Annotated in this window: 50 protein-coding genes (2 of these 50 running past the window's edge); 22 read left to right on the forward strand and 28 right to left on the reverse strand. The window is 65.0% G+C overall.

The features are described 5' to 3' along the window. The 15 genes from rnhB to rpsB form a co-directional block, all read right to left on the reverse strand. Nucleotides 1–201 carry the 5' end (the start) of a ribonuclease HII gene (rnhB, locus tag ACPRTJ_RS04060; protein ID WP_054914999.1) on the reverse strand. It extends 429 nt beyond the left edge of the window, so 201 of the gene's 630 nt are visible here — the first part of the coding sequence; the start codon lies at nt 199–201; its stop codon lies beyond the left edge, outside the window. Next, entirely contained in the window at nt 202–1,329 is a 1,128-nt protein-coding gene (gene lpxB, locus ACPRTJ_RS04065) for a lipid-A-disaccharide synthase (protein WP_426428182.1), read from the reverse strand. A gap of 1 nt (nt 1,330) precedes the next feature. Beyond that, complete coding sequence (gene lpxA, locus ACPRTJ_RS04070) at nt 1,331–2,107, reverse strand: acyl-ACP--UDP-N-acetylglucosamine O-acyltransferase (protein WP_088514540.1); 777 nt, start codon at nt 2,105–2,107, stop codon at nt 1,331–1,333. Next, nucleotides 2,104–2,544 carry a 3-hydroxyacyl-ACP dehydratase FabZ gene (fabZ, locus tag ACPRTJ_RS04075; protein WP_038613986.1) on the reverse strand — a complete coding sequence of 147 codons (441 nt, stop codon included), beginning with the start codon at nt 2,542–2,544 and terminating at the stop codon, nt 2,104–2,106. The genes lpxA and fabZ overlap by 4 nt, the downstream gene beginning before the upstream one ends. A 112-nt stretch (nt 2,545–2,656) precedes the next feature. Then, complete coding sequence (gene lpxD, locus ACPRTJ_RS04080; RefSeq protein ID WP_058541488.1) at nt 2,657–3,712, reverse strand: UDP-3-O-(3-hydroxymyristoyl)glucosamine N-acyltransferase; 1,056 nt, start codon at nt 3,710–3,712, stop codon at nt 2,657–2,659. A gap of 2 nt (nt 3,713–3,714) precedes the next feature. Continuing rightward, on the reverse strand, nt 3,715–4,218 hold the full coding sequence (locus tag ACPRTJ_RS04085) for an OmpH family outer membrane protein (protein WP_043863260.1): 504 nt from the start codon (nt 4,216–4,218) through the stop codon (nt 3,715–3,717). 45 nt (nt 4,219–4,263) lie between these two features. Beyond that, nucleotides 4,264–6,612, reverse strand: coding sequence for an outer membrane protein assembly factor BamA (gene bamA, locus ACPRTJ_RS04090; RefSeq protein WP_043863259.1), 2,349 nt, complete (start codon nt 6,610–6,612; stop codon nt 4,264–4,266). A 74-nt stretch (nt 6,613–6,686) separates the two neighbouring features. Beyond that, a complete protein-coding gene (rseP, locus tag ACPRTJ_RS04095) occupies nt 6,687–8,039 on the reverse strand; it encodes an RIP metalloprotease RseP (protein ID WP_054915001.1) in 1,353 nt (450 codons plus the stop codon). Between the two features lie 57 nt (nt 8,040–8,096). After that, entirely contained in the window at nt 8,097–9,287 is a 1,191-nt protein-coding gene (gene ispC, locus ACPRTJ_RS04100; RefSeq protein ID WP_043863257.1) for a 1-deoxy-D-xylulose-5-phosphate reductoisomerase, read from the reverse strand. Next, entirely contained in the window at nt 9,284–10,099 is an 816-nt protein-coding gene (locus tag ACPRTJ_RS04105) for a phosphatidate cytidylyltransferase (RefSeq protein WP_054915002.1), read from the reverse strand. Before ACPRTJ_RS04105 ends, ispC begins: the two co-directional genes overlap by 4 nt. Further along, nucleotides 10,099–10,854, reverse strand: a complete 756-nt coding sequence (uppS, locus tag ACPRTJ_RS04110) for a polyprenyl diphosphate synthase (protein ID WP_043863255.1) — start codon at nt 10,852–10,854, stop codon at nt 10,099–10,101. The genes ACPRTJ_RS04105 and uppS overlap by 1 nt, the downstream gene beginning before the upstream one ends. Before the next feature lie 18 nt (nt 10,855–10,872). Further along, nucleotides 10,873–11,430, reverse strand: coding sequence for a ribosome recycling factor (frr, locus tag ACPRTJ_RS04115; RefSeq protein ID WP_043863254.1), 558 nt, complete (start codon nt 11,428–11,430; stop codon nt 10,873–10,875). Then, on the reverse strand, nt 11,427–12,170 hold the full coding sequence (gene pyrH, locus ACPRTJ_RS04120) for a UMP kinase (RefSeq protein ID WP_038614006.1): 744 nt from the start codon (nt 12,168–12,170) through the stop codon (nt 11,427–11,429). Before pyrH ends, frr begins: the two co-directional genes overlap by 4 nt. Nucleotides 12,171–12,352: 182 nt before the next feature. After that, the gene (gene tsf, locus ACPRTJ_RS04125) at nt 12,353–13,216 is read right to left on the reverse strand and encodes a translation elongation factor Ts (RefSeq protein WP_043863253.1); all 864 of its coding nucleotides are present in this window, start codon (nt 13,214–13,216) and stop codon (nt 12,353–12,355) included. 193 nt (nt 13,217–13,409) lie between these two features. Continuing rightward, nucleotides 13,410–14,150 (reverse strand): 30S ribosomal protein S2, encoded by a 741-nt coding sequence (gene rpsB / locus ACPRTJ_RS04130; RefSeq protein WP_043863252.1) that lies wholly within the window; start codon nt 14,148–14,150, stop codon nt 13,410–13,412. Between the two features lie 345 nt (nt 14,151–14,495). Here rpsB and map point away from each other — a divergent pair, with 345 nt between their 5' ends. The 4 genes from map (at nt 14,496) to ACPRTJ_RS04150 (ending at nt 20,056) form a co-directional block, all read left to right on the forward strand. Continuing rightward, on the forward strand, nt 14,496–15,278 hold the full coding sequence (gene map / locus ACPRTJ_RS04135; RefSeq protein ID WP_043863251.1) for a type I methionyl aminopeptidase: 783 nt from the start codon (nt 14,496–14,498) through the stop codon (nt 15,276–15,278). Nucleotides 15,279–15,298: 20 nt separating this feature from the next. After that, nucleotides 15,299–18,001 (forward strand): [protein-PII] uridylyltransferase, encoded by a 2,703-nt coding sequence (locus ACPRTJ_RS04140; RefSeq protein ID WP_043863250.1) that lies wholly within the window; start codon nt 15,299–15,301, stop codon nt 17,999–18,001. A gap of 23 nt (nt 18,002–18,024) precedes the next feature. Then, nucleotides 18,025–19,218, forward strand: a complete 1,194-nt coding sequence (gene dapC / locus ACPRTJ_RS04145; RefSeq protein ID WP_426428187.1) for a succinyldiaminopimelate transaminase — start codon at nt 18,025–18,027, stop codon at nt 19,216–19,218. 94 nt (nt 19,219–19,312) lie between these two features. After that, nucleotides 19,313–20,056 (forward strand): M12 family metallopeptidase, encoded by a 744-nt coding sequence (locus ACPRTJ_RS04150; protein ID WP_052504292.1) that lies wholly within the window; start codon nt 19,313–19,315, stop codon nt 20,054–20,056. A 109-nt stretch (nt 20,057–20,165) separates the two neighbouring features. Here the strand turns inward: ACPRTJ_RS04150 and ACPRTJ_RS04155 are convergent, their stop codons facing one another. Beyond that, nucleotides 20,166–21,812 carry a Na+/H+ antiporter gene (locus tag ACPRTJ_RS04155; protein WP_043863248.1) on the reverse strand — a complete coding sequence of 549 codons (1,647 nt, stop codon included), beginning with the start codon at nt 21,810–21,812 and terminating at the stop codon, nt 20,166–20,168. Nucleotides 21,813–21,970: 158 nt separating this feature from the next. Here ACPRTJ_RS04155 and pncA point away from each other — a divergent pair, with 158 nt between their 5' ends. From pncA to ACPRTJ_RS04180, 5 genes are all read left to right on the forward strand, one after another. After that, a complete protein-coding gene (gene pncA / locus ACPRTJ_RS04160) occupies nt 21,971–22,660 on the forward strand; it encodes a bifunctional nicotinamidase/pyrazinamidase (protein ID WP_043863247.1) in 690 nt (229 codons plus the stop codon). A gap of 68 nt (nt 22,661–22,728) precedes the next feature. Beyond that, a complete protein-coding gene (locus tag ACPRTJ_RS04165) occupies nt 22,729–23,076 on the forward strand; it encodes an ArsC family reductase (protein WP_043863246.1) in 348 nt (115 codons plus the stop codon). Between the two features lie 39 nt (nt 23,077–23,115). Continuing rightward, the gene (dapD, locus tag ACPRTJ_RS04170) at nt 23,116–24,150 is read left to right on the forward strand and encodes a 2,3,4,5-tetrahydropyridine-2,6-dicarboxylate N-succinyltransferase (RefSeq protein ID WP_043863245.1); all 1,035 of its coding nucleotides are present in this window, start codon (nt 23,116–23,118) and stop codon (nt 24,148–24,150) included. Nucleotides 24,151–24,204: 54 nt separating this feature from the next. After that, nucleotides 24,205–25,410 (forward strand): cysteine desulfurase, encoded by a 1,206-nt coding sequence (locus ACPRTJ_RS04175; RefSeq protein ID WP_054915006.1) that lies wholly within the window; start codon nt 24,205–24,207, stop codon nt 25,408–25,410. Beyond that, a complete protein-coding gene (locus ACPRTJ_RS04180) occupies nt 25,407–25,817 on the forward strand; it encodes a SufE family protein (protein WP_100633075.1) in 411 nt (136 codons plus the stop codon). Before ACPRTJ_RS04175 ends, ACPRTJ_RS04180 begins: the two co-directional genes overlap by 4 nt. Here the strand turns inward: ACPRTJ_RS04180 and tcdA are convergent. Further along, complete coding sequence (gene tcdA / locus ACPRTJ_RS04185; RefSeq protein ID WP_058541484.1) at nt 25,796–26,620, reverse strand: tRNA cyclic N6-threonylcarbamoyladenosine(37) synthase TcdA; 825 nt, start codon at nt 26,618–26,620, stop codon at nt 25,796–25,798. The two genes, ACPRTJ_RS04180 and tcdA, sit on opposite strands and share 22 nt — an antisense overlap. Nucleotides 26,621–26,909: 289 nt before the next feature. Between tcdA and ACPRTJ_RS04190 the strand changes: the two genes are divergently transcribed. From ACPRTJ_RS04190 to ACPRTJ_RS04205, 4 genes are all read left to right on the forward strand, one after another. Next, the gene (locus tag ACPRTJ_RS04190) at nt 26,910–29,501 is read left to right on the forward strand and encodes a glycosyltransferase (protein WP_043863241.1); all 2,592 of its coding nucleotides are present in this window, start codon (nt 26,910–26,912) and stop codon (nt 29,499–29,501) included. A gap of 177 nt (nt 29,502–29,678) precedes the next feature. Next, nucleotides 29,679–30,830: a succinyl-diaminopimelate desuccinylase gene (gene dapE, locus ACPRTJ_RS04195; RefSeq protein ID WP_043863240.1), complete on the forward strand. Its 1,152-nt coding sequence runs from the start codon at nt 29,679–29,681 to the stop codon at nt 30,828–30,830. Then, nucleotides 30,830–31,642: a putative RNA methyltransferase gene (locus tag ACPRTJ_RS04200; protein ID WP_054915009.1), complete on the forward strand. Its 813-nt coding sequence runs from the start codon at nt 30,830–30,832 to the stop codon at nt 31,640–31,642. The genes dapE and ACPRTJ_RS04200 overlap by 1 nt, the downstream gene beginning before the upstream one ends. A 19-nt stretch (nt 31,643–31,661) precedes the next feature. Continuing rightward, the gene (locus ACPRTJ_RS04205) at nt 31,662–32,039 is read left to right on the forward strand and encodes a hypothetical protein (RefSeq protein ID WP_043863238.1); all 378 of its coding nucleotides are present in this window, start codon (nt 31,662–31,664) and stop codon (nt 32,037–32,039) included. A 108-nt stretch (nt 32,040–32,147) separates the two neighbouring features. On the opposite strand, the gene ACPRTJ_RS04210 is transcribed toward ACPRTJ_RS04205, so the two are convergent. After that, nucleotides 32,148–32,357, reverse strand: a complete 210-nt coding sequence (locus ACPRTJ_RS04210) for a cold-shock protein (protein ID WP_038996759.1) — start codon at nt 32,355–32,357, stop codon at nt 32,148–32,150. A gap of 222 nt (nt 32,358–32,579) precedes the next feature. On the opposite strand from ACPRTJ_RS04210, the gene plsB reads away from it, so the two are divergent. Genes plsB through ACPRTJ_RS04225 form a run of 3 tightly spaced genes read left to right on the forward strand, consistent with a single transcriptional unit; the run spans nt 32,580 to nt 36,209 of the window. Continuing rightward, nucleotides 32,580–35,075 (forward strand): glycerol-3-phosphate 1-O-acyltransferase PlsB, encoded by a 2,496-nt coding sequence (gene plsB, locus ACPRTJ_RS04215; protein WP_043863237.1) that lies wholly within the window; start codon nt 32,580–32,582, stop codon nt 35,073–35,075. 13 nt (nt 35,076–35,088) lie between these two features. Continuing rightward, nucleotides 35,089–35,487 carry a YbaY family lipoprotein gene (locus ACPRTJ_RS04220; protein ID WP_043863236.1) on the forward strand — a complete coding sequence of 133 codons (399 nt, stop codon included), beginning with the start codon at nt 35,089–35,091 and terminating at the stop codon, nt 35,485–35,487. A 32-nt stretch (nt 35,488–35,519) separates the two neighbouring features. After that, a complete protein-coding gene (locus ACPRTJ_RS04225; RefSeq protein WP_043863235.1) occupies nt 35,520–36,209 on the forward strand; it encodes a DUF4197 domain-containing protein in 690 nt (229 codons plus the stop codon). Nucleotides 36,210–36,287: 78 nt separating this feature from the next. Here ACPRTJ_RS04225 and ACPRTJ_RS04230 read toward each other — a convergent pair whose 3' ends face one another. After that, nucleotides 36,288–39,353, reverse strand: coding sequence for an efflux RND transporter permease subunit (locus ACPRTJ_RS04230; protein ID WP_043863234.1), 3,066 nt, complete (start codon nt 39,351–39,353; stop codon nt 36,288–36,290). A 6-nt stretch (nt 39,354–39,359) separates the two neighbouring features. Further along, nucleotides 39,360–40,460 (reverse strand): efflux RND transporter periplasmic adaptor subunit, encoded by a 1,101-nt coding sequence (locus ACPRTJ_RS04235; protein WP_213607018.1) that lies wholly within the window; start codon nt 40,458–40,460, stop codon nt 39,360–39,362. Between the two features lie 280 nt (nt 40,461–40,740). Between ACPRTJ_RS04235 and ACPRTJ_RS04240 the strand changes: the two genes are divergently transcribed. Further along, entirely contained in the window at nt 40,741–41,376 is a 636-nt protein-coding gene (locus tag ACPRTJ_RS04240; RefSeq protein ID WP_043863232.1) for a TetR/AcrR family transcriptional regulator, read from the forward strand. Here the strand turns inward: ACPRTJ_RS04240 and ACPRTJ_RS04245 are convergent, their stop codons facing one another. Then, nucleotides 41,377–42,156 (reverse strand): class I SAM-dependent methyltransferase, encoded by a 780-nt coding sequence (locus ACPRTJ_RS04245; protein WP_043863231.1) that lies wholly within the window; start codon nt 42,154–42,156, stop codon nt 41,377–41,379. Nucleotides 42,157–42,255: 99 nt separating this feature from the next. Between ACPRTJ_RS04245 and ACPRTJ_RS04250 the strand changes: the two genes are divergently transcribed. Beyond that, nucleotides 42,256–42,876 carry a hypothetical protein gene (locus tag ACPRTJ_RS04250; protein WP_043863230.1) on the forward strand — a complete coding sequence of 207 codons (621 nt, stop codon included), beginning with the start codon at nt 42,256–42,258 and terminating at the stop codon, nt 42,874–42,876. Here ACPRTJ_RS04250 and ACPRTJ_RS04255 read toward each other — a convergent pair. The 7 genes from ACPRTJ_RS04255 to ppc all read right to left on the reverse strand — a co-directional run bounded on the left by ACPRTJ_RS04255 (nt 42,873) and on the right by ppc (nt 50,029). Continuing rightward, a complete protein-coding gene (locus tag ACPRTJ_RS04255; protein WP_104571834.1) occupies nt 42,873–43,562 on the reverse strand; it encodes an extensin family protein in 690 nt (229 codons plus the stop codon). The two genes, ACPRTJ_RS04250 and ACPRTJ_RS04255, sit on opposite strands and share 4 nt — an antisense overlap. Nucleotides 43,563–43,568: 6 nt before the next feature. Continuing rightward, nucleotides 43,569–44,399: an isocitrate lyase/PEP mutase family protein gene (locus ACPRTJ_RS04260; RefSeq protein ID WP_123752959.1), complete on the reverse strand. Its 831-nt coding sequence runs from the start codon at nt 44,397–44,399 to the stop codon at nt 43,569–43,571. A 33-nt stretch (nt 44,400–44,432) separates the two neighbouring features. Beyond that, on the reverse strand, nt 44,433–45,296 hold the full coding sequence (locus ACPRTJ_RS04265; protein WP_278929465.1) for a DUF72 domain-containing protein: 864 nt from the start codon (nt 45,294–45,296) through the stop codon (nt 44,433–44,435). 3 nt (nt 45,297–45,299) lie between these two features. Beyond that, nucleotides 45,300–45,593 (reverse strand): hypothetical protein, encoded by a 294-nt coding sequence (locus ACPRTJ_RS04270; RefSeq protein ID WP_043863226.1) that lies wholly within the window; start codon nt 45,591–45,593, stop codon nt 45,300–45,302. Nucleotides 45,594–45,720: 127 nt separating this feature from the next. After that, nucleotides 45,721–46,395: a tRNA (adenosine(37)-N6)-threonylcarbamoyltransferase complex dimerization subunit type 1 TsaB gene (gene tsaB / locus ACPRTJ_RS04275; RefSeq protein ID WP_043863225.1), complete on the reverse strand. Its 675-nt coding sequence runs from the start codon at nt 46,393–46,395 to the stop codon at nt 45,721–45,723. A gap of 88 nt (nt 46,396–46,483) precedes the next feature. Beyond that, nucleotides 46,484–47,134, reverse strand: a complete 651-nt coding sequence (gene adk, locus ACPRTJ_RS04280) for an adenylate kinase (RefSeq protein WP_043863224.1) — start codon at nt 47,132–47,134, stop codon at nt 46,484–46,486. A gap of 267 nt (nt 47,135–47,401) precedes the next feature. Further along, on the reverse strand, nt 47,402–50,029 hold the full coding sequence (gene ppc / locus ACPRTJ_RS04285; protein WP_043863223.1) for a phosphoenolpyruvate carboxylase: 2,628 nt from the start codon (nt 50,027–50,029) through the stop codon (nt 47,402–47,404). A 144-nt stretch (nt 50,030–50,173) separates the two neighbouring features. Between ppc and ACPRTJ_RS04290 the strand changes: the two genes are divergently transcribed. The 4 genes from ACPRTJ_RS04290 to ACPRTJ_RS04305 form a co-directional block, all read left to right on the forward strand. After that, nucleotides 50,174–50,518 carry a hypothetical protein gene (locus ACPRTJ_RS04290; RefSeq protein WP_043863222.1) on the forward strand — a complete coding sequence of 115 codons (345 nt, stop codon included), beginning with the start codon at nt 50,174–50,176 and terminating at the stop codon, nt 50,516–50,518. A 373-nt stretch (nt 50,519–50,891) separates the two neighbouring features. Then, nucleotides 50,892–51,305, forward strand: coding sequence for a DUF4398 domain-containing protein (locus tag ACPRTJ_RS04295; RefSeq protein WP_043863221.1), 414 nt, complete (start codon nt 50,892–50,894; stop codon nt 51,303–51,305). Between the two features lie 52 nt (nt 51,306–51,357). Beyond that, on the forward strand, nt 51,358–52,146 hold the full coding sequence (locus ACPRTJ_RS04300; protein ID WP_043863220.1) for an OmpA family protein: 789 nt from the start codon (nt 51,358–51,360) through the stop codon (nt 52,144–52,146). 138 nt (nt 52,147–52,284) lie between these two features. Then, nucleotides 52,285–56,715 carry the 5' portion of an NEL-type E3 ubiquitin ligase domain-containing protein gene (locus ACPRTJ_RS04305; RefSeq protein ID WP_426428197.1) on the forward strand. 150 nt of this gene lie beyond the right edge of the window, so only the first 4,431 of its 4,581 coding nucleotides appear in the window; it begins with the start codon at nt 52,285–52,287; its stop codon lies off the right edge, out of view.

The following is a 56,715-nucleotide window of genomic DNA, read 5'->3' on the forward strand; positions in this document are numbered from 1 at the left end:
GGCCTTCTCGCAGATCTCGTCGAAGAGCTTTTCGCGGCGCGCCTCGGTGAGTTTTTTCGAATCGTTCAGGCCCAGGATCGGCCGGCTCGGGTCGAGGATCACGGCAGCGGTCACCACCGCGCCACACAGCGGGCCGCGGCCGACTTCGTCAACCCCGGCGACCAGGTCTTCGACCAGGTTGAAATCCAGTCCGATTTGCATTTATCGATGTTCCAGCAAGGCCAGTACCGCGTCGGCTGCCTGGTTGGAGGCATCGCGGCGCAGGGTACGGTGAATCTGATCGAAGCTCTCGGTCTGCTGCTCGCCACCGCTCACCAGTGGTGCCAGGGTCTGCGCCAGGGCCTCGCTGGTGGCGGCCTCCTGCAGCAGTTCGGGCACCAGCAGGCGCTGGGCCAGCAGGTTGGGCAGCGATACATAAGGGCTTTTGACCAGGCGCTTGAGAATCCAGTAGGTCACCGGGGCCACGCGGTACGCCACCACCATGGGTCGCTTGAACAATAGCGCCTCCAGGGTAGCGGTGCCCGAGGCGATCAATACCGCATCGCAGGCCGCCAGGGCCTGGTGCGACTGGCCGTCGAGCAGGGTCAGTGGCAGGTCGCGGCCTTCGAGCATCTGTTCGAGCTGGGCACGGCGCACCGGGTTGGCGCAGGGCGAGACGAAGCGCACCCCCGGCACCAGCTCGCGAAGCCGCTGTGCGGTATCCAGAAACAGTGCACCCAGGCGCCCTACTTCGCCGCCACGGCTGCCAGGCATCAGCGCCACCAAGGGGCCGTCGGGCAGGCCCAGTGCTTCACGCGCTGCAGGGCGGTCGGCCTGCAGCGGGATGGTATCGGCCAGCGGGTGGCCGACGAAACGCACCGGCACGCCCTGCTCTTCATAGAACCGCGCCTCGAACGGAAACAGCGTGAGCATCAGGTCGCAGCCTTCGCGGATCTTCAGCACGCGCTTCTGCCGCCAGGCCCATACCGAAGGGCTGACGTAGTGCACGGTCTTGATGCCGGCCTGGCGCAGTTTCAGTTCGATGTTGAGGGTGAAGTCGGGCGCATCGATACCGATGAACACGTCCGGCTTCTGCTCGATCAGCGTCTGGATCAGCAGCTTGCGGCGCTTGAGCAGCTCGCGCAGGCGACCCAGCACTTCGACCAGGCCCATGACGGCCAGGCGCTCCATGGGAAAGTAGGAGCTCAGCCCCTCGGCTTCCATCAATGGGCCGCCGACGCCGATAAAGCGTACCTGCGGATGGCGGGCCTTGAGTGCACGCATCAGGCCGGCGCCAAGAATATCGCCGCTGGCTTCGCCTGCCACCAGCGCTACACAGAGTGGCGCCATGTCAGCGGGTGATGCCGCGGGCGGAGTTCTGGATCGACTTGACGAACAGGTCGACCTCGGGGAACTGCTGGGCGGGCTCGGCCAGTTCGGCGATGGCCTGGTCGACCGTCAGGTTCTGGCGATACACCACCTTGTAGGCGCGGCGCAGGGCATGGATAGCTTCATCGCTGAAACCGCGACGGCGCATGCCTTCGAAGTTCATGCTGCGCGCCTCGGCCGGGTTGCCGAACACGGTGACGAAGGCCGGCACATCCTTGCCGATGGCGGTACCCATGCCGGAAAAGCTGTGGGCGCCGATATGGCAGAACTGGTGCACCAGGGTAAACCCGGACAGTATCGCCCAGTCGCCCACATGCACATGCCCGGCCAGCGCGGTGTTGTTGACTAGGATGCAGTGGTTGCCGATCACGCTGTCGTGCCCGATATGGGCATAGGCCATGACCAGGTTGTGATCACCCAGGGTGGTTTCGCTACGGTCCTGCACGGTGCCACGGTGAATGGTCACGCCTTCGCGGATCACGTTGTGGTCGCCGATCACCAGGCGCGTCGGTTCACCCTTGTACTTGAGGTCAGGGGTGTCTTCGCCGACAGAGGAGAACTGGTAGATGCGGTTGTGCTTGCCGATGCGGGTCGGCCCTTTGAGAATCACATGCGGACCAATCACGGTCCCTTCCCCGATCTCGACCCCGGCACCGACGATCGACCATGGGCCGACCTCGACGCCGTCGGCAATCTTTGCCGATGGATCGATGATTGCCCGAGGGTCAATCAAACTCATAGTTTGCGTTCCGCGCAGATGATCTCGGCCGAGCATACCGGCTTGCCGTCCACCGACGCCTGGCACTCGAACTTCCAGATCTGGCGCTTGCAACTGATGAACTTGGCTTCGAGGATCAGTTGATCACCCGGCAGTACCGGCTGGCGAAAGCGCAACTTGTCGGAACCGACGAAGTAGTACAGGGTACCGTCCGCGGGTTTGACGTCCAGCATCTTGAACCCGAGGATGCCGGCTGCCTGGGCCATCGCTTCGATGATCAGCACGCCGGGCATGATCGGGTGCGCCGGGAAGTGACCGTTGAAGAAAGGCTCGTTGATGCTGACATTCTTGTAGGCACGAATGCGCTGGGCCTCTACGTCCAAGTCCACCACCCGGTCCACCAGCAGGAACGGGTAACGGTGAGGCAAATATTCGCGAATCTCGTTGATGTCCATCATTTCGGGGGGAAGCCTGTAGTAAAGATAGGGAGCGCGCACGTTCGAGCGGCGCTCCTTTAGCAAATCAAGGAGCGCAGTCTAGCGGCTGGGCGCTCTTGATCAGGAAATGGTATCAGCCTTCTGATGAAGCTTTGTCGCCCGAGGTCACGGCCTCGAGTCGCTTTTCCACTTGTTGAAGACGTTTGGCCATCTCATCCAGCTGGCGAATGCGCGCGGCACTCTTGCGCCACTCACCCAGCGGCTGCATGGCCGTACCGGACGAATAGGCACCTGGCTCGGTGATGGAACGGGTGACCATGGTCATCCCGGAGACGAACACCCCATCACACACATCAATATGCCCGACCATGCCGACACCGCCGGCGATGGTGCAATGCTTGCCGATCTTGGTGCTGCCGGAAATACCGACACACGCGGCCATTGCCGTGTGGTCGCCGACCTGTACGTTATGGGCGATCTGGATCTGGTTGTCGAGTTTCACGCCATTGCCGATACGGGTATCGGCCAGTGCACCGCGGTCGATGGCGGTGTTCACGCCGATCTCGACATCGTCGCCGATGCTCACGCCGCCGATCTGGGCAATCTTCTGCCATACGCCCTTTTCATTGGCGAAACCGAAACCTTCACCCCCCAGCACGGCGCCGGACTGGATCACCACACGCTTGCCGATATGCACATCGTGGTACAGCGTGACACGCGGGGCCAGCCAGCCGCCTTCGCCGATCACGCTGCGCGCACCGATGAAGCAGTGGGCACCGATGGTCACGCCAGGGCCGATCTGCGCCCCGCTTTCGATCACTGCACAGGCACCGATGCTGGCGCTGGCATCGACCTGTGCGTCTGCAGCCACCACGGCGCTGGGATGAACTCCCGCCACAGCCCTGGGCTTTGGATCGAACAGGTGGGAAACACGTGCGTAGGCCAGGTAGGGATCTGCAACGATCAGCGCGTGACCGGCAAAGCCCTCGGCATCGGCAGCCTTGAGCAGGACCGCAGCGGCCTTGCTCTCAGGCAGGAATTTGCGGTACTGCGGGTTGGCCAGGAAGCTCAATTGTCCCGGGCCAGCCTCGTGCAGGGTCGCAAGGCCAGTGATGTCGAGCTCCGCCGGGCCACTGAGGGTGGCCCCGAGGAACTCGGCCAGCTGGCCGAGTTTCATGGTCGCAGTCATGTTCAACGGGACTGGTTCATGCGCTCGATGACCTGGCGGGTGATGTCGTACTGAGGCTTGACATCAATGACCGCGCCACGCTCGAGTACCAGGTCGAAAGCACCCTTCTTGATCACTTCCTCCACTGCGCCGTCGAGCTTGGGCTTGAGCTGTTTGAGCATCTCGCGGTCGGCAACGGCCTTGGCTTCGTTCAGCTCCTTGGACTGGAACTGGAAGTCACGGGCCTTTTGCTTGAATTCAAGCTCCAGACGCTCGCGCTCGCCCTGGGCCATCTTGTCGCCACCCTTGACCAGACGGTCCTGGATGCCCTTGGCGCTGCTTTCCAGGTTTTTCAGCTTGGTCAGTTGCGGGCCGAATTTCTTCTCCGCATCGACCGCGTACTTCTTGGCCGCGTCCGATTCCAGCAGCGCCATCTGATAGTTCAGGACGGCAATTTTCATCTCGGCAAATGCCGGGGTCGCGATCAGGGTCGCAGCCAGTACAGCCAGTTGAGTCAACTTACGCACGATGCACTCCTACAGAATCCGTTGTCGTTTACGCGGGGCAGACCCTTAGAAGGTCTGGCCCAGAGAGAATTGGAACACCTGGGTATCGGCATCGTCCGGCTTCTTGACCGGCATCGCCAGGCTGAAGCTCAACGGGCCCAGTGCAGTAATCCAGGTCACGCCCAGGCCGACCGAACTGGCCAGGCCGCTGAGGCCGACCTTCTCGCAATCCGGCTTGGAGCCGCAGTTGGTGTCGAACACGTTACCCACGTCCCAGAAAACCGAGGTGCGCAGCGAACGCTGGTCCTTGACGAACGGCAGTGGGAACAGCAGTTCCACGCCGCCCTGCACCAGCACGTTGCCGCCGAACGGCAGTGGGTCCTGGTCCGGGTCGCGCGCAGTGCCAGGGTTGTTGCCTTTACTCGGGGTACTGCGCGGGCCCAGGCTGCTGTCCTTGAAGCCACGCACGGAGTTGAAGCCACCGGCGTAGTAGTTCTCGTAGAACGGCAGGCCCGAGGTGCCGCCGAAGCCGTCGCCGTAGCCCAGTTCGGTGTGCAGACGCAGGGTGTAGTCGTTGTTGATCGGCTTGAACAGCTGGCCACGGTAGTCAAGCTTGAAGAACGACAGGTCGCTGCCCGGGGTGGTCGCCTCGAGCACCAGGCTCTGGGAGTGACCACGGGTAGCCAGCACGCCCTTGTTCAGGGTGGACTCCGACCAGCCGGCCGATGCCTTGAAGTTCAGGTAGTTGTCGCCTTCCTTTTTGACGAAGTCGAAGATCTCGTCAACGGTGTAGCGACCGGTCTTGATCTTGTCCTGCTGGGCGGTGAGGCCGAAGGTCAGGCGCGAAGTCTCGCTGATCGGGTAGCCGACGCTGACGCCCGCACCCAGGCTGTCCACCGCATAGCTGGCCACGTCGACGTCGAGGTCGTCGTAGTCGGTGGTGCGGTAGAAGGCGTTGTAGCCAAGGCTCACGCCATCGGCAGTCCAGTAGGGGTCCACGAAGCCGAAGTTGTAGCGGCTCTGGTATTCGGAACGGGTCAGGCCGATGGAGACCTTGTTACCGGTACCCAGGAAGTTGTTCTGGCTGATCGAACCACCCAGGATCAGGCCGGCGCTCTGCGCGAAACCGACGCTGGCGGTGATCGAACCCGATGCCTGCTCTTCGACGCTGTAGTTCACGTCGACCTGGTCGTCGGTGCCCGGTACGGCCGGGGTCTCGACGTTGGCTTCCTTGAAGAAGCCCAGGCGCTCGAGGCGGGTCTTGGACTGGTCGATCAGGTAGGTCGATGCCCAGCCACCTTCCATCTGGCGCATCTCGCGGCGCAGCACTTCGTCCTCGGACTTGGTGTTGCCACGGAAGTTGATGCGGTTGACGTAGGCACGCTTTCCCGGGTCGACGACGAAGGTGATGTCGACGGTGTGGTCGTCATCGTGAGGCTGCGGCACGCCGTTGACGTTGGCGAAGGTATAGCCTTCGTTGCCCAGGCGGCGGGTGATCAGCTCGGAGGTGGTGGTCATCACCTTGCGCGAGAACACCTGGCCAGGCTGCACCAGCATCAGTGCCTTGACCTGGTCTTCCGGCACCTTCAGGTCGCCGGACAGCTTGACGTCACGAACGGTGTACTTCTCGCCCTCGTTGACGTTCACGGTGATGTAGACGTGCTTCTTGTCCGGGGTGATCGACACCTGGGTGGAGGCGATGTCCATGTTGATGTAGCCGCGGTCCAGGTAGTAGGAGCGCAGGCGCTCAAGGTCACCGGACAGTTTTTCGCGGGCATACTTGTCGTCGTTCTTGAAGAACGACAGCCAGTTGGTGGTCTTGAGCTCGAACAGGCTGGCCAGCTCGTCGTCGCTGAACTTGGTGTTGCCCACCACGTTGATGTGCTGGATGGCAGCGACGGTGCCTTCGTTGATCTTGATTTTCAGACCTACGCGGTTGCGCGGTTGCGGCACCACCTCGGCGTCGACCTCGGCCGAGTAGCGGCCCTGGGCCACGTACTGGCGCTGCAGCTCGTTGCGCACACCTTCGAGGGTGGCACGCTGGAAAATTTCACCTTCGGCCAGGCCCGACTGCTTCAGACCCTTCATCAGGTCTTCGGTGCTGATGGCCTTGTTGCCTTCGATCTCGATGCTCGAGACGGAAGGACGCTCGACCACGGTGATGATCAGGACGTTGCCGTCGCGACCCAGTTGGATGTCCTGGAAGAAGCCGGTCTTGAACAGCGCACGGGTGGAATCCACCAGGCGCCGATCATCGGCCTCGTCCCCAACGTTCAATGGCAAGGCGCCGAACACGCTGCCCGCGGAAACCCGCTGCAGACCATTGACACGAATATCGGAGATGGTGAAGGACTCGGCGTGAACTTCAGCGATCATCAGTACGGCGAGAACCGCAGTTAGCAGCAGACGTTTCATGAAGTCCTTTCTTATTCCAACTGGCAATAAACGACCCACCGCGGGACGCGGCAGGTTCGCAATTGAGCGAAGCGTTACAGTCGACCCAAATCGTTGATCAGGGCAAGCAACATCACCCCGACTACCAAACTGATACCGATCTGGACCCCCCAACCTTGCACCCGATCCGAAAGCGGACGACCACGCGCCCATTCGATCAGGTAAAACAGCAAATGCCCCCCATCCAGTACAGGAATGGGCAGCAAATTAAGAACCCCCAGGCTAATGCTCAGGTAGGCGAGGAAATTCAGGAAATCCCCAACGCCGGACTGGGCCGAAGCGCCCGCCACTTTAGCAATGGTTATCGGTCCGCTCAAGTTTTTTACCGAGAGCTCGCCGAACAGCATTTTCTTCAGCGAATCGAGGGTCAGCACGCTCATGTTCCAGGTGCGCGAAACACCCTCGCCCAGGCCCTGCAGCGGGCCATAACTGACCTCGCGCAACATGGCCGCAGGCCACTCCACCGGCGCCACGCCTGCCCCCAGGTAACCACTGGCATTCTGGCCTTCGCCACGGCTGGCGAGGGTTACCGGCAACTCCAGCGTCGCCCCGTCACGCGCCACGCTCAGCACGATGCGGCTGCCGGCACGGCCGCGCACGGTGTCCACCACCTGCTGCCAATCGTCAAGCGCCTTGCCGTCGAGGGCCAGCAGGCGGTCGCCGGTTTTCAGACCGGCGGCCTGGGCCGGCCCCTTGGGATCAAGTTCGGCCAGCACCGGCACCAGCGCCGGGCGCCATGGGCGGATGCCCAGGGAGCGGATCGGGTCGGGCTCGTCGGCACCCTTGAGCCAGGCATCGAGCTTGAGCACATGGCTGCTGTCGGTGCTGGCACCCTCTTCACGCACGCTGACCTGCAGCGCACCGCTTTCACCCAGCCGGCGCACCAGCTGCAGGTTGACCGCTGCCCAGCCGTTGGTCGGCTTGCCGTCGACCGCGACGATCTCCTGGCCGGCGCTAAGGCCTGCGGCGGCCGCCAGGCTGCCAGCCTCGACCGCGCCGATGACCGGCCGCGCCTGCTGGCTGCCAAGCATGGCCAGTGCCCAGAAGAACACGATGGCCAGCAGAAAGTTGGCAATGGGGCCGGCGGCGACGATAGCGATGCGCTGGCGCACGCTCTTGCGGTTGAACGACTGCTCCAGCTGGTCGGCAGGCACTTCGCCTTCGCGCTCGTCGAGCATCTTCACGTAGCCGCCCAGGGGAATGGCGGCCACCACGAACTCGGTGCCATGGCGGTCATGCCAACGTACCAGCGGCATGCCGAACCCTACGGAAAACCGCAAAACCTTGACGCCGCAGCGCCGCGCCACCCAGAAGTGACCGAACTCGTGAAAGGTGACCAGCACGCCCAATGCGACCAGGGTGCCGATAATCATGTAGAGCGCACTCATGTCTTTCTCCGAATAGCGTTCAGCGGGAGCGGGCGCAACCCGTGGCGACGTCGCACCTCAGACCCCGTGACGATCCAACCAGTGCCCGGCCAGGCTGCGTGCACGCTGGTCGGCTGCAAACACCGCCTCCAGCGTCGGCACGGCAACGACCGCTTCCTGGTTGAGCACGTGCTCGATGATACTCGGGATCTGCGGGAAGCGGATGCGCCGCTGAAGAAATGCCTCGACGGCCACTTCATTGGCCGCATTGAGCATCGCAGGGGCACTGTTGCCGGCGTCCGCCGCTTCACGCGCCAGGCGCAGACACGGAAAGCGCTGCTCATCCGGCGCCTGGAAATCCAGGCGGGCAACGGCGAACAGGTCCAGCGGCGCCACACCCGAGTCGATGCGCTGCGGCCAGGCCAGGGCGTTGGCGATCGGCGTGCGCATGTCGGGGTTGCCCAACTGCGCCAGCACCGAACCATCGACGTAGTCGACCAGCGAGTGAATCACGCTTTGCGGGTGGACCACCACCTCGACCTGGGCAGGCCTGGCATCGAACAGCCAGCACGCCTCGATCAGCTCCAGGCCCTTGTTCATCATGCTGGCCGAGTCGACGGAGATCTTGCGCCCCATGGACCAGTTCGGGTGCGCACAGGCCTGCTCCGGGGTGACGTGCTCCAGCTCGGCCTGCGGCGTTTCACGAAACGGACCACCGGAGGCGGTCAGCAGGATGCGCCGCACACCCACCTGGGCCAGGCCGCGGGCATAGTCACCGGGCAGGCACTGGAAGATCGCGTTGTGCTCGCTGTCGATCGGCAGCAGTACCGCACCACTGCGCTGCACGGCCTGCATGAACAGGGCGCCGGACATCACCAGCGCCTCCTTGTTGGCCAGCAGCACCTTCTTGCCCGCCTCCACTGCGGCCAGGGTCGGACGCAACCCCGCCGCACCGACGATGGCCGCCATCACCGCATCCACCTGCGGGTCGGCCGCCACCTGGCACAGGCCCTGCTCGCCCACCAGCACCTCGGTACTCGACCCCGCAGCACGCAGGTCGGCCTGCAACTGCTGCGCGGCCTCATCGCCCGGCACCACGGCAAACACTGGAGCATGGCGCAGGCACAGGGCCAGCAGCTCGCCCAGGCGCGAATAGCCGCTCAGGGCATAGGCCTGGTAGCGCTCGGGGTGACGGGCAATCACGTCCAGTGTGCTCAGGCCAATGGAGCCTGTAGCGCCCAGCACCGTGATCCGTTGCGGGCGGCTCACAGCGCGCCCCAGTTGGCGGCCCACAGCAGCACGGCAAACAGCGGGATGGCAGCCGTGAGGCTGTCGATGCGATCCAGTACCCCACCATGCCCCGGCAGCAGGTTGCTGCTGTCCTTGATTCCGGAACGGCGCTTGAACATGCTTTCGGTCAGGTCGCCGACCACCGACACCAGTACCACGACGGCGGCACCGAACAGACCGAGGATCAGCTCGCCGGCGCTCCACTCGCGGGTCACGCCCACCACCGCCGTGATCACCAGGCTCAGCGCCAGGCCACCGTAGACACCTTCCCAGCTCTTGCCGGGGCTGACCTGCGGCGCCAGCTTGCGCTTGCCAAAGGCCCGGCCCGAGAAGTAGGCGCCGATATCGGCGCCCCATACCAGGACCATCACCGCCATGATCAGCCAGTTGCCCAGGGGCCAGTGCTTGATCAGCACCAGGCCTTGCCAGGCCGGCAACAGCACCAGCAGGCCGATCAGCAGGCGGCAGGCCACACTGGCCCACAGCTCGCTGGTACGCGGGTAGGTCAGCACCAGCCAGGTGGCCAGCGCCCACCACAGCACCGAAACGCCCAGCACCCAGGGTGCCAGCTCCGGCATCAGGTGCAGCAGCATCAGCAGGCCGGCGACCACCACGGCATAGGCAACCCGCAGGCCCTGGGCGATCAGCCCGGCCAGGCGGGCCCATTCCCAGGCCCCGAGGGTGACCACCAGGCCGATGAACAAGGCAAAGTTCGCCCCGTCGAGCAGGAAAAACCCGCACAGGGCAATCGGCAACAGAATCAGCGCAGTGATGATGCGTTGTTTAAGCATTAAGCACGGGCTCCAGCCTCGACCTGCTCGCTGGTTTTACCGAAGCGGCGCTGGCGCGAAGCGAAATCGGCCAATGCAGTGCGCATGGCCTCGTGTTTGAAGTCCGGCCAGAACAGGTCGGAGAAATACAGCTCGGCGTACGCCAGCTGCCACAGCAGGAAGTTGCTGATGCGGTGCTCGCCACCGGTGCGGATGCACAGGTCGGGCAACGGCAGATCGCCTGTCGCCAGGCACGGCTGCAGCAACTCGGGGGTTATGTCTTCCGGGCGCAGATGCCCGGCCTGCACTTCACGCGCCAGGCGCTGGGCGGCCTGGGCGATATCCCACTGACCACCGTAGTTGGCGGCGATCTGCAGGATGAAGCGATTGCTGCCTGCGGTCAGCGCCTCGGCCTCGCGCATGGCAGCCTGCAACTCAGGGTGAAAGCGCGAGCGATCACCGATGATGCGCAGGCTGATGTTGTTCTCGTTGAGCCGCCTGGCCTCGCGGCGCAGCGCCGAGAAGAACAGCTCCATCAGCGCACCGACCTCGTCGGCCGGGCGCTGCCAGTTCTCGCTGGAGAACGCGAACAGGGTCAGGACCTCGACCTTGGCCTCGGCGCACACCTCGATGACCGCGCGCACCGCATCCACGCCTGCCTTGTGCCCGGCAACGCCGGGCAACAGGCGCTTCTTCGCCCAGCGATTATTTCCATCCATGATGATCGCGACATGGCGCGGCACCGATGGAGGCACACCCTGCTTGGTCTTTTCCATTGAAAAAAGTCCCGGCCCTTAAACGGCCATCAGGTCCTTTTCTTTCTCTTCGGTGGCCTTGGTGATCTGGGCCTCGGTATCTTTGGTCAGCTTGTCGATATCAGCAATGGCGCGACGCTCTTCGTCTTCACTGATTTCCTTGTCCTTGACCAGCTTCTTCAGTTCACCCAGAGCATCGCGGCGAATGTTGCGCACAGCAACGCGCGCGTCTTCGGCCGCACTGCGCGCCTGCTTGGTGAAGCCCTTGCGGGTTTCTTCGGTCAGGGCTGGCATGCTGATCAGCAGCAGCTCACCCAGGTTGGTCGGATTGAGATTCAAACCGGCGCTCTGGATGGCCTTGTCGACGGCAGCGAGCATGTTGCGCTCGAACGCCACGACTTGCAGGGTGCGCGAATCTTTCACGGTGACGTTGGCCACGCCGCTGATCGGGGTGTCGGTACCGTAGTAAGGCACCATCACGCTTGCCAGGATGCTGGGGTGTGCCTTGCCGGTACGAATCTGGCCGAACGCATAAGCCAGAGACTCCAGGGATTTCTGCATACGCGCTTGGGCGTCTTTCTTGATTTCGTTGATCATTTTTGAACTTCCTCGATCAGGGTCCCTTCAGCGCCACCATGCACGATGTTCAGCAGGGCGCCAGGCTTGTTCATGTTGAAGACGCGCAACGGCATCTTGTGGTCTCGGCACAGACAGATAGCTGTCAGGTCCATCACGCCCAGCTTGCGATCCAGCACTTCATCGTAGGTAAGATGATCGAACTTCTCGGCATGCGGGTCTTTGAATGGGTCTGCAGTGTATACACCATCGACCTTGGTTGCCTTCAATACCACGTCGGCATCGATTTCGATGGCGCGCAGGCAGGCGGCGGAGTCGGTGGTGAAGAACGGGTTGCCGGTACCGGCCGCGAAAATTACCACTTCTTTCGAGTTCAGGTGGCGCATGGCCTTGCGGCGATCGTAGTGATCGGTCACGCCTACCATGGAGATCGCCGACATGACGATGGCGGTGATGTTGGCGCGCTCCAGCGCATCGCGCATGGCCAGTGCATTCATTACCGTGGCCAGCATGCCCATGTGGTCGCCGGTAACGCGATCCATGCCCGCTGCGCTGAGCGCCGCGCCACGGAACAGGTTGCCGCCACCGATCACCAGGCCGACCTGCACACCGATACCGACCAGCTGGCCGACTTCCAGCGCCATGCGATCCAGCACCTTGGGGTCGATGCCGAACTCTTCCGAGCCCATCAGGGCCTCGCCGCTAAGCTTGAGTAGAATGCGTTTATAGCGAGCTTGATAACCACTGCCCTGCTGAGCCATTGCGAATCTCTCCTGCGGCGTTTTGAAAAAAAATCTGGGCGGGCTGTTTTCAGCCTGCTAACTGTAGCGTGGCGCAGCGACTGCGCCAGCGAAAGGGCGGCGTTGTAAACCGCCCCCGCTTTGACAAAGAGGCTGCGCGCGTGAGCGGGCAGCCTCTTTGGGGCGACAGAGGTGACTCTGTCTTACTGCTTGGCAGCAGCCAGCTGTGCAGCAACTTCTTCAGCGAAGTTGTCGACTGGCTTCTCGATGCCTTCGCCTACCTTGAAGTAGGTGAAGGAAACGATTTCGGCACCGGCTTTCTTGGCCAGCTCGCCGACCTTGATTTCCGGATTCATGACGAAGGCTTGCTCGACCAGGCTGGCTTCGGCCAGGAACTTCGAGATACGGCCTTTGACCATGTTCTCGACGATGTTCTCAGGCTTGCCTTTGATCTTCTCTTCGTTCAGCTGCAGGAACACGGCTTTTTCGCGCTCGATCGCTTCAGCCGAAACTTCCGACGGCAGCAGGAACTCAGGGTTGCTTGCCGCCACGTGCATGGCGATCTCTTTGGCCAGTTGGACGTCGCCGCCCTTCAGGACCACTGCAACACCGATCTTGTTGCCGTGCAGGTAGGTACCGACAACGTCACCTTCAACGCGCACCAGGCGACGGATGTTGACGTTTTCGCCAACCTTGGCCACCAGGGCTTCACGAGCAGCTTCACGCGCAGCGATCAGCGGCGCAGCGTCGGTCAGTTTTTCAGCGAAGGCTTGCTCGACGCTTTCGGCGACGAAGGCCTTGAAGTCGTCTTGCAGGGCCAGGAAGTCGGTCTGCGAGTTCACTTCCAGCAGGACAGCGGACTTGTCGTCGGCCTTGATGGCGATGGCGCCTTCAGCGGCAACGTTGCCAGCTTTCTTGGCTGCCTTGATGGCACCCGAAGCGCGCATGTCGTCAATGGCTTTTTCGATGTCGCCGCCAGCCTTTTCCAGGGCTTTCTTGCAATCCATCATGCCTTCGCCGGTACGCTCGCGCAGTTCTTTTACCAGCGCTGCAGTAATTGCTGCCATTTCAAATTCCTCTTGGATAGGTTTTCAACCATTCCACCCGATACCTGACGGGCGTTCAATTCTGGAAATCCACTGCCAGAGCACATGCAGTTCGCAATGATGCAACGGCGACGCTGACAAGAGGATTTCAAGGTGGCAAAAAGGGGGCCAAGCCCCCTTTTTGCGTGCCGAGTCGACGCTAAGCGTCAGCTACTCAGGCTTCGGCAGCCGGTGCAGCTGCTTCTTCTGCGAACACTTCGGTGCCGCCGGCAACGTTGTTGCGACCACGGATAACGGCGTCAGCCATCGAACCCATGTACAGCTGGATGGCGCGAATGGCGTCATCGTTGCCTGGGATGATGTAGTCAACGCCTTCCGGGCTGCTGTTGGTATCGACAACGCCGATGACCGGGATACCCAGCTTGTTGGCTTCGGTGATAGCGATGCGCTCGTGGTCAACGTCGATCACGAACAGGGCATCAGGCAGGCCGCCCATGTCCTTGATACCACCCAGGCTGCGGTCCAGTTTTTCCAGATCGCGGGTGCGCATCAGCGCTTCTTTCTTGGTCAGCTTGGTGAAGGTACCATCTTCGGCCTGGGTTTCCAGGTCGCGCAGACGCTTGATCGAAGCACGGATGGTCTTGTAGTTGGTCAGCATGCCGCCCAACCAGCGGTGATCGACGTACGGCGAACCGCAACGTGCTGCTTCTTCAGCAACGATCTTGCCAGCGGAACGCTTGGTGCCGACGAACAGAATCTTGTTTTTGCCCTGGGCCAGGCGCTCTACGAAGGTCAGTGCCTCGTTGAACATCGGCAGGGTTTTTTCAAGGTTGATGATGTGGATCTTGTTGCGCGCGCCGAAAATGTACTTGCCCATTTTCGGATTCCAGTAACGGGTTTGGTGACCGAAGTGCACACCGGCCTTCAGCATATCGCGCATGTTGACTTGGGACATGATAGTTCCTTGATAAGTCGGGTTGGGCCTCCACGTATCCCAATGACCAACCCCGAAACCGAAGTCAGGGGCACCCAGGCCATCGTGTCGACACGTGTGTGGGTTTGAGCAGACGGGGCTATCCCCGAAAGCGGCGCATTTTATACCACACAAGTGAGCCGAGCGAAACCGAAAAAACAGACGACACCCGAGGGTTGCACCCGCCCTGCTCACGCAGCGACCGATGCAATCAACATAAATAGTAGGCAATGCCCCGCAGCCCAGGCCCCAGCCCGCCGCCTCGCTCTGTTAGAATCACGCCTTTCCCGTTTCATTTGCGCCTGCGCGCGCCGTAGAGAGCCTGCAATGACCGTCACTATCAAAACCGCCGAAGACATCGAAAAGATGCGCGTCGCCGGCCGCCTGGCCGCCGAAGTCCTGGAGATGATCGAAGAACACGTCAAGCCCGGTGTCACCACCGAGGAACTCGACCGCCTGTGCCACGACTACATCGTCAACGTGCAGCAGGCCATCCCCGCGCCCCTGAACTACAAGGGCTTCCCCAAGTCGATCTGCACCTCGGTCAACCACGTGGTGTGCCACGGCATCCCGGGCGACAAGCCGCTCAAGGATGGCGACACGCTGAACATCGACGTGACCGTGATCAAGGACGGCTACCACGGCGACACCAGCCGCATGTTCCACGTCGGCACCGTGCCGGTATGGGCCGAGCGCCTGTCCCAGGTCACCCAGGAGTGCATGTACAAGGCCATCGAGCTGGTCAAGCCGGGCTGCCGCCTGGGCGACATCGGCGAAGTGATCCAGAAGCACGCCGAAAAGAACGGCTTCTCGGTGGTGCGCGAGTTCTGCGGCCACGGCATCGGCAAGGTGTTCCATGAAGAGCCGCAGATCCTGCACTACGGCCGCGCCGGTACCGGCATGGAACTCAAGGAAGGCATGACCTTCACCATCGAGCCGATGATCAACCAGGGCAAGGCCGACACCAAGGTGCTGGGCGACGGCTGGACCGCCATCACCAAGGACCGCAAGCTCTCGGCGCAGTGGGAACACACCCTGGTGGTCACCGCCACCGGCTACGAGATCTTCACCCTGCGCAAGGACGACACGATCCCGCGCACTTCGGCCTGACCCTCACAGGAACGTCATCGATGCCCCAGGTGGACCCCGAGCTGTTCGACCGCGGCCAGTTCCAGGCGGAACTGGCCCTCAAGGCCAGCCCCATAGCGGCCTTCAAGAAAGCCATCCGCCAGGCCGGCGAGGTGCTCGACGGGCGCTTTCGCAGCGGCCGCGAGATCCGCCGACTGATCGAGGACCGCGCCTGGTTCGTCGACAACATCCTGCAACAGGCATGGAACCAGTTCAGCTGGAGCGAAGCCGCCGACATCGCCCTGATCGCCACCGGCGGCTACGGGCGCGGCGAGCTGCACCCCTACTCCGACATCGACCTGCTGATCCTGCTCGATGACGCCGACCACGAGGTGTTTCGCGACTCGATCGAGCGCTTCCTCACCCTGCTCTGGGACATTGGCCTGGAAGTCGGCCAGAGCGTGCGCTCGGTGGACGAATGCGCCGAACAGGCGCGCGCCGACCTCACGGTGGTCACCAACCTGATGGAAAGCCGCACCATCTGCGGCCCCGAACACCTGCGCCAGCGCATGCTCGAGGTCACCAGCACGGCGCACATGTGGCCGAGCAAGGAGTTCTTCCTGGCCAAGCGCGCCGAGCAGAAGGCGCGCCACCACAAGTACAACGACACCGAGTACAACCTGGAACCCAACGTCAAGGGCTCCCCCGGCGGCCTGCGCGACATCCAGACCGTGCTCTGGGTAGCGCGCCGCCAGTACGGCACGCTCAACCTGCATGCGCTGGCCGGCGAAGGCTTCCTGCTGGAGAGCGAGAACAACCTGCTGGCCTCGTCACAGGAGTTTCTGTGGAAGGTGCGCTACGCCCTGCACATGCTCGCCGGGCGCGCCGAAGACCGCCTGCTGTTCGACCACCAGCGCAGCATCGCCGCGTTGCTGGGCTTTACCGATGACAACCCCAAGCGCGCCATCGAACAGTTCATGCAACAGTACTACCGGGTGGTGATGAGCATCGCCGAGCTCAGCGACCTGATCATCCAGCACTTCGAGGAAGTCATCCTCGCCGATGACAGCGCCAGCAGCACCCAACCGCTGAACCCGCGCTTCCAGCTGCATGACGGCTACATCGAGGCGGTGCGCAGCAACGTGTTCAAGCGCACCCCGTTCGCCATGCTCGAGATCTTCGTGCTGATGGCCCAGCACCCCGAAATCAAGGGCGTGCGTGCCGACACCATCCGCCTGCTGCGCGAGCACCGGCACCTGATCGACGACGAGTTCCGCAACGATATCCGCAACACCAGCCTGTTCATCGAACTGTTCAAGTGCGAGATCGGCATCCACCGCAACCTGCGCCGCATGAACCGCTACGGCATCCTGGGGCGCTACCTGCCCGAGTTCGGCCTGATCGTGGGGCAGATGCAGCACGACCTGTTCCACATCTATACGGTCGATGCGCACACCCTGAACCTGATCAAGCACCTGCGCAAACTGCAGTACACCCCCGTGTCCGAGAAATTCCCGCTGGCCAGCAAGCTCATGGGGCGCCTGCCCAAGCCCGAGCTGATCTACCTCGCCGGCCTGTACCACGACATCGGCAAGGGGCGTCAGGGCGACCATTCCGAGATCGGTGCGGTGGACGCCCAGGCATTCTGCAGCCGCCACCAGTTGCCCGCCTGGGACAGCCGGTTGATCGTGTGGCTGGTACAGAACCACCTGGTGATGTCGACCACTGCCCAGCGCAAGGACCTCTCCGACCCGCAGGTGATCCACGACTTCGCCCAGCTGGTCGGCGACCTGGTGCACCTGGACTACCTCTATGTGCTCACCGTGGCCGACATCAACGCCACCAACCCGAGCCTGTGGAACTCCTGGCGCGCCAGCCTGTTGCGCCAGCTCTACACCGAAACCAAGCGGGCCCTGCGCCGCGGCCTGGAAAACCCGCTGGAACGCGAAGAGCAGATCCGCCAGACCCAGAGCGCAGCTCTGGACATCCTGGTACGCGAAGGCACCGACCCGGACGACGTCGAACAACTGTGGTCGCAACTGGGCGATGACTACTTCCTGCGCCACACCGCCGCGGACGTGGCCTGGCACTCCGACGCGATCCTGCAGCAACCGGCCGACGGCGGCCCGCTGGTGCTGATCAAGGAGACCACCCAGCGCGAGTTCGAGGGCGGTACGCAGATCTTCATCTATGCCCCCGACCAGCACGACTTCTTCGCCGTGACCGTGGCCGCGATGGACCAGCTCAACCTGAACATCCACGACGCACGCATCATCACCTCCAGCAGCCAGTTCACCCTCGACACCTACATCGTGCTCGACAACGACGGCGGCTCGATCGGCGACAACCCGCAGCGCGTCAAGGAAATCCGTGAAGGCCTCACCGAAGCCCTGCGCAACCCCGACGACTACCCCACCATCATCCAGCGTCGGGTACCGCGCCAGCTCAAGCACTTCACCTTCGCGCCCCAGGTGACCATCCTCAACGATGCCCAGCGCCCGGTGACCATCCTCGAGCTCAGCGCCCCGGACCGCCCGGGCCTGCTGGCACGCATCGGCAAGATCTTCCTGGAGTTCGACCTGTCGCTGCAGAACGCCAAGATCGCCACCCTGGGCGAGCGGGTGGAAGACGTGTTCTTCATTACCGACGCCGACAACCAGCCGCTGTCCGACCCTGAACTGTGCCGCCGCCTGCAGGCCGAGATCGTCGAGCAGTTGCGCGTCGACCAGGCCACCGGCGTCGAGATGACCCGCCTCACCCTTTGACCGATTGACGAGACCCAGCGCCAATGAACAACGCTTTGAACCAGCTTCAGCCCTACCCGTTCGAGAAACTGCGTGCCCTGCTCGATGGCGTGACGCCGGCCGCAGACAAGCGCGCCATCGCCCTGTCGATCGGCGAGCCCAAGCACGCCTCGCCGGCATTCGTGGCCAAGGCGCTGGCCGACAACCTCGACAAGATGGCGGTGTACCCCACCACCCTGGGCCTGCCCGCGCTACGCGAAAGCATCGTGCACTGGAGCGAGCGCCGCTTCGGTGTACCGGCCGGCTGGCTGAATGCTGCACAGCACGTGCTGCCCGTCAACGGCACCCGCGAGGCGCTGTTCGCCTTCACCCAGGCTGTGGTCAGCCGTGGTGAGGACGCGCTGATCGTCAGCCCCAACCCGTTCTACCAGATCTACGAAGGTGCCGCGTTGCTCGCCGGCGCCCAGCCGCACTACCTGCCGTGCCTGGACAGCAACGGCTTCAACCCGGACTTCGACGCGGTGCCAGCCGAGATCTGGCAGCGTTGCCAGATCCTGTTCCTGTGCTCGCCAGGCAACCCGACTGGTGCACTGGTGCCGCTGGACACCCTGAAAAAACTCATCGCACTGGCCGACGAGCACGACTTCGTGATCGCCGCCGACGAGTGCTACAGCGAGCTGTACTTCGACGAGCAGGCCCCGCCACCCGGCCTGCTCAGCGCCTGCGTGGAACTTGGCCGCAGCGACTTCAAGCGCTGCGTGGTGTTCCACAGCCTGTCCAAGCGCTCCAACCTGCCAGGCCTGCGTTCGGGCTTCGTGGCCGGCGATGCCGAGATTCTCAAGGCCTTTTTGCTCTACCGCACCTATCACGGTTGCGCGATGCCGGTACAGACCCAGCTGGCGAGCGTCGCCGCCTGGAACGACGAGGCGCATGTCCTGGAGAACCGCGACCTGTATCGCGAGAAGTTCGACGCCGTGCTGCAGGTGCTGGCCCCGGTAATGGATGTACAGAAGCCCGACGGCGGTTTCTACCTGTGGCCGAAGGCCCCCGGCGATGACGCGCAGTTCTGCCGCGACCTGTTCGAACAGCAGCACGTGACCGTGGTGCCGGGCTCGTACCTGTCTCGCGAGGTGGAGGGCTTCAATCCGGGGGCCGGACGCGTGCGCCTGGCGCTGGTGGCCCCGCTTGCCGAATGTGTCGAGGCGGCCCAGCGCATCCGCGCATTCGTCGAAGGCTGAGCCGGTACGCCTGGTCGGCCGACCGATAGATAAGTAACGCCCAAGGCCCGGTCGGCCCGCCAATCATGGAGCTCCACTCAACAGGAGCTCCAGCATGGACATACCAACCTTGTGCAAGGTCACCCAGGTGGCCGATCAGCAGCAATCCTACGAAACAGCCCTGAAAGAAAACCCGCTCAACGCCCCGCAGCCCTCGCGCTCGGGTCGTCAGAAACGCGGCGTTGCCTACCACAGCCGCCTGTGGGCGCCGGGCCGCACCCTGCTCATCGCCTTCGCGGCCGACGTACCGGAACAGACGCAACAGAGCATCTTCGAGGTTGCCTGCCAATGGCTGGCGTACGCCAACCTCAAGTTCCAGCGCACCGCCGACTGGGCCGAGGCACAGATCAGGATCGAGATGAAGCCAAGCGGCACGGGGATCAACCATTCACTGGTCGGTACCGACGCCTTGCTCCGCGAAGACAGCACCATGACCCTCAGCGACTGGCCTGGCGATGAGCAGTTCCAGCGCAGCGTGCTGCATGAGTTCGGGCACGCGCTGGGCCTGGACCATGAGCATCAGCACCCGGATGCGGACATCCAGTGGAACCTGGCCAAGCTGCTGGAATACGCCGAACAGGTCGGCATGCCCATGGAAGAGATTGCTGAAAACTTCCTCAACAGGATCGAACGCACGCAGGCATTGCACAACGCCTACGACCCGGGTTCGGTCATGCACTACCCGATTCCGGCCACCTTCACCCTGAACAATGTGGCTTTCACCGGCTCGGCGCAGCTCAGTGACGGCGACAAGGCGCTGGCGGGCAAGGCCTACCCCTTCACCCCGGTACACCCGTGAAGTACACCCCGCCCAGCCCGGCAGCGGGCGAGACCTAGGCGCCAGCATGCGCCTGACCTGTCCGCGCGACTGACCCCCAGCGCGGGGCCGCCATGCGACCCCGAGCACTTCACTTGACCGGCCCCAGGTTGGCCTCGCTCATGTCCAGCTCACCCAGCACCTGGCGCACCACGTCATCACCGATCTGGTGCTGGCGGTGCAGGCTGTACAGCTCCAGGCGCTGCGCCCGCAGCGCCCGCAGGCGCAGGCGTCGCTCCAGCTGATCCATCTGCGCGGCCAGCGCCTGGGCCTCGGCACTGTCGTTGAACACGTCCAGTTGCTGCCGGTACTCGGCCATTAGGCGCGCCTTCAACTCGGCGGCCAGTGCGGCCTGGGAGGCATCCTGGGGCGCGCCGGGCTCCACCAGTTCCTCGGCCTCCAACGCATGGATCGCCGCCTCGGCGGTGCGCCGCCAGGCCTCGCGCGCCTCCTGGCGCAGGGTATCGTCGGGGCTCTTCTCCACCCCGCGCAGCAGCAACGGCAAGGCAATGCAGGCCGATACCAGCGACAGCAGAATCACCCCTGCGGCAATGAAGATCAGCAGGTCGCGTTCGGGGAACGCCTTGCCCGCGCCGATCAGCAGCGGCACCGACATCACGCCCGCCAGGGTCACCGCCCCGCGCACGCCGCCCACGGTCAGCAGCCAGCACGAACGCGCGTTGGGCACCAGCACCAGGTCTTCCTTGCCGCGCCAGCGCCGGATCACCCCGATCAGGCGCCAGATGCTCTGCACCCAGATGAACCGCAGCGCCAGCAACACCAGGAAGATCGCCACCACATCCAGGCAGCGGTACAGCAGGGTTGGCCACAGCGATGCCTCATGGCTGGTCACCGCCTTGGCGATATCGGGCAGTTGCAGGCCCAGCAGCAGGAAGATCAGGCCGTTGAAGGCGAACTCCAGCAGCGACCACACACTGCGGTTGAGCAGGCGCGTGCTGGTCTGGCGCGGCAGCAGGTCAAGCCAGCTCTGCATCATGCCCGCCGCCACCGCCGAGAGAATGCCCGAGGCGCCCAGGCGCTCGGCCAGCACATAGGCGGCGAACGGCAGCAACAGCATGAACACCACGTGGGTGGCCGGGTCGTCCCAGCCGCGCGCGATCATCCACACCCGCAGGCGCCCCACCAACCAGCTCAGCGCCACGCCGATGGCCAGGCCACCCACGGCCACCAGCACGAAGGTCACACTGGCCTCGGCCAGCGAGAACACCCCGGTGATCGCCGCCACCAGCGCAAACTTGAACGTCACCAGGCCCGAGGCATCGTTCATCAGCGCCTCACCCTGCAGCATGTGCATCAACGGGGTGGGCAGGCGATCCTGGCTGATTGCCGACACCGCCACCGCGTCGGTGGGCGACAGCACGGCGGCCAGGGCAAAGGCCACCGGCAGCGGTATGCTCGGCAGGATCCAGTGGATGAAATAGCCGGCCCCCACCACCGTGAACAGCACCAGCCCCACCGCCAGGGTCAGGATCGGCCCGCGCAGGCGCCAGAACTCGCGCTTGGGCATGCGCCAGCCATCGGAGAACAGCAACGGGGGCAAGAACAGGAACAGAAACAGCTCAGGGTCCAGGGCCACGTGCAGGCCCAGGGTCGGCCAGGCCAACAGCGCACCGGCACCAATCTGCACCAGCGGCAGTGGCAGCGGGATCAATCGCCCCACCAGTTTCGAGACACTGACCAGCATCAGCAGGATGAGAACGGTATAGGCTGACTGCATACGGCGTGTTTTTCCTGTTCAGTTTCAAATACGCTCAACGGCCAGGGTTATGCCATTGAAACAACATGTTACCGGGATCTGCATGAACACAACCGCTCCACCTAAGTCGCAGACCCGCCGGCAATCTGTAACACAATGCTACAAATGAGGAGCCTCGCATGATCACCCCCGCGTCGACCCTATTGACCCACGATAGCCCCAACCGTGCGCTGCTGGTCATCGATGTGCAAAACGATTTCATCCCCGGCGGCGCCCTGGCGGTGCCCGGTGGCGACGAGATCGTGCCGCTGGTCAACCAGCTCGGCCGCCAGTTCGAGCGCGTGGTGCTGGCCCAGGACTGGCACCCGGCCGGGCACGCCTCGTTCGCCTCGAGCCACCCGGGCAAGAATCCGTTCGAGGTCATCGAACTGTCATACGGGCCGCAGACACTCTGGCCCGACCACTGCATTCAAGGGAGCCCCGGCGCACAGTTTCACCCGGACCTGAACATTGCCCACGCACAGCTGATCGTGCGCAAGGGCGGCAACCGCCAGGTCGACAGCTACTCGGCGTTCACCGAAGCCGACCAGACCACCCCCACCGGCCTGGCCGGCAACCTGCGCGAGTGCGGCATCGACACGCTGTTCCTGTGCGGCCTGGCCCTGGACTTCTGCGTGGCCTGGACGGCACTGCACGCACGCCGCAAAGGGTTCACCACCTATGTGGTGCTGGACGCCTGCCGCGCCATCGATACCGCAGGCTCCTGCGCGGCGGCGATGGCACAGATGCAGGCTGCCGGGGTGCAGTTCATTCAGGCGCGGCAACTGGGCGGCGCCAGCCGTGGCGCCCTGCCCGATGTTGTCGCATAATCCAGCCCACCCATTCTTCGAGGAGTTTCGGGGCGGCTGCGGGAACGCCCGCGCGCCCTTAACGTTCAATGGCTTATATTCTCTTCGGCATCAAAGCCTGTGACACGATGAAGAAAGCCCGTACCTGGCTTGAAGAACACCACATCCAGTACGACTTTCACGACTACAAGACCCAGGGTATAGACCGGGACCACCTGAACCGCTGGTGCGACGAGCACGGCTGGCAGGTGGTACTCAACCGCGCAGGCACCACCTTCCGCAAGCTCGATGACGCGCAGAAGGCCGACCTCGACCAGGCCAAGGCCGTCGAGCTGATGCTGGCACAACCCTCGATGATCAAGCGCCCGGTGCTCGACCTGGGCGGCAAGACCCTGGTCGGTTTCAAACCGGACCTGTACGCGGCAGCCCTGCGCTGAACCGCGACGCCTTCACTCAATTTCGCAAGAGGTAACCGCATGTCCACTTCACTGTTCAGCCTGGCCTTCGGCGTCGGCACTCAAAACCGTCAAGGCGCCTGGCTGGAAGTCTTCTACGCGCAGCCACTGCTCGCCCCGAGCGCCGAGCTGGTCGCAGCCGTCGCCCCGATCCTGGGCTATGAAGGCGGCAACCAGGCCATCGCGTTCAGCAACGCCCAGGCCGCGCAACTGGCCGAGGCCGTCAAGGGCGTCGACGCCGCCCAGGCTGCACTGCTGACCCGCCTGGCCGAAAGCAACAAGCCGCTGGTGGCCACGCTGCTGGCCGAAGACGCCACCCTGAGCTCCACCCCTGAGGCCTACCTCAAGCTGCACCTGCTGTCGCACCGCCTGGTCAAGCCCCACGGCCTGAGCCTGGCCGGCATCTTCCCGCTGCTGCCGAACGTGGCCTGGACCAGCCAGGGCGCCATCGACCTGGCCGAACTGGCCGAGCAGCAACTCGAAGCCCGCCTCAAGGGCGAGCTGCTGGAAGTGTTCTCGGTCGACAAGTTCCCGAAAATGACCGACTACGTGGTGCCGAGCGGCGTGCGTATCGCCGACAGCGCCCGCGTGCGCCTGGGTGCCTATATCGGCGAAGGCACCACCATCATGCACGAAGGCTTCGTCAACTTTAACGCCGGCACCGAAGGCCCGGGCATGATCGAAGGCCGCGTTTCGGCGGGCGTGTTCGTCGGCAAGGGTTCGGACCTGGGCGGCGGCTGCTCCACCATGGGCACCCTGTCGGGCGGCGGCAACATCGTCATCAAGGTCGGCGAAGGCTGCCTGATCGGCGCCAACGCCGGTATCGGCATCCCGCTGGGCGACCGCAACACCGTCGAAGCCGGCCTGTACATCACCGCCGGCACCAAGGTGAACCTGCTCGACGAGAACAACGAGCTGGTCAAGGTGGTCAAGGCCCGCGACCTGGCTGGCCAGACCGACCTGCTGTTCCGCCGCAATTCGCTAAACGGCGCGGTCGAGTGCAAGACCCACAAGTCGGCCATCGAGCTGAACGAAGCGCTGCACGCCCACAACTAAGTGGTACGATCGGGTCTGGCCCTCTGCCAGACCCGATATCAGGCCCTACACATCATGTTCCAGCCCTCTCCCTGGCGCGCAGACTTCCCTGCCATCGCCGCCCTGCAACGCCAGCACCAGACCTACCTGGACAGCGCTGCCACCACGCAGAAACCCCAGCACCTGCTCGACGCCCTGAGCCACTACTACACCCAGGGTGCGGCCAACGTGCACAGGGCCCAGCACCTGCCCGGCGCACTTGCCACCCAGGCCTTCGAGGCCAGCCGCGAAAAAGTCGCCGCCTGGCTCAATGCCGCCGATGCGCAGCAGATCGTGTTCACCCATGGCGCCACCTCGGCGCTCAACCTGCTGGCCTATGGCCTGGAATGGCGCCTGGAGGCGGGCGACGAGATCGCCGTCAGCGCCCTGGAGCACCACGCCAACCTGCTGCCCTGGCAGCAGTTGGCCCAGCGCCGCGGCCTCAGGCTGGTGATCCTGCCGCTCGACGCCAACGGGCATATCGACCTGGAGGCGGCCCTGCAACTGATCGGCCCGCGTACCCGCGTGCTGGCGGTGAGCCAGTTGTCGAATGTGCTCGGCACCTGGCAGCCGCTGCAACCGTTGCTCGACCACGCCCGCGCCCAGGGCGCCCTCAGCGTGGTCGATGGCGCCCAGGGCGTGGTGCACGGGCGTCACGATGTACAGCAACTGGGCTGCGACTTCTATGTGTTTTCCAGTCACAAGCTGTATGGCCCGGACGGCCTTGGCGTGCTCTATGGGCGCCGCGAGGCGTTGGGCCTGCTGCGTCACTGGCAGTTCGGCGGCGAGATGGTGCAACTGGCCGGCTACCAGCAGTCGAGCTTTCGCCCCGCCCCGCTGGGTTTCGAGGCCGGCACGCCGCCGATCGCCAGCGTGATCGGGCTGGGTGCCAGCCTGGATTACCTGGCCAGCCTCGACGCTACCAGCGTGGTCGAACATGAAGCCGCCCTGCACCGCCATCTGCTGCGCGGCCTCAACGATCGTGAAGGGGTGCGGATACTGGGCGCGCCGCAACTGGCCCTGGCCAGCTTCGTGGTCGAGGGCGTGCACAATGCCGACCTTGCGCACCTGCTGACCGAACAGGGCATCGCCGTGCGCGCCGGCCATCACTGCGCCATGCCGCTGGTCAACAGCCTGGGCCTGGACGGCGCGATCCGCGTGTCGCTGGCGCTGTACAACGATTCCCACGACCTGGAGCGCTTCTTCAGCGCCCTGGACCAGGCCCTGGAGCTGCTGCGATGAGCCTGCCCGACGCCGCCCGCGAGGCGCTGGATGTATTCGAACAGGCTGCCGGCTGGGAGCAGCGCGCCCGCCTGCTGATGCAATGGGGCGAGCGCCTGGCCCCCCTGGACGCGACGCAGCAGTGCGAGGCCAACCGCGTGCACGGTTGCGAAAGTCAGGTGTGGCTGGTGGCCGAGCAGGTCGAAGGTCGCTGGCACTTCAAGGCCGCCAGCGATGCGCGGCTGCTGCGCGGCCTGCTGGCGCTGCTGCTGGTGCGGGCCGACGGCTTGACCGGCAGCCAGCTGCAGCAGCTGGACCTGCCCGCCTGGTTCACCGCCCTGGGCCTTGGCCGACAGCTCTCGCCGTCCCGCAGCAACGGCCTGAACGCCGTGCTGCAGCGCATGGCTCAGCTCGCCGCCGGCGCCTGAGCCGCTACGCGATCGGCCGGGCGGCGCTTGCCACCCACCAGTTTCTCCACGGCCTTGCTGGCAGCCACCATGCCGAAGGTCGCCGTCACCATCATCACCGCGCCGAAACCGCCCGAGCAGTCGAGCTTGACCCCGTCCCCGACGAAGCTCTTCTGCAGGCAGATACCGCCATCGGGCAGCGGATAGCGCAACTGCTCGGTGGAGAACACGCACGGCACCCCGTAGTTGCGGCTCACGTTGCGCGAAAACCCGTGGTCGCGGCGCAGCGTCGAACGCACCTTGGAGGCCAGCGGGTCGTTGACCGTGCGGTTGAGATCGGCCACCTGGATCTGCGTGGGGTCGAGCTGCCCGCCCGCACCGCCGGTGCAGATCACCTGGATCTTGCGCCGCTTGCACCAGGCAATCAGCGCAGCCTTGGCCATCACGCTGTCGATGCAGTCGATCACGCAGTCGATATGGTCGGTGATGGTCTGGGCCAGGTTGTCGCGGGTGACGAAGTCCACCACCGCGTGCACCTTGCAGTCCGGGTTGATTGCGCGCAGGCGCTCGGCCATCACCTCGACCTTGGGCTTGCCCACGTTGCCCTGCAGCGCATGCAACTGGCGATTGGTGTTGCTCACGCACACGTCATCCAGGTCGAACAGCGAAATTTCGCCAACGCCGCTGCGGGCCATGGCCTCGGCCGCCCACGAGCCGACACCGCCGATGCCGACGATCGCCACATGCGCCTCGCGCAGGCGTTGCAAGCCCTGCTGGCCATACAACCGGGCAACACCGGCAAAGCGTGGATCTTCTGTACTCATGGCCCAACCCTGAAAAAACCGGCGCGCATTATAGGCCCCACAACGCAGGATGACAGCCCGCAACCGACGCACTGATTGCCATGAATTGGTAAACCTGGCGCCAACCCTGCTTTAATGACCGGTGCAAACCCTGCTTTGGACGGCAATTGTACGGGCTTCAGAACTTCAGCATCTGAGGAAAATCCAAGCGCTACATGCACCCGTTTCCTATACCACGCTACCTGCCTGGTGCGTAGGATCCGTGCCCGCCGGCGCTTGCCCGTTCCACTTTTCGGAACCCGAAATATCTATGTCATCGCGTAAATTTGGTATCAACCTGGTGGTCGTCATGGCGATTGCCGCGCTATTCACCGGGTTCTGGGCACTGATCAACCGCCCGGTGTCCGCCCCCGACTGGCCGGAGCAGATCTCCGGCTTCTCGTATTCGCCTTTTCGCCTGGGCGAAAGCCCGCAAAAGGGCCAGTACCCGACCGAAGCCGAGCTGCGCGAAGACCTCGAGCAACTGAGCAAGCTGACCGACAGCATCCGCATCTATACGGTGGAAGGCACCCAGGCGCTGATCCCGCGTCTGGCCGAAGAGTTCGGCCTGCGCGTGACCCTGGGTGTGTGGATCAGCCCCGACCTGGAACGCAACGAGCGCGAAATCGAGACCGCCATCCAGTTGGCCAACACCTCGCGCAGCGTGGTGCGGGTGATGGTCGGCAACGAGGCGCTGTTTCGCGAAGAGGTCACCCCCCAGGCCCTGATGGACTACATGGACCGCGTGCGCGCCGCAGTGAAGGTGCCGGTCACCACCAGCGAACAGTGGCACATCTGGAAGGAAAACCCCGAGCTTGCCGGGCACGCCGACCTGATCGCCGCGCACATCCTGCCCTACTGGGAATTCATCCCGGTGAGCCAGGCCGAGCAGTTCGTGCTCGACCGCGCCCGCGAGCTCAAGCAACTGTTCCCGCGCAAGCCGCTGCTGCTGTCCGAGGTCGGCTGGCCCAGCAATGGCCGCATGCGCGGCGGTGCCGACGCCACCCAGGCGGATCAGGCCATCTACCTGCGCAGCCTGGTCAACCTGCTCAACCGCCAGGGCTACAACTACTTCGTGATCGAAGCCTACGACCAGCCCTGGAAAGCCAGTGACGAAGGTTCGGTGGGCGCCTACTGGGGCGTGTTCAATGCCGCGCGCCAGCAGAAATTCAACTTCGAGGGCCCGGTGGTGGCCATTCCGCAGTGGCGCGTGCTGGCCGTGGGCTCGGTGGTGCTGGCGATGCTGTCGCTGACCCTGCTGCTGATCGACGGCTCGGCGCTGCGCCAGCGCGGGCGCACCTTCCTGACCTTCATCGCGTTCCTGTGCGGCTCGGTGCTGGTATGGATCGGCTATGACTACAGCCAGCAGTACAGCACATGGTTCAGCCTCACCGTGGGTTTCCTGCTGGCGCTCGGCGCGCTGGGGGTGTTCATCGTGCTGCTGACCGAGGCCCATGAACTGGCCGAGGCGGTATGGACGCACAAGCGCCGCCGGCTGTTCCTGCCGGTGGAGGCCGACAGCGCCTATCGGCCCAAGGTGTCGGTGCATGTGCCGTGCTACAACGAGCCCCCGGAGATGGTCAAGCAGACCCTCGATGCCCTCGCGGCGCTGGACTACCCGGACTTCGAAGTGCTGATCATCGACAACAACACCAAGGACCCGGCCGTGTGGGAACCGCTCAAGGCCCATTGCGAGCTGCTGGGCGAGCGCTTCAAGTTCTTCCATGTGGCACCGCTGGCAGGTTTCAAAGGTGGTGCGCTGAACTACCTGATCCCGCACACCGCCAAGGACGCCGAAGTGATCGCGGTGATCGACTCGGACTATTGTGTCGACCGCAACTGGCTCAAGCACATGGTGCCGCACTTTGCCGACCCCAAGATCGCCGTGGTGCAATCGCCGCAGGACTACCGCGACCAGAACGAAAGCACCTTCAAGAAGCTCTGCTACGCCGAGTACAAGGGCTTCTTCCATATCGGCATGGTCACCCGCAACGACCGTGACGCAATCATCCAGCACGGCACCATGACCATGACCCGGCGCTCGGTGCTCGAAGAGCTCGGCTGGGCCGACTGGTGCATCTGCGAAGATGCCGAACTGGGCCTGCGCGTGTTCGAGAAGGGTTACTCGGCAGCCTATTCCCACGAGAGCTACGGCAAGGGCCTGATGCCCGACACCTTCATCGACTTCAAGAAGCAGCGCTTTCGCTGGGCCTACGGCGCGATCCAGATCATCAAGCGCCACACCTCCAGCCTGCTGCGCGGCAAGGACACCCAACTGACCCGCGGCCAGCGCTACCACTTCCTGGCCGGCTGGCTGCCGTGGATCGCCGACGGCATGAACATCTTCTTCACAGTGGGTGCGCTGCTGTGGTCGGCGGCCATGATCATCGTGCCGCAGCGGGTCGACCCGCCGCTGCTGATCTTCGCGATCCCGCCGCTGGCGCTGTTCGTGTTCAAGGTGGGCAAGATCGTGTTCCTGTACCGCCGCGCGGTAGGGGTCAACCTCAAGGACGCGTTCTCGGCGGCGCTGGCGGGGCTGGCGTTGTCGCACACCATTGCCAAGGCGGTACTGTACGGGTTCTTCACCAGCAGCATTCCGTTCTTCCGCACGCCGAAGAACGCCGACAGCCACGGGCTGCTGGTGGCACTGGCAGAGGCCCGCGAGGAGCTGTTCATCATGCTGCTGCTGTGGGGCGCGGCGCTGGGCATCTACCTGGTGCAGGGCCTGCCGAGCAACGACATGCGCTTCTGGGTGACCATGCTGCTGGTGCAATCGCTGCCGTACCTGGCGGCGCTGATCATGGCCATGCTGTCGTCGCTGCCCAAGCCCGCGGATGTCACGCAGCCCGCACCTGCCGCCTGATAAACCGCCATCGCGGGTCAAGCCCGCTCCCACAGGGATTGCGCAGTACCTTGTGGGAGCGGGCTTGACCCGCGATAGGCCCGCACAGACAGCACAGATCCACAGTCCCTTCCCCGCACTTTTGCTATAAGATAACGCCCCTTCTTTTTGCCCCAGCCTTGCACCCCGGAGTCCTTCATGACGGCCCCAGCCGACCTCTCGCCTACCCTTGAACTGGCCTGCGACCTGATCCGTCGTCCCTCGGTGACCCCGCTGGACTTCGACTGCCAGAAACAGATGATGCAGCGCCTGGGCGATGCCGGCTTCATGCTCGAACCGATGCGCATCGAAGACGTCGACAATTTCTGGGCCACCCACGGCAGCGACGACGGCCCGGTACTGTGCTTTGCCGGCCACACCGACGTGGTGCCCACCGGCCCGGTGCAGGCCTGGGCCAACGACCCGTTCGACGCCCTGATCGACGCCGACGGCATGCTCTGCGGGCGTGGCGCGGCCGACATGAAGGGCAGCCTGGCCGCCATGATCGTGGCCACCGAGCGCTTCGTCGCCGACTACCCGAACCACAAGGGCAAGGTCGCCTACCTGATCACCAGCGACGAGGAAGGCCCGGCCCATCACGGCACCAAGGCCGTGGTCGAACGCCTGGCGGCGCGCAACGAACGCCTGGACTGGTGCATCGTCGGCGAGCCGTCGAGCACCACCCTGGTCGGTGACGTGGTCAAGAACGGCCGTCGCGGCTCGCTTGGCGCCAGGCTCACCGTGCGTGGCGTGCAGGGCCACGTGGCCTACCCGCACCTGGCGAAGAACCCGATCCACCTGGCCGCCCCGGCCTTGGCCGAACTGGCCGCCGAGCACTGGGACGAGGGCAACGATTTCTTTCCCCCCACCAGCTTCCAGATCTCCAACCTCAACTCGGGGACCGGCGCCACCAACGTGGTGCCAGGCGAGCTGACCGCACTGTTCAACTTCCGCTTCTCCACCGAGTCGACCGTCGAAGGGCTGCAGGCCCGCGTGGCGGCGATCCTCGACAAGCACGGCCTGGACTGGCAGGTGGACTGGGCGCTGTCGGGCCTGCCGTTCCTCACCGAACCGGGCGACCTGCTCGACGCGGTGTCGGCCAGCATCAAGGCCGTGACCGGCCGCGACACCCAGGCCTCCACCAGCGGCGGCACCTCCGACGGGCGCTTCATCGCCACCCTGGGTACCCAGGTGGTCGAACTGGGCCCGGTCAACGCCACCATTCACCAGGTCAACGAGCGGGTCCTGGCCAGCGACCTGGACGTGCTGACCGAGATCTACTACCAGACCCTGACCCGGTTGCTCGTCTGATGCTCATCTGCCCCATCTGCAGCGCCGCGCTCGGCGCCCTGGACAACGGTGTCGGCTGCCCTGCCGGGCACCGCTTCGACCGGGCGCGCCAGGGCTACCTGAACCTGTTGCCGGTGCAGCACAAGAACAGCCGTGACCCTGGCGACAACCAGGCCATGGTCGAGGCACGTCGCGACTTCCTCAATGCCGGGCACTACGCCCCGGTGGCACGGCGCCTGGCCGAGCTTGCGGCCGAGCGCGCCCCCGCGCGCTGGCTGGACATCGGTTGCGGCGAAGGCTACTACACCGCGCAACTGGCCGACGCCCTGCCCCAGGCCGACGGCTATGCCCTGGACATCTCCCGCGAGGCGGTCAAGCGTGCGTGCCGGCGCAACCCGGCACTCACCTGGCTGGTGGCGAGCATGGCCCGGGTGCCACTGGCCGATGCCAGCTGCCAGTTCCTGGCCAGCGTGTTCAGCCCGCTGGACTGGCAGGAAGCCAGGCGCCTGCTCAGCCCCGGCGGCGGCCTGATGCGGGTCGGCCCCACCCGCGGTCACCTGATGGAACTGCGCGAACGGCTGTACGATGAAGTGCGCGACTATGCCGACGACAAGCACCTGGCACTGGTGCCCGAGGGCATGCACCACGCCCACGGCGAAGTGCTGGAGTTTCGCCTGAGCCTGGCGGCCCCGGCCGACCGCGCCAACCTGCTGGCCATGACCCCCCATGGCTGGCGCGCCAGCGCAGAAAGACGCGCGGCCGTCATCGATCACCCCGAGCCCTTAGAGGTGACGGTATCGATGCGTTACGATTACTTTGTGCGCCAAGACTGAGCCGCACCCGGAGAGCCCCATGCGCCAACCCGATATCGAGATTTACCTGAAGGACGCCGACGTCGATCACAAGCAGATCGCCGCCTGGCTGGGCCAGGCCCTCGGCCCGTGCAGCGACTGGCAGCAGAAGGGCCAGACCTACAAGTGCAAGGCCGGTAACGTACCTGTTACCTGGCTGCCCAAGGCTGTGGGCAAATGGAACAGCCTGTACCTGGAAAGCGACCAGACCCCGTGGGAGGACGACATCGCCTGCGCCCGCGCCGCATTCGCCGCACTCAATGTCGAAGTGCGCTGCGCGCCGGGTAGCTGGGTGGAAGAGGAAGGTGAAGAAGACGCCGACCGCTGGATCCGCATCAGCGCCGATGGCGAGGAAGAGATCACCTGGCGTACCAGTTGAGCCGTTGACCGGCTTTGCTTAGGCGCCAGCCTTGCTGGCGAAGCCCGGCATCGCCGGGCCAAGGGGCTGCTGCGCAGCCCATCGCCAGCAAGGCTGGCGCCTGCCGCTTTACAGCCCCACTACGTCTTCGGCCTGCAGGCCTTTCTGGCCCTGGGTCAGGTTGTACTCGACCTGTTGCCCTTCCAGCAGGGTGCGATGCCCTTCACCGCGGATCGCGCGGTAATGCACGAACACATCCGCACCGCCCTCACGCTGAATGAAGCCATATCCCTTGGCGTCATTGAACCACTTCACACTTCCAGTCTCACGAGACGACATCTGAACTACTCCGGATTTTTATTTTGGAATCGCCTTGTCGGCAGGACCTCACCAGGCCCCACCTACGCCGCTTGCGGATTTGTCCTGCAAGTGGCGGACCGACTATAACGCAGCCATTCAACAATTTTCATGACCGGGGCGCTTTTTGCTGAACTTGCGCGGATACGGCACACTAACCTACTGAGCATCTGCTCGAATCCCATTACCCAGGGCACCTACCGAATGACCCGTTCCCCCTTGCGCCGCCTGATCTTCGGCGCCCTGCGCCGACTGCTGTACCTGTGGGTGCGCTCCGAAACCATCAACCAGTCATCCTTCTCGCTGAACCTGGACCGCAGCCGTCCGGTGTTCTACGTGCTGCAATCACCCGCGCTCACCGATCTGGCCGTGCTCGACCGCGAATGCACCAAAGCCGGGCTTCCGCGCCCGGTGCTGCCCGTGGCGGTAGGCCCGATGATGGAGCCGGCGGCGTTCTTCTACCTGACCCCCGAACCCGACTGGCTGGGCCGCCACGACAAGCGCGGCGCACCGCCGACGCTGACGCGCCTGGTCAACCTGGTCAGCCAGCACGCCGAACAGGACGCGCAGATCATTCCGGTCAGCGTGTTCTGGGGCCAGTCGCCGGCCAGCGAATCGAGCCCGTGGAAGCTGCTGTTCGCCGACAGCTGGGCCGTCACCGGGCGCCTGCGCCGGTTGCTTACCGTGCTGATCCTGGGGCGCAAGACCCGCGTGCAGTTTTCCGCGCCGATCCATCTGCGTGAGCTGGTCGAGCACAACAAGGGCCACGAGCGCACCGTGCGCATGGCCCAGCGCCTGCTGCGGGTGCATTTTCGCAACCTCAAGACCGCCGTCATCGGCCCCGACATCTCGCACCGGCGCAACCTGGTCAAGGGCCTGATCCACGACCCGCTGGTACGCCAGGCCATCAGCGACGAGGCCCAGCGCGAGAACATCCCGCTGGCCAAGGCCGAGGCCCAGGCCCTGCGCTATGGCAACGAGATCGCCTCGGACTACACCTACACCGCCATCCGCTTCCTCGAAGTGGTGCTGAGCTGGTTCTGGAACAAGATCTACGACGGCATCAAGGTCAACCATATCGAACAGGTGCAAGGCATCGCGCCGGGGCACGAGGTGATCTACGTGCCCTGCCATCGCAGCCACATCGACTACCTGCTGCTGTCGTACCTGCTGTTTCGCAACGGCCTGACGCCGCCGCACATCGCCGCCGGCATCAACCTCAACATGCCGGTGATCGGCAGCCTGCTGCGCCGCGGAGGTGCGTTCTTCATGCGCCGCACCTTCAAGGGCAACCCGCTGTACACCGCGGTGTTCAACGAGTACCTGCACACCCTGTTCACCAAGGGCTTCCCGGTGGAGTACTTCGTCGAGGGCGGGCGCTCGCGCACCGGGCGCATGCTGCAGCCCAAGACCGGCATGCTGGCGATCACCCTGCGCAGTTTTCTGCGCTCCTCGCGCACCCCGATCGTGTTCGTGCCGGTGTACATCGGCTACGAGCGCGTGCTCGAAGGCCGCACCTACCTGGGCGAGCTGCGCGGGGCGAGCAAGAAGAAGGAATCGATCTTCGACATCTTCAAGGTCATCGGCGCGCTCAAGCAGCGCTTTGGCCAGGTGGCCGTGAACTTCGGCGAGCCGATCCGCCTGGCCAGCTTCCTCGACCAGCAGCAACCGGGCTGGCGCGAACAGGACCACAGCCCGCAGTTCCGCCCGGCCTGGCTCAACGAAACCACCTCGCGCCTGGGCGAGAAGGTCGCGCAGCACCTGAACGAGGCCGCCGCGATCAACCCGGTCAACCTGGTGGCCCTGGCGCTGCTGTCCACCAGCCGCCTGGCCCTGGACGAACGCGCCCTGGCGCGGGTACTGGACCTGTACCTGGCGCTGCTGCGCCAGGTGCCCTACTCGGCCCATACCACCCTGCCCGAAGGCGACGGCCTGGCGCTGATCGGCCACGTGCGCGGCATGGACCTGCTGGCCGAGCAGCAGGACGCGCTGGGGCGCATCCTGTACCTGGATGAAAACAACGCGGTACTGATGACCTACTACCGCAACAACGTACTGCACATCTTCGCCCTGCCGGCGCTGCTGGCAAGCTTCTTCCAGAGCAGCTCGCGCATCAGCCGCGAACTGATCGGCCGCTACACCCACGCGCTGTACCCGTATCTGCAGTCGGAGTTGTTCATCCGCTGGGATGCCCAGGAGCTCGACGGGGTGATCGACCAGTGGCTGGAGGCATTCGTCGAACAGGGCCTGCTGCGTTTCGAGAACGGCGTGTACCTGCGCCCGGCCCCGAGTTCGCGCCAGTTCGTGCTGCTGACCCTGCTGGCGCGGGCCATCACCCAGACCCTGCAGCGTTTCTACATGGCCACCGCGCTGCTGCTCAACAGCGGCCAGCACACCCTCAGCGCCGAAGAGCTGGAAGACCTGTGCGTGGTCATGGCCCAGCGCCTGTCGATCCTGCATGGCCTGAACGCCCCGGAATTCTTCGACAAGAGCCTGTTCCGCCACTTCATCCAGACCCAGATCGAACAGGGCGTGCTGCGCCCGGATGCGGCGGGCAAGCTCGGCTACCATGAAAAACTCAGCGAGCTGGCCGAAGGCGCCGCCAAGCGCGTGCTGTCGGCCGAGGTGCGCCTGTCGATCCGCCAGGTGGCCTTGCAACGCAGCGACGAAACCACCGAACACACCGAGCAACAAGTCTGAACAGGAGTACACGATGAAGAAATTGACCCTGGCTGTGCTGGGCAGCCTGCTGGCCGCCTGCAGCAGCACCCCGTCACCCTCCAAGGCCAGCCTGGACGGCGAGGTGTTCTACCTGCAGCGCATCGCCCTGCCACCGGCAGCCACCCTGAGCGTCAGCCTGCAGGACGTGTCGCTGGCCGATGCGCCAGCCGTCACCCTGGCCAACCAGAGCGGCCCGGTAAAAGGCCAGGTGCCCCTGCCGTTTCACCTGAGCTACGACCCGGCACAGGTCAAGCCGGGCCACCGCTATGCCGTGAGCGCGCGCATCGAGCTGGACGGCAAGCTGCTGTTCATCAACACCGAACACCACGGCGTGCAGCTGGACGGTAGCGACGCCCAGCCTGTACGAATCAAGGTCGACGCCGTTCGCTGATCCCCTTTTTGCCTTTGGATAAGGATGCTGCCATGTTCCGCCCTGCTCTTACCTTTACCGGCCTGTGTGCCGGCCTGCTGTTGTCGGCCAGTGCGCTGGCCCTGTCGCTCGGCGACCTGTCGCAGAAGGACGCCACCGGCGGCCTCAAGGATGCCCTGACCCAGGGTGCGCAGATTGCCGTCAAGCAACTGGGCACCCCAGGCGGCTTCAGCAACAACCCGGACGTGCGCATCGAGCTGCCGGGCAACCTGGGCAAGGCTGCCAAGGCCATGAAGAAATTCGGCATGGGCGCCGAGGTCGACCAGCTCGAGGCCAGCATGAACAAGGCGGCCGAGGCGGCAGTACCGCAGGCCCAGGCGTTGCTGGTGGATGCGGTCAAGAAGATGAGCGTGGCCGACGCCAAGGGTATTCTCAGCGGTGGCAACGATTCGGCCACCCAGTACCTGAACAAGACCAGCCGCGAGCAGATCCGTGCCAAGTTCCTGCCCATCGTCAAGCAGGCCACCGACCAGGTCGGCCTGGCCAAGCAGTACAACAGCTTTGCCGGGCAGGCCTCGTCGCTGGGCCTGCTGGACAGCAAGAACGCCAACGTCGAGGGTTATGTGACCGAACAAGCGCTGGATGGCCTGTTCGAGATGATCGGCAAGCAGGAAGCGACGATCCGCCAGAACCCGGCGGCCGCGGCTACCAGCCTGGCCAAGAAGGTCTTCGGCGCCCTCTAGGGCCCTTCGCCGGCAAGGCCGGCTCCTACAGGATGCGCAGTGCCCCCGTAGGAGCCGGCCTTGCCGGCGAACGCCTTCTCAGGGCTTGCGCACCTTGAACCACGCCGCATACAGCGCCGGCAGGAACAGCAGCGTCAACGCCGTGGCCACGATCAGCCCGCCCATGATCGCCACCGCCATCGGCCCGAAGAACACGCTGCGCGACAACGGAATCATAGCCAGCACCGCCGCCAGCGCGGTCAGCACGATCGGCCGGAAGCGCCGCACCGTGGCCTCGATGATCGCCTGCCAACGGTCCAGCCCGGCCGCGATGTCCTGCTCGATCTGGTCCACCAGAATCACCGAGTTGCGCATGATCATCCCCGACAGCGCAATGGTGCCCAGCATCGCCACGAAGCCGAACGGCTGGCGGAACACCATCAGGAACAGCACCACCCCGATCAGCCCCAATGGCGCGGTGAGGAACACCATCACCGTGCGCGAGAAGCTGCGCAACTGCACCATCAGCAAGCTCAACACCACCACGATGAACAATGGCACCCCGGCATTCACCGAGTTCTGCCCGCGGGTCGAATCCTCCACCGTACCGCCCACTTCCAGCAGGTAGCCATCCGGCAGCTCGGCACGCACCGGCTCCAGGGTCGGCAGTATCTGCTTGACCAGGGTCGCCGGCTGCTCCTTGCCATAGATGTCGGCACGTACCGTCACCGTCGGCAGGCGATTACGGTGCCAGATGATGCCTTCCTCGAAGCCGTACTCCAGCGTCGCCACCTGCGACAGCGCAACGCTGCGCCCATTCTCGGTGGGCACCGCCAGGCTCGACAGGTTGGTCAGCTCGGTGCGTTCCTGGCGCGTGCCGCGCAGCAGGATCTCGATCAGCTCGTTGTCTTCGCGGAACTGGCTGACCGACGAACCGGTCAGCGAGCTTTGCAGGAACTTGGCCAGGTGCGCGGTGCTGATCCCCAGGGCCCGGGCACGGTCCTGGTCGATACTCAGGTAGATCACCTTGCTCGGCTCTTCCCAGTCCAGGTGCACGTTCACCACATGCGGGTTCTCGCGCACCCGGGCCGCCACCTTGCGCGCCAGTGCACGCACCTCCTCGATGTGCTCGCCGGTGACCCGGAACTGCACCGGGTAGCCCACAGGCGGGCCGTTTTCCAGGCGCGTGACCCGCGAACGCAGGTCCGGGAACTGCTCGTTCAGGGTCTCGATCAGCCAGCTGCGCAGCGCCTCGCGCTCCTCGATGGTCTTGGCCAGCACCACGAACTGGGCGAAGCTGGTTGCCGGCAACTGCTGGTCCAGGGGCAGGTAGAAGCGCGGCGAGCCGGTGCCCACGTAGGCCACATAGTTGTCGATGCCGGCGCGCTCCTTGAGCAGGGCCTCCAGGCGCGTGACCTGCTCGGCGGTGTTGCTCAGCGAGGCGCCCTCGGCCAGCTTCAGGTCGACCATCAGCTCCAGCCGTCCGGAGGCCGGGAAGAACTGCTGGGGCACGAAACGAAACGACAGCACGCTGAGCACGAACAGGCCCAGGGTCGCCACGATCACCGTCTTGCGGTGCGCCACGCACCAGCCCACCAGCCGCCGTACACGCTGGTAGAACGGCGTGCCATAGGGGTCGGTGGCGCCATCGGTGGTGCCGTGCTTGGCCGCGTGCAGCTTGGCCAGGTCTGGCAGCAGCCGCTCGCCCAGGTACGGCACGAACACCACGGCAGCGATCCACGAGGCAATGAGGGCAATGGTCACCACCTGGAAGATCGAGCGGGTGTACTCGCCCGTGCCCGACTGCGCCGTGGCAATCGGCAGAAAGCCCGCCGCGGTGATCAGGGTGCCGGTGAGCATCGGGAAGGCGGTGCTGGTCCAGGCGTAGCTGGCGGCCTTGAAGCGATCGAAGCCCTGCTCCATCTTGATCGCCATCATCTCCACCGCAATGATCGCGTCATCCACCAACAGCCCCAGCGCCAGCACCAGTGCCCCCAGGGAAATCTTGTGCAGGCCGATCCCGAGGTAATACATCGCGGCAAACGTCATCGCCAGCACCAGCGGAATCGCCAGCGCCACCACCAGGCCGGTGCGCATGCCCAGCGAGAAGAAGCTCACCAGCAGCACGATGGCCAGTGCTTCCACCAGCACCTGCACGAACTCGCCTACGCCGGTTTTCACGGCGGCCGGCTGGTCGGACACCTTGCGCAGCTGCATGCCGGCCGGCAGATTGGCCGATATACGGGCAAACTCGACCTCAAGGGCCTTGCCCAGCACCAGGATGTCACCACCGGCCTTCATCGATACCGCCAGGCCGATGGCGTCTTCGCCCATGAAGCGCATGCGTGGCGCGGGCGGATCGTTGAAACCGCGGCGCACATCGGCCACATCGCTGATACGGAAGGTGCGCTCGCCCACCCGAATCGGGAACTGCTCGATCTGCTCCACCGTCTCGAAACGCCCGCTCACGCGCAGTTGCAGGCGCTCGCTGGGGGTTTCGAAAAAGCCTGCGGTGGTCACCGCATTCTGTTCCTCCAGCGCCTGCTGCACGGCTTCAAGCGGCAGGCCCAGGGTCGCCAGCTTGAGGTTCGACAGCTCGATCCAGATCTTCTCGTCCTGCAGGCCGAGCAGCTCGACCTTGCCCACATCCTTTACCCGTTGCAGCTGGATCTGCACGCGGTCGGCGTAGTCCTTGAGCACCGCGTAGTCGAAGCCTTCACCGGTCAGTGCATAGATATTGCCGAAGGTGGTGCCGAACTCGTCGTTGAAGAACGGCCCCTGGATACCCGGCGGCAAGGTGTGGCGAATGTCCGCGACCTTCTTGCGGATCTGGTACCACAGCTCGGGAACATCCTTGGAATGCATCGAGTCGCGGGCCATGAAAGTGACCTGGGACTCACCAGGGCGCGAGAACGAGACGATCTTCTCGTACTCGCCTGTCTCCATCAGCTTCTTCTCGATGCGTTCGGTGACCTGGCGCGAGACTTCCTCGGCGCTCGCCCCCGGCCAGTTGGTCTTGATCACCATGGCCTTGAAGGTGAACGGCGGGTCTTCGCTCTGGCCCAGCTTGGTATACGAAAGCGTGCCGACCAGGGCCAGCAGCACCATCAGGAACAGCACGATCTGGCGATTGCGCAGCGCCCAGGCGGAAAGGTTGAAACCCATCGGGACTTACTCCTTGGCCGCCAGATTCACCACGCGATTGGACCGGTCCACCGGTCGTATCTGCTGCCCCTCGTGCAGCACATGGCCGCCAGCCGCCACCACCCAATCGGTGGGCTTGAGGCCTTCGAGCACCGGCACGCTGGCCTGGCCGTAGGCGCCAACCCGCACCACGGTGCGCGTGAGCGTATTGTCAGGCTCCACCCGCCACACGTAGGTCTGGCCGTTCTCGGCGCTCAGGGCCGACAGCGGCACCGCCAACGGCACCTGCTCGGCGTGCTGGATGAACACCCGTGCGCTCTGCCCCAGTTCTGCGGGCACCTTGCCGGCCGCGAACGCGATGCGCGCAGCGAAGGTACGTGACCGCGGGTCGGCGGCCGGCGACAGCTCGCGGATGCGACCCTCGAAGCGCGTATCCGGTTGCGACCACAGCTCCACCGACACCGGCTGGCCGACCTTGAAGCGCCCGAAGTTCTGCTCCGGCAGGCTGATCAGCACCTCGCGCTCGCCATCGGCGGCCAGGGTGAACACGGTCTGCCCGGCAGCCACCACCTGGCCCACCTCGACCTGACGCTTGGCTACCACCCCGTCCTGTGGCGCGCGCAGCACCGAATAGCCGGCCTGGTTGCCGGCCACATCGAATTCGGCGCGCACCTGGTTGGCTCGCGCCAGGCCTGCGCGGTACAGGTTTTCGGCGTTGTCGAACTGCGAGCGGCTGACCATCTGGCGTTCCAGCAGGGTCTGGTAGCGGTCGCGCTCGGCCTTGACCAGGCTCAGGTTGGCCTGGGCCGCTGCCATCTGCGCGCGGCTGGCCTCCAGCTGCAGGCGCACGTCCTGCGGGTCGAGCTCGGCCAATGGCTGGTCGGCCTTGACCCGCTGGCCCTCCTCCACCAGGCGCTTGCTGACCTTGCCGGGAATACGAAACGCCAACTCCGGCTCGAGCCGGGCGCGCACTTCGCCGGGGTAGCTGTCAACCGCCGCCGTGGACAGCTGCGGCTGCACCACCATGGCCGGGCGCAGGGTGCTTGGCGGGGGACTCTCCTGCCCGCAGCCGCTCAGCAGCAAGGCAAGGGTAAGCGGGAATGCAAGGGGCAAGGCATGGCGCAACATGATCGAGAACCTTCCGTGAGTAGCGCATCTAATATTTATACCGGCGGGTATAGTAAATCAGCGCAACGGCGCCGGGAAGCGATTGTCGGACAGAAATTTCAGGGTCGTCGCACGCACCGAACTGACACCTGGACCTGCCGCTTGGGCCCTCCGTGGAGCCGAAAAAGCCACTTCCACCCGCCATCACTGGCGCTGATAGGCGTTCAAAGCGCAGATTGCAGCCCCCAGGCGGCGACCACGGTGTACCCTGTACCCCTTAACGAACCTGTACGTGTCATTCATGCCAAACGAAACCAGCGCCCCCAACGGCCCCGGCCGGCCCAAGGACCTCGCCAAGCGCCAGGCCATCCTCGAGGCGGCCAAAGCCCTGTTTCTCACCCACGGTTACGCCAACACCAGCATGGATGCGGTCGCGAATGCGGCAGGGGTTTCGAAACTGACGGTCTACAGCCACTTCAACGACAAGGAGACACTGTTCTCCTCGGCTATCGTGGCCACCTGCACGGCCCAGTTGCCCGAACTGTTCTTCGAACTGACCGAAGGCACGTCGGTGGAGCAGGTCCTGCTGAACATCGGGCGCGGCTTCCAGGCGCTGATCAACAGCGATCAATCGGTCAAGCTCAGCCGCCTGATCATGGCCCTGGGCACCCAGGACCCCAAGCTCAGCCAGATCTTCTTCGAAGCCGGCCCGTTGCGCGTGCTGCGCGAGATGGAAGCACTGCTGCAGCGCGTCGACCAGCATGGTCTGCTGCGTATCGAGCAGCCGGCCAGGGCGGCCGAGCACTTCTTCTGTCTGCTCAAGGGGGCGCCGAACTATCGCCTGCTGCTCGGCTACTCCCCGGCGCTGGACGCCGAGGCTGCCGAGGCACATGTGCAGGACGTGGTGGCGGTGTTTTTGCGGGCCTACCGCCCCTAGTCAGGGCTTGAGGGCTTTCTTGGGGTAGATGTCGTAGCGGCTCGACTTGCCTTCCAGGCTATGGCTGGGCTTGGGCCCGTCGATGATCGGCGCCTTGCGCGGGCGCTTGACCACCACCCGGTGGCTGGCCAGGGCCAGGGCGGCCTCCAGCAGTGCCGGTGCATCCAGGTCATCGCCCACCAGCGGGCGGAATACGCGCATCTCCTTTTTCACCAGGGCGCTCTTGTCGCGGTGCGGGAACATCGGATCGAGGTAGATCACCTGCGGCGGTTCGCCCTGCCAGTCGCGCATGCGCTCGATGGAGTTGCCTGCCAGCAGCTGCATGCGGGCCACGATGGGGCCCACCTCAGCATCCGCTGCCGCACGCGCCAGGCCATCCTCGAGCAGCGCCGCCACCAGCGGCTGGCGCTCGATCAGTTGCATCTGGCAGCCCAGGCTGGCCAGCACGAAGGCGTCCTTGCCCAGCCCTGCCGTGGCATCCAGCACCCGTGGGCGCACGCCCTGAGCGATGCCGACCGCCTTGGCGATCATCTGCCCGCTGCCCCCGCCGAACACCCGACGATGGGCCGCCGCGCCCTCGACGAAATCCACCCGCACCGGGCCCGGTGCCTGCGGGCCCAACTGCTGGATCTGCAGGCCGGTCTCGCCCACCTGCACGGCAAAGGCCGCCGACGCATCCTGCAGCGGCAAGCCCAGGCGCACCGCCCAGTGCTCGGCCTGTGCCTGATACTCGGCAGCCAACGCCTCGACCCGGATACCGCCGTCCGCCAGTTGCTCCACCGCTCACCTTCCCCACACAAAAAAATTAAATGATTGCCGGCCTGTGCCGATAACCGCAGTAATCGCTATTTTGCCAGACCCGGACAGCCTTCGACTGCCATGTCAGACATTCTTCAGCTCCCTTCCGGTTATTTGTCGCCCGTCGGCGACTTTGCCCGGCACAACACCCAGACCCTCGGCGGCGTCAGCCACCTGTGGCAGGACTTCTTTGCCCAGGCGTTGGCAGAGCAGCAGGGTGAAGGTGCGCAGGAAGGTCAGTTGGCGGTCCCCGAGGTCGACACCGTCACCGGCGAACCGATTGCCGGCAGCCAGACCCTGGCGCAGATCCACAGCCAGCGCCTGTGCGACGTGCACGACACCATCGTCGCCCCGCCCGAGCCGCTGTTCCTGCCGATTGCCGAATTCGAACTGGACCTGCTGGACAAGCCTGCGCCGCCATTCAGCGCGCTGGAACTGGTGGAGCAGCAGCGCCAGCTGGACATCAGCAACAACTGGGTGCGCCCGGTGGTGATGAGCCAGGGTCATCCGCTGCCGCAGCCAGGCCCGGCGCCGCAACCCTACCCGCTGCACCTGCCGATCGCGGAGCTGGAAGCCAGCCTGCTCGACCCGGCGCCGGAGCCGTTCGACCAGGCCACGCTGCTCAAGCAGCAGTCGGAGCTGGAGTTCGACCTCAGCTGGGCCCGTCCGGTGGTACTGAACAACGTGCGCATCGCCGCCTAACGGCAGATCTGCCAGAAGCCCATATCCAGGTGGAAGTGGTTGCGGTGGGCAGCGTTGTAGTCAGGCCCCAGCACCGTGTTGAAACTGTCGCAGCCGCCAGCCTGCACCTCGCGTAGAAACTTCGCCTTCACCCCCTCACCCGGCCAGTCGCGCAGCACCTCGATGCGCTGCCCATCGGCCAGCCTGAACCCGGCGATGTCGAGCGCATTGGCGCTGGCATGCTGGCTGCGCCGCCCTTCCTTGCGCCCGTACATATTGCGACAGGCAAAACTGCCCAGGTGATCGACCTGCACCACCGCCTGGCCGAATGCACGCTGCGCGGCCGGTTGCAGGCCGTGGCGCTCGAACAGCGCGAAGGCCACCGCGACTGGGCAACTGGCCAGAAAACTGCTGCTCAGGCGCACGCCCGAGCCCTGCACCCGCACCACGTTGTGCAGCGGGCAGGCCACATCTGGCGCGCTGTCGGCCTGCTTGCTGTAGCGCAGCGTCGAGGTGGCCAGGGCCTGTTCGCAAAGCCTGGGGTCATCCTGCAGGCGGCTCAGCTTGTAGGGGGTCAGCAGGTTCGGGGGCGCCTTGACGTCCAGCACCGCCCACGGGTTCCAGGCAGCCGGCAGGCGCCAGCCCTGTTGCCAGGCCACCAACCCCGCAGCCATCGCTATCACCAGGAAAATGCCCACTCCCCGCATGGACGATCAGCGCCTGAACAACTGGTTGAGCTGGTCGAACGGCAGCGCCTGTTCGGCATAGTCGAAGCGGCCCTGCTGCTGGATCCGTTCGGCGGCGTGGAAGAACGCGCCGTAGGCCGCACGCGCCAGCGACGAGCCGACGCTGATGCGCTTGACCCCGAGCGCCTGCAGGTCGCTTACGCTCAGGCCCACCCCGCTCAGCCCCATCAGCACGTTGACCGGCCTGGGCGCCACGGCCTGCACCACCTGGCGAATCTCCTCGGCGCTGCGCAAGCCCGGCGCGTACAGCACATCGGCACCGGCCTCGGCAAAGGCCTGCAGGCGCTTGATGGTGTCGTCCAGGTCCAGGCGCCCGTGCAGCAGGTTTTCGGCGCGGGCACACAGGGTGAACGGGAACTCCAGGCTGCGCGCCGCCGCAACGGCTGCCTCGACGCGCTCCACTGCCTGATGAAAGCCATAGATCGGCTCTTGCGGGTTGCCGCTGGCATCCTCGATGGAGCCGCCTACAAGCCCCACAGCGGCGGCCTGCAGGATGGCCTCGGCGCAGCCCTTGGGCGTATCGCTGAAGCCGTTCTCGAGGTCTGCAGCCACCGGCAGAGCGGTGGCATCGACGATGCTGCGCGCGTTGCCCAGGGTTTCCTCCAGGCTCATGGCGCCTTCGGCATCGGGGCGCCCCAGCGAGAACGCCAGGCCGGCGCTGGTGGTGGCCAGCGCCTCGAAGCCGAGGCTGGCCAGCAGCTTGGCCGAGCCTGCATCCCAGGGGTTGGGGATGACAAAGGCGCCATCACGTTCATGCAGCGCCTTGAAGGCTTCGGCACGCAGGGTTTGCACATCCATGATCACGACTCCAGAGCAGGCGGTACGGGGCGGTCAGAGCAGGCCAAGCTGCTCGGCTGCGGGCGCCCTGTGCAGTTCAGGCAAGGCCGGCAAGCCGGGCAGGCGCTCCATCAGGCCCTGATGAAAACGCTGCGCCAGCGCGGCTGCCAGGCGGTTGTCGGCAGTATGCAGGAAAACGTACGGGGTGCGCCCCTCCTCGATCCAGGCCGCGACCTTGTCCAGCCACGGCAGCAGAAACGGCTCGTTGGCCGCCAGTTCCGGGTGGCCGATGAAGCGCACCTGCGGGCTCTGGCTGAAGGCGGCAGGGCGTGGCGGCACCCGCGGTTTCTTGGACTGGGCATGCAGCACGCCCGGATCGCGCGAGGTGCAACTGAACAGGGCACGCGGGTCCAGGCAGATGCGTTCGACGCCGCGATCGAGCAACAGCCGATTGAGCAGACGTTCCTCCTCACCCTTGGCGAAGAAGGCCTTGTTGCGCACCTCCACCGCCAGCGGCACGTCCACCTCGTCGATAAATGCCACCAGCTCGCCCAGGCGTGCCGGACCGAAGCTGGCAGGCAGCTGCAACCAGTAGGGCGCCACACGGGCGCCCAGCGGCTTGAGCAGGTTGATGAAGGTGTGCGCGGCCACGCATTGCTGACGCAGGTCGTCTGCGTGACTGATGTCGCCGGGGAACTTGGCGGTGAAGCGAAAGTGCGCGGGCATGATCTGCGCCCAGCGTTCCAGGGTGGCGGGCGCGGGGCGCGCATAGAAGGTGGTGTTGCCCTCCACCGCATTGAACACCTGGCAGTAGAGGCCGAGAAAGTCGCTGGATCTGGCCTCGGCGGGGTACAGGTACTCGCGCCAGGCGTTTTCACTCCAGGACGGGCAACCGAGAAAGTAAGGTAAAGGCGTCATGCCTCAAATGTACAGGTCCAACCCCAGCACTTCCATCTCCCAGTCCACGAAGCCGGCAGTGGTCAGGTAGCTGGCCAGGGCCTGGGCGGTGCGCTTGTTGCGCGCCCGCGGGAAGATCATGTCCTGCTGGCGCACCGGCAGGCCGCTGCGGCTGGCGCCGCCTGCAGCACCTGATGGCGACGGCTGCGCCTCGAACTCGCCCGGCAGGTCTTCGTCCACGTCCTCTTCGCGCACCGGCGGCTTGCGCAGCGGGCGCTTGATCGGATAGGACTGGGAAGAGAAGCCGTCGACACGCATGAACGATTACTCAGGAGCAATGATGGCAATTTAGCGGCACCTGAGAGACTTCGCAAATGCCCGACTGATAACTGGACCACATATCGAGCAAAAGGTTTATGCGCAACGGCGATAGACGACCAGCGGTTTACCGCGCCTTGGGCGTGGCCACCTTGTCGCGCAGGTACACCGGTTGGGCGAGATCGGGCGCAATACCTTCGCCCCGGTCCCAGGCGAACCGCGCCAGGGTCAGCAGGTCGAGGGCGTGGGGCAGCATGCCGGCGTCCTGGCCACTGACGGCAACCGGCAGGCGCTCGGCGTAGCCCCAGCCGGTACCGGCACCGAACCAGTCGCCGGCCGCGCCCGGCGGCAGGCTGACCTGTTCGGGGGCCAGCACCGCCTCGCTGCCCAGCAGGCGCATTTCGCCGGCCTGCTGCTGGTAGCAGCCCCAGTACACCTCGTCCATGCGCGCATCGATCGCCGCCGCCACCTGCTCGGCGCCGTGCTCGCGCAACGCGCGCTGGGCCAGTAGCGCCAGGTTGGACACCGGCAGCACCGGACGCTCGAGGGCGAACGCCAGGCCCTGCACCACGCCGATGGCGATCCTCACCCCGGTAAAGGCGCCGGGGCCGCGGCCGAAGGCAATCGCATCGACGGCCGACAGGGCGATGCCCGCTTCGGCCAGCATCGTCTGGATCATCGGCAGCAGCTTCTGCGCATGCAGGCGCGGGATCACCTCATAGTGGCTGAGCACCTTGCCGTCATGCAGCAAGGCAACGGAGCAGGCTTCAGTGGCGGTATCCAGGGCCAGCAAGGTGGTCATCGGGGGTTCCAGGGGGCAAGAAAAAAGAACGGCATTATAAACAACAACGGCCCGCAAGCGGGCCGTTGTGTGCACATCCGAGCGGTGATCAGCTCAGAGCGGCCAGCACCTTGGCGGTGATGGCATCGACCGAGCCCACGCCTTCGATGTGGCTGTACTTGGGCTTGCCACCGTTGGCAGCCGACAGCTTCTGGTAGAAGTCCACCAGCGGCTTGGTCTGCTCGTGGTAGACCGACAGGCGATGACGCACGGTTTCTTCGGTGTCGTCCTTGCGCTGGATCAGCGGCTCGCCGGTCTCGTCGTCCTTGCCTTCAACCTTCGGCGGGTTGTAGACCACGTGGTACACGCGACCCGAACCTTCGTGCACGCGGCGGCCGGCGATACGCTGGACGATCTCTTCGTCGGCAACGGCGATCTCGACCACGGCATCCAGCTCGACGCCGGCGCTCACCAGGGCTTCAGCCTGGGGAATGGTGCGCGGGAAACCGTCGAACAGGAAACCCTTGGCGCAGTCGGCCTGAGCGATGCGGTCCTTGACCAGGTTGATGATCAGCTCGTCGGACACCAGCTTGCCGGCGTCCATGATCGCCTTGGCTTCCAGACCCAGCGGGGTGCCGGCCTTGACCGCGGCACGCAGCATGTCGCCGGTGGAAATCTGGGGAATACCGAACTTCTCGGTGATGAACTTTGCCTGAGTACCTTTACCGGCCCCGGGAGCTCCCAGCAGAATTACGCGCATCTTGTGCTCCTCAATTTTTTATAAGCAAATCAATGGATTCGCCACTCAGGGCCAATCCCAAGAATCGGGTGATGACCGCAAATCGGTCAAAAGGCTGCTCAAGATACACAGCGCACCCGGACCACACAAGCGGTCGAAAGTCGGAAAAAAATACTGCGTGAGGCCCGTTCGTGCCCGGGTTGCGCCCGGCGCAACCGGGGGCGAAACCGCTTCGCCCGGGTGCTCGGGGCGCGCGCCGGGCACTGGCGCGCCACCCCTGCCCCGCCCTCAACCGGTGTTGCGCAGACCTGCCGCAATACCCGCCACAGTCACCAGCAGCGCCTGTTCCAAGGGGCTGTCCAGAGCGGCTTCGCGTGCGCGCGAGCGTGCCAGCAGCTCGGCCTGCAATAGATGCAGTGGGTCCAGATAGGTGTTGCGCAGGCGGATGAATTCGAGGGTGTCAGGGCTGTGCGCCAGTAGCACCGGCTGCCCCGTGAGACCCAGCACCACCTGGCACGCCTGCGACAATAGGTCGCGCAGATGGGCACCCAAAGGTCGCAGTTGCGGTTGCACCAGACGTTCGTCGTAGAAGCGCGCGATGTCGGCGTCGGCCTTGGCCAGCACCATCTCGAGCATGTCGATGCGGGTGCGGAAGAACGGCCACTGTTCGCGCATCTCGGCCAGCAGTTCGCCCTGGCCACGGGCCAGCGCGTTGTTCAGCGCCGCCTCCCAGCCCAGCCAGGCGGGCAGCATCAGGCGCGTCTGGGTCCAGCCGAAGATCCACGGGATCGCCCGCAGGCTCTCGATGCCGCCCGCGCGCCGCTTGGCCGGGCGACTGCCCAGTGGCAGGCGGCCGAGTTCCTGTTCCGGGGTGGACTGACGGAAGTACTCGACGAACTCGGGGTTGTCGCGCACCACGCCACGGTAGGCCTTCACGCCATCGGCAGCCAGCTGGTCCATCAGTTCGCGCCAGGCCGGTTGCGGCGGCGGTGGCGGCAGCAGGGTCGCCTCCAGCACCGCAGCCAGGTACAGGTTGAGGTTCTGCTCGGCGATGTCCGGCAGGCCGAACTTGAAGCGGATCATCTCGCCCTGCTCGGTGGTACGGAAGCGCCCCGCCACCGAGCCCGGCGGCTGCGACAGGATCGCCGCATGCGCCGGGCCGCCACCACGCCCCACGGTGCCGCCGCGACCGTGGAACAGCAGCAGTTCGACCTGTTCTTCACGGCAGATGCGCACCAGGGTTTCCTGGGCACGATACTGCGCCCAGGCCGCCGCGGTGGTGCCGGCATCCTTGGCCGAATCGGAATAGCCGATCATCACCTCCTGCGGCCCGTGCAAGCTGGCGCGATAGCCCGGCAGGCCGAGCAGGCGTTCCATCACCGGGCCGGCGTTGTCCAGGTCGGCCAGGGTTTCGAACAGCGGCACCACGCGCATCGGCCGGCGCACGCCGGCTTCCTTGAGCAGCAGTTGCACGGCCAGCACGTCGGAAGCGGCGCCGGCCATCGAGATCACGTAGGAGCCCAGCGAAGCGGCAGGTGCGGCGGCCACCTCGCGGCAGGTGGCGAGCACCTCGGCGGTATCGGCCTGGGGCTTGAAGTCGCCAGGCAGCAGCGGCCGGCGGTTGCTCAGCTCCTGCTGCAGGAAACGGATACGCGCGTCTTCATCCCAGTCGGCGTAGCGCCCCAGGCCCAGGTACTCGGTGATCTCGCTGAGTGCGTCGGCGTGCCGGGCGGCGTCCTGGCGCACGTCCAGGCGCACCAGAAACAGCCCGAAGGTAACGGCCCTGCGCAGGCAGTCGAGCAGCGGGCCATCGGCGATCACGCCCATGCCGCACGCGTGCAGCGATTCGAAGCACAGCAGCAGCGGCTCGAACAGGTCGCGGTTGTCGTGCAGCACCTCGGCGGGGGCCGGCTGCGGGCTGGCCAGCGAGCTCTGGGCCCAGGCCCGCGTCACCCGCAGGCGATCACGCAGTTGCTTGAGCAGGGTGCGGTAAGGCTCGGCCGAATCACCGACCTTGGCACGCAACGCCTCGCTGGCCTGCTGCATCGAAAGTTCGGCGGCCAACGAATCGATGTCGCGCAAAAACAGGTCGGCGGCCATCCAGCGCGCCAGCAGCAATACTTCGCGGGTGACCTTGGCGGTGACATTGGGGTTGCCGTCACGGTCGCCGCCCATCCACGAGGCGAAGCGGATCGGCGCAGCCTCCAGCGGCAGGCGCAGGCCGGTGGCCTCGTGCAGCGCCTTGTCGGCCTTGCGCAGGTGATGCGGTATGGCGTGCCAGAGCGAGTGCTCGATCACCGCGAAGCCCCATTTGGCTTCGTCCACCGGTGTCGGCCGGGTACGGCGGATCTCTTCGGTGTGCCAGGCCTCGGCGATCAGCCGTTGCAGACGCTGGCGCACCTGGTCGCGTTCGGCGGGGGTCAGGTCGCGGTGGTCCTGGGCGGCCAGTTGCGCGGCGATGGCGTCGTACTTCTGGATCAGCGTACGGCGCGCGACTTCGGTCGGGTGGGCGGTCAGCACCAGTTCGATACTGAGCTTGCCCAGCTGGCGAGCCAGGGCGTCGTCGCTGTGCCCGGCGGCCTTGAGCCGGGCCAGCAGCTCGGGCAGCACGCGCGACTCGAACGGCGCGGGCTGGTCGGCATCACGACGGCGAATCAGCTGGTACTGCTCGGCGATGTTGGCCAGGTTGAGGAACTGGTTGAAGGCCCGCGCCACCGGCAGCAGTTCGTCTTCGGCAAGATCGTTCAGGGTCGAACTCAGCTGCTCGGCACTGCCGCTGCGGTCGGCCTTGGCGCTGCGACGTATGTCTTCGATCTTTTGCAGAAAGGCTTCGCCGTACTGCTCGCGCACGGTGTCGCCCAACAACTCGCCCAACAGGTGAACATCTTCTCGCAAGCGCACATCGATATCGGTCATCAGCCTTGCCTCCGCATCCTGGGAAAACAGCTCTGGGTCCAGAGTGCCCCGTCGAGGTTGGGCTTTCAAGCCGGGTGGGCGATGCAACCAAACTATGTGCGGTGGCGATGCTCTAACGAACACATCCACCTGTGGGAGGCCACCATGAAGATCCGTGATTTAGCCGAGCATTGGGAACACAGCGCCAAGGGCCCGTTGAGCGCCACCGGCCACGTCCTGCACCTGGACGTCGAAGCGGCGGCGCGCCTGGCGGCGCTGAGCGAAATGTACCCCAAGCGCCGGCCCGAAGAGTTGCTGGGCGAATTGCTCGGCGCGGCGCTGGAGGAGCTTGAGGCGAGCTTTCCGTATGTGAAGGGCCAGCAGGTGATCGCCACCGACGAGGAAGACAATCCGCTCTACGAAGACGTCGGCCCCACCCCTCGGTTTCTGGCGTTGTCACGCCGTTACCTGCGCGACATGAGTGAGCGCAAGGACGGGCCGGCGCACTAGTGATCCGCTGGCCGGCTGCGGGCTGCGCTGTGGAGCGCCACAGCCCGCAGGCCTCTGCGACGGGCCGTGCAGCCGCCTCGAGAACCCCGCATTCAAGGCCCTTTGATGGCCCGAACCACAAACCCCGTCTATACCCATACAGGCACGCGTACTACGCACGCGCTGCAAAGTTCCCCCGAAAACCTACTGACCGATCAGTCAGATAAAAACACGATAAGGCGAGACTTTTTTCTGAACTATTCAAAAAACGCTTCGGTCACAGCCAATAGCCATTACGGCAAAACCCCTAAGCTACGGGCATATCGTGTTCCCCAGGCTGACGGGCCATGCCGATGGATTGTTACGGAATTCGTTGTTCATCAGGAGTGATCCAATGGAGTTGACCACCATGAAGACCCGCACCGAAAAAACCTCCTTCACCCAACTGCGCGGGCTCAAGCTGGCTGCGCTGGCATTGGGCAGCAGCCTGGTTCTGGCCGGCTGCGCAGGCAATCCGCCAACCGAGCAGTACGCCGTAACGCAGTCAGCGGTGAACTCCGCCGTCAGCGCGGGCGGTACCGAGTTCGCGGCGGTGGAAATGAAGGCGGCTCAGGACAAGCTCAAACAAGCTGAAATCGCCATGCATGACAAGAAGTACGACGAGGCCAAGCGCCTGGCCGAACAGGCGGAATGGGACGCTCGCGTCGCCGAGCGCAAAGCCCAGGCGGCCAAGGCCGAAAAAGCGGTGCAGGACGCCAACCAGGGCGTGCAGGACCTGCGTGAGGAAGGCATGCGCAGCGTGCAGTAAGCCGCTCGCCTCACCGACCCATGCATTCGTAATCGATAAAGGATGACCCACTATGCGTAAACACGTGATGATCCCCGCCCTTCTGGCCTTGAGCGTTGGTCTGGCTGCCTGCTCCACGCCGCCTAACCCGAACCTGGAATCCGCCCGCACCAACTTCTCCGCCCTGCAGAGCAACCCGCAGGCGAGCAAGGTCGCGGCGCTGGAAACCAAGGACGCGCAAGACTGGCTGAACAAGGCCGACCAGGCCTACATGAACAAGGAAGACGAGAAGAAAGTCGACCAGCTCGCCTACCTGACCAACCAGCGCGTGGAAGTGGCCAAGCAGACCATCGCCCTGCGTGACGCCGAAAACAACCTGAAAAGCGCTGCCGCCAAACGCGCCCAGGCTCGCCTGGATGCCCGTGATGCGCAAATCAAGCAGTTGCAGAACAGCCTCAACGCCAAGCAGACCGAACGCGGCACCCTGGTGACCTTCGGCGACGTGCTGTTCGACTTCGACAAAGCCAACCTGAAAAGCAGCGCCCTGCCGAACATCACCACCCTGGCGCAGTTCCTTCAGGAAAACCCTGACCGCAAGGTGATCGTCGAGGGCTACACCGACAGCAAGGGCTCTGCCAGCTACAACCAGTCGCTGTCCGAGCGTCGCGCCAACGCGGTTCGCACCGCACTGGTACGTGCCGGCGTAGACCCATCGCGCATCGTGGCCCAGGGCTACGGCAAGGAATTCCCGGTGGCTGACAACTCCAGCAACTCGGGCCGTGCGCAGAACCGTCGCGTGGAGGTCACCATCTCCAACGACAACCAGCCGGTAGCGCCACGCTCGGTAAGCAAAGCCTACTGACAGGCTGAGCAACCCGCAGAATCCCGCCTGTTACAGGGCGGGATTTTTTTTGCCTGCCCCTTGCGCAAATAACTACCACCGCCACCTGCCGGGCATCTGGATCAATGCCACATTCCCCCTCCACCAGGACTGTGCACCATGCCCACTTCCAACACCGACGCGCAGGTGCGTCAATTCGATACCCTGTTCTCGCCGCTTGAAACCCAGGAGCAACCGGCCTGGCTGCAGCAGGCCAGCCCCGAGCAACGACGCCAGCTGCACCAGTACAAGGTACTGGGCCGACTGGCCCGACGGCGGGCAACGCAGGCATTCGCGCAGGTTCAGAGCCTGTACACCTACAACCTTCTGGACCTGTCTGCGAAGGACTTCGCCACCGTCACCGCACAGGTGTTCCATCGCGTGCAGCAGCGCAGGAGCCTGGACGAGGTCTACCTGACCTACCTGCAGGCCATGCTCCAGCGCCGTACGCTGCTTGACGCCAAGCAGGATGCCTACCTGGCGACCCTGCGCGAGGAATACAGCATTGCGCACATCCGGGGCCACCTGGGCAGGCAAGGCAGGCAGCTGCTCGAGTGGATCATCGGCGCCTATCCGGACGGTTCGGTGGAGTTCCCGCAACAGGGCCCGTACTTCGGCCCGGATGTAACGGTGTGCGCATCGCTCAGGCTGTTCGACGACCTGCTGGTGCCCGGCATCCTTCTGCTCGGCCCGCCGGTAGACGATGCCCCGTGCGTCGCGTACATGCCGGGCCACCCGCAGCACCCGCTGAAGCAGTACCCCTCGCGCACGCACTTCTTTTCCAACCTGCGCGGCGCGCTGGCGAGCACCGCCTTCCAGCAGTACTTTCTGCGCTTCATCCCCCTGCGTCACCAGCAGCGGGTGGTGAGCAGCTGGCAGGCCAGCGACGCGATGCTGGACCTGCCGATGGACACCAGCGCCTTGGACCAAGGGCTGCGCTGGTTCGTGCAGAAACACATGATCGAGCGCCTGCTCGACGATGCGCGCCTGCTGATCCCGACCACACCGCAGCAGGCCGACAGCCTGAACACCCTGTGCACCCCGTTCGCCAGCGCCCTCGAAGCGCATCTGCTGATCGGCGCCGGCGCGGGCCTGTGCTGCACCGAGGAAGACGAAGGCCAGGCACCTTCGCAGTGGGTCACACCGCTGCGTGTGATCAAGCCGGCACCCGCCGACTATCGGCGCTGGCTACCCGACCTGAGCAGTTACCGCCTTGACGCCGCCAGCTCCCCGACCGGGCAACCCGATGCCATGGGGCTCTACACCCAGGGCGCGCACAAGGCGATCATGATCAACCAGGCGTTCTACCGGGTGGAGCAGGCCCCCGAGGGCCACTGGCAGATACGCCACCCCACCGACAAGAATGCCTACTGCCCGCCTCTGTACCACAACGGTGCCGGAGCCTGGCACCATCGCCACGAGCAGCCCCAGCGCTGGGAACGCCTGTCGCTGCTGCGTCGCATGGGGCCGCTCGCGGCCGGCTTCGACGATGCGCGCCTGCTGGAGCTGGGTCGCGTCAGCGGGGCTGACAATTCAAGCCTGCGCCAGATGTACCTGCGCGACCGACCCGCGCCCGCGCTGCTGGTGCATGTGCTGCAGCGGGCACGCACTCAGGACCAGGTAGCGCGCAGCATGGCCCTGATCGCCCAGGGGCTGGCGGTACCCGAAATCGATGATGTGCCCCAGTTGCAGGCCTTCTACCGGGCCGTGGCCGTCTATCTGGGCAAGGAACCGGCATCGAGACGGACCCGTCGCAGCGGCGATTCGACCCCTACCCCCGGCGACACCGCCACCCCCTGCACCACTGGCTGCAACCCGCCGCCGGCCGACCTGTACGATGCCTGGTCACCTCGGCTCAATCGGGCGATTGCCTTGCACCGCTTCGAACTGGCACAACTGGATACCGATCATGCGGTGCTGGAGCTCCAGCAACGCTATCCGAACCTGCCACTGAGTGTCGCGCAACGACTGCTGGACGAAAACCGCCAGCGCATCTATGCCCCGCTGCAGGCGACCCCGCCGCTGCCCCTGCCTCTGGACGTGGCCGAGCAGGCGCGTGCCCTCGACCATGACGCGCGCCTGAGCAATGCCCTGGAGGGCTTTACCCAGCCGGCCTCGATCAACCAGGACACCTTCATCCTGGCCGTGCGCCTGCTCGAACACCTGGACCACTGGCCGGCCGGTACCGCGCTGCTGCTGCGCAGCGGCGCACGGTTCGGCACCCCGCTTGCAGCGCTGGGCCAGACCGATGTCGATACCACCTCGGTGTACCTGGATGAAGACGAGGGCTGGCACGCGATCAGCGCGACCCAGGTGCTGCTGGCCCAGGACACCAGCGAGTTCGGGTTCTACCGAGCATTGCTGCATGCACTGGGCGAGTCGCGCAGCGCCCGCCTGGGCTTCGGACTCAACGAGCCGCAGCGCCTGCACCAGCGCCTGATGGAAATGGCGCTGGCGCGCCCCACCCGCGCCCGCCTGCTGCTGGGCCTGCCGGTGCAAAGAAGCTGGTTGACCACCACCGCCAATGCCCCGACCCAACGCAGCCCCAGTCGTGGCGAGCAGAACATGTTCAATCGCGAACCACTGCATACCCGCCTCGAACGCCTGATCAGCCACCATCGGCTGCCCATTGCGCGCCGCTACGTCAATGCCTACATCGCCCATCTGCTCAGCCAGAACCAGCCCATCGGCGCGCACGTGACGCAGCTGGAACAGGAGCGCCTGCAACTCGATGGCAGCCTGGACCGGTGGGTCGAGCAAAGTGCCGATGCCACTGCCCGCGCCGAGCGCACAGAGGTGGCGCAGCAGCTGGTGCGGGCCTGGGAATGCCGCATTCTGCGCCGGCGGGACGAGGTTCGCATCGACAGCCAGCAGGCGTTGCCACCGTTGTCGGTGACGTTGCCGGCAGTGGTGGCGCTGAGGGTCCTGGATACACCGCGCATCGACGGCCTGGCAGCCTTCGTGCAGCGCTTTCCGAACCTGCACAGGCTGGAACTGGTCAACCTGCCCCTGACCGAGCTGCCGCAAGGTCTGGAGAACCTGCACCGGCTCAGCCACCTGAACCTGTCGCGTACCCGGCTGACACCGACCCGCCTGGCCGAACTGGGCACCCTGAGCGGCTTGCAGACCCTGATCCTGAACGACATCGACGTGCCCGACTTCAGCTGGACGGCCCAGCACATGACCCGTCTGCTGACCCGCGACTCGCTGCGCATTCTGACCCTGCAGGGCTCGAGCGCGCGCTTCGAACAGGGCGTTTTCGCCGCACTGCAGCAGGCAACGCACCTGCACACCCTGAACCTGGCGCAGAACCTCATCAGCTTGAGCGAACAGGACATCATCGATCTGGGTGGCCTGCAGCGCCTGGTCAGCCTCGACCTGTCCGCCAACCCGCTTTCACGCATGCCGGACGTGACCCGCCTGCAGGCCCTGGAAGAGCTCGACCTGTCGTACCTGGCCTCGCCCGTCGACCAGTGGCCAACGGGCCTTGAGCGACTGCCCCGGGTGCACAGCGCCGACCTGCGCGGGCTGGCCATTGCCAGCGTGCCCGAAGGGGCCGGCCTTGTACGCGGCCTGCGCATGGCATACGAGTACCTGCCCGAATCACAGCGCCAGCGGTTCGAGGACGACATGATCGCCACGGGCAACACGCTGCAGGACTCCGATGCATCCAGCGCCGGGAGCTCCGACTCGCAGGGCTCCACCGACGTCGAACCGGCCTCGGTGCGCCACGCCACGGCACTGCGCGACGCACCGCGCCTGTTCGAAGGCATGTCCGCTGACGATCAGGCACGGGCCCGGCAATTGCTCGAAGACAACGGCTCGGCGGTGATCGAGTTCTTCGCCTTGCTGCTGCGCCAGGACCGTCTGCACGCCTTGCCGCCAAGGCACACGGCAATGCGCACGCGAATCCAGGCATTGATCCGGGGGGCTTTCGGCCAGGACCTGCGCAGAACCCTGTATGAGGTGGCACTCGAGGCGGTGAGTTGCATCGACCGCGATGCGGTGGTGTTCTCGCAACTGGAAAACCTGCTGCACGCCGACCTGGCGCTGGCCAGCGTGGGCGATGCTGCAGCCGAGGGCGAACTGATCGACATGGCGATCAGCCATTGGCGCGCACTGCGCCTGCGCGAGCATGTCAGCGCCAACCTGCCGGGCTGGCGCCGCCTGGGGCACCAGATCGACTACAGCGAAATCGAACTGCACTTCAGGATCGCGTTGACCACGCGCCTGGGGCTGCGCGACCAGCCGGCCACCCAGGCCTTCACCGGCTACACCCGCTGGGTTACCCCGGCAATGCTCGATGAAGCCTGCGAGGCCGTGTTGCGCTCCCAGATGAGCCAGTTGCCCGACTACCTCTATGGGCAGGCCTACTGGCAGCGCTACCTGGATTTTGCCGCGTCACCGCAACTGGAGCAGGTCAACCGCTGGCGGGATCGAATCAGCGAATACCTGGACGCCGTCAGCAACGAAGAACTGCCGCCGCCCTTGAGCGAGGATGAACAGGCGCGCCTGCGCGACATCCTGCACCTGAGTGGTCGGCTGGGCCTG

Origin of the sequence: Pseudomonas palmensis (assembly GCF_049942755.1) — a bacterium.
Taxonomy (GTDB): domain Bacteria; phylum Pseudomonadota; class Gammaproteobacteria; order Pseudomonadales; family Pseudomonadaceae; genus Aquipseudomonas; species Aquipseudomonas palmensis.

Excerpts from the sequence above, each read along its gene's own strand:
- ACPRTJ_RS04290 (WP_043863222.1), top strand. The coding sequence starts at position 50,174 with ATGAAGATCCGTGATTTAGCCGAGCATTGGGAACACAGCGCCAAGGGC.
- frr (WP_043863254.1), bottom strand. The coding sequence starts at position 11,430 with ATGATCAACGAAATCAAGAAAGACGCCCAAGCGCGTATGCAGAAATCC.
- ACPRTJ_RS04235 (WP_213607018.1), bottom strand. The coding sequence starts at position 40,460 with ATGTTGCGCCATGCCTTGCCCCTTGCATTCCCGCTTACCCTTGCCTTG.
- ACPRTJ_RS04140 (WP_043863250.1), top strand. The coding sequence starts at position 15,299 with ATGCCCCAGGTGGACCCCGAGCTGTTCGACCGCGGCCAGTTCCAGGCG.
- ACPRTJ_RS04300 (WP_043863220.1), top strand. The coding sequence starts at position 51,358 with ATGCGTAAACACGTGATGATCCCCGCCCTTCTGGCCTTGAGCGTTGGT.
- dapE (WP_043863240.1), top strand. The coding sequence starts at position 29,679 with ATGACGGCCCCAGCCGACCTCTCGCCTACCCTTGAACTGGCCTGCGAC.
- ACPRTJ_RS04240 (WP_043863232.1), top strand. The coding sequence starts at position 40,741 with ATGCCAAACGAAACCAGCGCCCCCAACGGCCCCGGCCGGCCCAAGGAC.
- fabZ (WP_038613986.1), bottom strand. The coding sequence starts at position 2,544 with ATGATGGACATCAACGAGATTCGCGAATATTTGCCTCACCGTTACCCG.
- dapD (WP_043863245.1), top strand. The coding sequence starts at position 23,116 with ATGTCCACTTCACTGTTCAGCCTGGCCTTCGGCGTCGGCACTCAAAAC.
- ACPRTJ_RS04190 (WP_043863241.1), top strand. The coding sequence starts at position 26,910 with ATGTCATCGCGTAAATTTGGTATCAACCTGGTGGTCGTCATGGCGATT.
- plsB (WP_043863237.1), top strand. The coding sequence starts at position 32,580 with ATGACCCGTTCCCCCTTGCGCCGCCTGATCTTCGGCGCCCTGCGCCGA.
- ACPRTJ_RS04250 (WP_043863230.1), top strand. The coding sequence starts at position 42,256 with ATGTCAGACATTCTTCAGCTCCCTTCCGGTTATTTGTCGCCCGTCGGC.
- rseP (WP_054915001.1), bottom strand. The coding sequence starts at position 8,039 with ATGAGTGCGCTCTACATGATTATCGGCACCCTGGTCGCATTGGGCGTG.
- ACPRTJ_RS04295 (WP_043863221.1), top strand. The coding sequence starts at position 50,892 with ATGGAGTTGACCACCATGAAGACCCGCACCGAAAAAACCTCCTTCACC.
- adk (WP_043863224.1), bottom strand. The coding sequence starts at position 47,134 with ATGCGCGTAATTCTGCTGGGAGCTCCCGGGGCCGGTAAAGGTACTCAG.
- ACPRTJ_RS04260 (WP_123752959.1), bottom strand. The coding sequence starts at position 44,399 with ATGGATGTGCAAACCCTGCGTGCCGAAGCCTTCAAGGCGCTGCATGAA.
- tsf (WP_043863253.1), bottom strand. The coding sequence starts at position 13,216 with ATGGCAGCAATTACTGCAGCGCTGGTAAAAGAACTGCGCGAGCGTACC.
- ACPRTJ_RS04150 (WP_052504292.1), top strand. The coding sequence starts at position 19,313 with ATGGACATACCAACCTTGTGCAAGGTCACCCAGGTGGCCGATCAGCAG.
- pncA (WP_043863247.1), top strand. The coding sequence starts at position 21,971 with ATGATCACCCCCGCGTCGACCCTATTGACCCACGATAGCCCCAACCGT.
- lpxD (WP_058541488.1), bottom strand. The coding sequence starts at position 3,712 with ATGACTGCGACCATGAAACTCGGCCAGCTGGCCGAGTTCCTCGGGGCC.
- ACPRTJ_RS04230 (WP_043863234.1), bottom strand. The coding sequence starts at position 39,353 with ATGGGTTTCAACCTTTCCGCCTGGGCGCTGCGCAATCGCCAGATCGTG.
- dapC (WP_426428187.1), top strand. The coding sequence starts at position 18,025 with ATGAACAACGCTTTGAACCAGCTTCAGCCCTACCCGTTCGAGAAACTG.
- pyrH (WP_038614006.1), bottom strand. The coding sequence starts at position 12,170 with ATGGCTCAGCAGGGCAGTGGTTATCAAGCTCGCTATAAACGCATTCTA.
- lpxB (WP_426428182.1), bottom strand. The coding sequence starts at position 1,329 with ATGGCGCCACTCTGTGTAGCGCTGGTGGCAGGCGAAGCCAGCGGCGAT.
- uppS (WP_043863255.1), bottom strand. The coding sequence starts at position 10,854 with ATGGAAAAGACCAAGCAGGGTGTGCCTCCATCGGTGCCGCGCCATGTC.
- ACPRTJ_RS04265 (WP_278929465.1), bottom strand. The coding sequence starts at position 45,296 with ATGACGCCTTTACCTTACTTTCTCGGTTGCCCGTCCTGGAGTGAAAAC.
- lpxA (WP_088514540.1), bottom strand. The coding sequence starts at position 2,107 with ATGAGTTTGATTGACCCTCGGGCAATCATCGATCCATCGGCAAAGATT.
- ACPRTJ_RS04270 (WP_043863226.1), bottom strand. The coding sequence starts at position 45,593 with ATGCGTGTCGACGGCTTCTCTTCCCAGTCCTATCCGATCAAGCGCCCG.
- ACPRTJ_RS04200 (WP_054915009.1), top strand. The coding sequence starts at position 30,830 with ATGCTCATCTGCCCCATCTGCAGCGCCGCGCTCGGCGCCCTGGACAAC.
- tsaB (WP_043863225.1), bottom strand. The coding sequence starts at position 46,395 with ATGACCACCTTGCTGGCCCTGGATACCGCCACTGAAGCCTGCTCCGTT.
- ACPRTJ_RS04210 (WP_038996759.1), bottom strand. The coding sequence starts at position 32,357 with ATGTCGTCTCGTGAGACTGGAAGTGTGAAGTGGTTCAATGACGCCAAG.
- ACPRTJ_RS04205 (WP_043863238.1), top strand. The coding sequence starts at position 31,662 with ATGCGCCAACCCGATATCGAGATTTACCTGAAGGACGCCGACGTCGAT.
- map (WP_043863251.1), top strand. The coding sequence starts at position 14,496 with ATGACCGTCACTATCAAAACCGCCGAAGACATCGAAAAGATGCGCGTC.
- ACPRTJ_RS04175 (WP_054915006.1), top strand. The coding sequence starts at position 24,205 with ATGTTCCAGCCCTCTCCCTGGCGCGCAGACTTCCCTGCCATCGCCGCC.
- rpsB (WP_043863252.1), bottom strand. The coding sequence starts at position 14,150 with ATGTCCCAAGTCAACATGCGCGATATGCTGAAGGCCGGTGTGCACTTC.
- bamA (WP_043863259.1), bottom strand. The coding sequence starts at position 6,612 with ATGAAACGTCTGCTGCTAACTGCGGTTCTCGCCGTACTGATGATCGCT.
- ACPRTJ_RS04220 (WP_043863236.1), top strand. The coding sequence starts at position 35,089 with ATGAAGAAATTGACCCTGGCTGTGCTGGGCAGCCTGCTGGCCGCCTGC.
- ppc (WP_043863223.1), bottom strand. The coding sequence starts at position 50,029 with ATGACCGATATCGATGTGCGCTTGCGAGAAGATGTTCACCTGTTGGGC.
- ACPRTJ_RS04225 (WP_043863235.1), top strand. The coding sequence starts at position 35,520 with ATGTTCCGCCCTGCTCTTACCTTTACCGGCCTGTGTGCCGGCCTGCTG.
- tcdA (WP_058541484.1), bottom strand. The coding sequence starts at position 26,620 with ATGAGTACAGAAGATCCACGCTTTGCCGGTGTTGCCCGGTTGTATGGC.
- ACPRTJ_RS04105 (WP_054915002.1), bottom strand. The coding sequence starts at position 10,099 with ATGCTTAAACAACGCATCATCACTGCGCTGATTCTGTTGCCGATTGCC.
- ACPRTJ_RS04155 (WP_043863248.1), bottom strand. The coding sequence starts at position 21,812 with ATGCAGTCAGCCTATACCGTTCTCATCCTGCTGATGCTGGTCAGTGTC.
- ACPRTJ_RS04165 (WP_043863246.1), top strand. The coding sequence starts at position 22,729 with ATGGCTTATATTCTCTTCGGCATCAAAGCCTGTGACACGATGAAGAAA.
- ACPRTJ_RS04255 (WP_104571834.1), bottom strand. The coding sequence starts at position 43,562 with ATGCGGGGAGTGGGCATTTTCCTGGTGATAGCGATGGCTGCGGGGTTG.
- ACPRTJ_RS04180 (WP_100633075.1), top strand. The coding sequence starts at position 25,407 with ATGAGCCTGCCCGACGCCGCCCGCGAGGCGCTGGATGTATTCGAACAG.